Genomic DNA, 47,941 nt, shown 5'->3' on the forward strand with positions numbered 1-47,941 from the left:
CACGCGCCTACCGCAGGCGAGCTTCCCGAATCTGAAGGTCGTGATCACGGCCGGCCTGCGCCGGATGTACGCGAGCCGGGGCCGCGAAGACTTCGTCGCTCGCGTGGCCCACGACGGCGTAGCAGCCCGCGCCATACCGGCCGACACCGAAGCGGCCGGGTTTGAGCGGGTCCGGCACGTGGCCCACGGTGAGACATGGAAGCTCCCGGGCACGCCCTCGTCCCGACGCTTGCGCAAGCCCCGGCTGAGCCGGCGGTTGGTATCTTCTGGCGCGTCGCCGCCACGCTCGTCCTGGATCGCACGCCCCTCTCGCGCGCCTAGCTCTACGGCTGCGGACTGACCTAAGGCCCCAGCCAATATGGGCGATGGGAGGCGTGGCCGCGGCTCAGGCCTCGCCGCCTTCGACAGCTTGGCTATCCCTGCGCCGTTGCTGACACCGAGTATGACGACTGACCGCGCGGGAGCGTGGTCAACGGGGTGCCGAACGCCCAGTTCGTATCCTACGCCGACCGTCGTCTGTAGCAGCCCGAAATCGTGGCCGCTTTGCGCACCGCTTTCAGCCTCAACGCGCCCACAGTCGAGGTACGAGGCGATGCGCACTACTCAAAGGATCAAACCGCGCCGCAGACTTCAGCCCGGTGGGCCGATATGGGCATCCCGGAAATGACAGAACCCTTCCTGACGTGATAGCTCAGCAACTCGCCAGCAAAAATAAATCTGTTGTCGCTCAGATGTTTGTCGTCCATCGTCCGCCAATCTCAACGGGGTGGTGCGATGTTCGACGTAATTCCAGAGTACATTCACATTCCATCTGACGAAGGGGAAGCGGCAGCTTTCCTGCAGCGCCTAAACGCGGAACGCCCTGAAATCGCCGCCAGTACCGAGCAGCAGTACGCCGCGACCGGTTCGGCTCGTGCCGTGCTGGAGTCGCTCGTTGAAAACGGCACCTTCGCCGGGCGCATCTCGGACGACGAGGCACGGTGTTACGATGAAGAGATAAAACGGTACGAGGTCGAGGAACAGGCGAAAACCAAGGCGGCAGATTACGGCTGCGACTGAACCTGCGCGGCCAATACTCACAAAACGCAATCCATCATTGAGCGCACTGGCGGAAACAAAACCTTGCAATCATCTGGCAAATCAGCGGCACCAACCGCGCCAAACCTGTTCAAGTATGCCACGAAGGAACTATCACAGGACGCATTCTTCTGCTGGCTTTTAGCATGGGCCGATGATGCGTACGGCGACTCGGATGTCGCCCTGCACGGGATCGGGCGCGGGTTCGTGGACATGCTGCTCGCCGAGCACGACCTCGCGATGGACGGGCGAACCCGCGTCGTCGTCCACCGGCAGTACAACTACGTCGACATCCTCGTCGAGGTGGGCGACGATCTAGTCCTACTGATCGAGGACAAGGTTCACGCCGGCATCCACGGCGATCAGCTCACGCGGTACAAGGAGCGCGTTGCTGAGACGTTTCCCGGACGGCGCATCGCGCCCGTGTTCCTCAAGACGGGCGACCAAGCGCGATACGACAAGGTCGTCGAGGCCGGGTTCAAGCGGGTCGGCCGGGAAAGGCTCCTGGGCTTTCTTCGCCCGGCCTGCGCCGCGAGCAGTCATCCAATTCTCCAAGACTTCGTCGCCGTGCTTGAAGAGATGGAGGCGGCAGTGCAGGCCTTTCGGTCTGCCCCCCCCGCCGACTGGGATGGGTCATGGCCGTGGATAGGTCTGTACATCAGTCTGCAAGCGGAGTTTGCTGACCTCAATTGGCAATACACCCCGAATCCAAGCGGGGGTTTTCTCGCTGCTTGGTGGCACGGACGGTCCTGGACGAACCCGCAGACGGGCCGTGCATACGACGTGTATCTCCAGATCGAGCAGGGGCCGCTGTGCTTCAAGATCGCGGTCGAGGATGGACCGGATAAGGTTGGCCCGCGCGATGCGTGGCGCTCGACGCTGACCGATACGGCGAAGCGCAGTGAGCAGACGCTTCGGCCGCCGCGACGCATTGCTTCTGGGACCTGGATGACGGTGGCGCGGCTCGAACGGGACGATTGGATGAAGGTCGGCGCCGACGGCCTGCTCGACCTCGACGCTACGGTGATCTGCCTGAGAGCCGCTATGGGACTCGTGGACGAGGGCGTTCAAGCTGTGAAACACGCGCACGCTGAATCTTGATCCGTATCGCGGACATCCTCGGGCCGCGACGAGCGAATCACGGTCACGTCGATGCCCCCGAACGGCTGCCCATATCGTCATAGCGGCGAACTAGCTCGCGCAACCCCGGCGATGGGCGCCCGTAGCTCACAACGGTGACGTCAAGGTCGCAGTCACTGGCCAGCCGCAGCGCCCGCAGCATGGCAGTGTCGATCCAGTCGTCCGCGTTGCCGAAAGCGCCCCCACCGAGCCGCGTGAGCAGTACGCGGTTCGAGGCACCCCGCGCTGCGTTCAGGAGGCCGGCCAGCAGCGTTCCCTCGTAGGCCGCCTCCAGCACGAGGCGGGCGAACGGCGCCCAACTTGCTGCCGGCAGGCGCGCGTAGGCGACCGGTAGCGCCGAGCAGAAGATCTGGCTGACCAGCGGTCGTGGCGCCGGCCCGTCGGTGACCTCGACGTCCGTGTGAAGGCCGAGCCGCAGCAGGCCGCGCAGGTCGTCGAGGGTGTCCTCGTCCGCCGTGCTTAGGTGCTCGGCGATGGCCGCAAGACCCGCCCGCGTCGGCAGCGCGTAGCCGTTGCGCATCGTCCACAGCGCCGTCTGGTCGACGTGGAGACACTCCGCTAGGGCGTCCCCCAGATCGGCAAGGCCATCGAGCTGCTGCTCGGCCGTCTGGCCGAATCCGCCGTTTACGGGGACGAGGTAGTTCCGGTAGATCGTGGCAGCACCCGCCGCCATGGCGCAGGCCGGCCCTTGTGTATGGTCATGCGCGTAGGCGGCGACGCCATCCTCCGGCGTCACGTTGGGCCCGACCATCTCAAGCATGTTGAACTGCGAAGCAACCTGAAACAGCGCGCCGCGGTTCTCCGGCGTCTGGTGCAGGGCGCGCACGTCGCCCTCGACGATGGACAGCCGCAGCCGGCCCGGATGGTGCACGGCCGCTGCGGCGGCGCGCAGTTCCGCCAAGGACGGCAGAGTCAGCGCCCCAACCTCGAAGCTCTCGCCCGTGGCGGGCCGGACGAGGCGGCCATCGACCATGCGCAGTTGCGCCTTCGTGCGCGTGTAGGTCGTCTCGCGGAATCCCGTCAGTCGCTCGAACCAGTCCATGGCGCGCTCCTCGTGCTCGATTAGATTTTTTTGCATTCAACGGTCACGGTTTGTCCCTCCGACCTCAGAACGGACGGACCTCGATCAAATCATCGCAGAACGAGTTATTGCACCGTGATCGTCACCAGCCCGCGCTGAACAGGCGCGACCGTGGCGAGGTCAGCTCCGCTGGAGATGTACGTCCGTGCATGAGGTCGAGCGGCTTGCCCCCCGAGCACACTTGGTCCATCGCGTTCGCTGAATCCATCACCTGACGACGCACTTCCATCCGCAGCATCGCACTTGATCGTACCGTATGGCAGCATCGAGAGCTGAGTTTGTAGCCGGGAAGGGCATACCCCTGCGAACGCGTCCTTCTTCTATCCGCGATCAAACACCCGAGACTGCCACGGCTGGGACGCTCGGCGCGGTGTGAAGCGAACCTCGCTGCGAGACCGGGGCAGCAGGAGCATGTCGTCGAACTCGGCTCGGCCCCGCTCCAGCGTCTTGAGATTGTACTTGTGTACGTACGGGAGATCATCCGTGATGAGGGTGGCGTACAGTGACTCCAGCGCCGATCCCGGCCGGCAGTAGCGAGCCGAGTTGTGTGTCAAGTGCTGATCGAGTCCCTCGGTGAGCCGGCTGCCCGGCGGCATTACGGCCACCCCTTGAAGGTGGAGCCCGCCATTGGGCACCAGCGAGCGCACACTGACCTTCGCACGTTTGGCCACCGGCAAGTCGGGGGCGAGGATCCAGCGGGGCTGCCGGTCCCAGTAAGCCTCCGCCCGGGGATTCCGCCACACGCGAGTAGCCAGCCAATCGTAAGCTCGGGTTGCCTCCCGGTGCATCTGGGCGAGAACCGCCTCACGGCGGCCGCCGCTCAAGTGGTGAAACTTCAGGACCAGCAGGTAGGGGGTCCAGTCCGCCTCTACGAGGTCGATGGCTATCTGTCCCCACCCTTGGGTGAGTTGATTGATCTGATTACTGAAGCTCAGGTTTTCCATGGTGGTTTGCTCCCTCATTTGACTCTTTTGTTGCTGTAGGCTGCTGCTTGGTGTTTTCCTGGTTCTCTTGTGTCCCGTGCTCAATTGGCTCTATTTCGACACAGTTGTTCATATGCATGTCTGCCGACATGCAATTCTGCGCGGGCGAACCGCGCGCCGCCTTGTGGGATCTTCCAAGCAAGCGCGACCGTACTCAAATTAGTATTTTACCGATATGCATTTTTCTTGATTTGGGCACAGCAGTTCGGATACTGCAGCAGGCGCCCTACAAACCGTTGACTTTGACGAAAAGGTTGCCGCCTCGCTGGTACAATCGCCAGTTGATGCCGCGCTCGCCCGCATTCAGCGTGGCAATGGCCATGCAATATCGCTCGTTCGTTCTCGCGTCGTAGCTCAGCTGCTCAACCTCATCGAGGGAGAGCAGCTTCATGTTCATGAGCCGGGCATTCGGTCCCTGCTCAATGGCTTGCCGAACAAGTTCGCGGGTTGTGGACGCATCGCAAGTCGGAAAGCCAGCTTCCCCACGCGGCAGAATTAACCAGAGCAGAAACAGAGCGGCGAGGATTTTCCAGCCCCAGCGTTGCCAGCGCGGTCTGAGCCGGCGCGCATTCAGCAACTGGCGCTTCTGTGTTTCATACTCAGCTTCGGTGATGTGGCCCTGTTGATGCAGCTCGGCCAGCTTTGTGAGACGATCCGTATCCATAATAGGCAGCTCTCTATTGAGCGTGCTGGCGCAGCCTCTCGCGGCGCGACCGGCACGATGAGGGAAATCAAGAGGCGGAAGGGCGCTACGACTGGCGTCAGTACTCGTGCGCCAACATGACGGTCAGTACTCGCGCCGTGACGCTGCTGTCGGCCGGGTCCGGCGAGGCGCGGGCGAGTGCCCGGTCGAAGTAGTCAATCTTGAAGAACACGCATTTGCCAGCGGCTTCGAGCGCGCCGAAATCGTGCTCACCGTGGGGATCGTTGTCGCTGTTGAAGTCGTCGAACGCAGCGATAGCGGACAGAATGGCCTGCTGACGTTCACGGCCGAGCGCGACGATGCCGGCGCTGAGCATGAGGGTACCACCCGAAAGGGAGCGGCGCAGGATGTCGTTGAGCGCGCGAACGCGGCCCACATCGATGATGTCGGACATGAGGACCTCGGAATCGAACGGAGAGGGGTAAGGGCCGGCGCTCGGCAGCGTGTTGCCTGCCGCTGAGGCGCCTGAGCCGATTGTGCGCTCCAGCCCAGGCGCTGCGTGCGCCGGCTACGCTTGGTTGGGCGGCAGCAGGGCGAGTTCGCCGGCTTTCCGTAGGAGGGTGGGCTCAGCGGGGTAATCGCGCCAGCGCAGTGAGTACACGCTGCCGTTGATGCCGATCACCTCCGCCTCCCACCAGCCCTCGGCCGGGGCCTCCATCGCAAGCACGAAGCTGCCAAGGCCAATCTCGTCGCGGTCTTTGGGCAGTGGGCTGCCGACGAAACGCCGGTCCGCGGGACGATTGCCGCCCGCAGCAGCTGCAACACTTGACTTGGCGCTGTCAGATTGAGCGTCAGCCCCATTGTGCAGCGTGCTTGCCTGGTGCGATGGGGGCAGAGGGGTACTCGGCACAACAGCTTGCGCTGGCTCGGTCTCGCTAGGCTGTTCACGCCTGGGAGTTTGGTCGGAAGAGGGGTTGGAAGAGGGGGTGTCTCCCTCAGCGACGCTGAGACCGGCAGTGCCGCCAGCAATCTCCACGAGGCGGCCGTAGACCTCCTTCCGCACATAGGGGGCGAACGCTCGGCCGTTGGCGAATACGCGGCCACGGGCGAGTTGGCTTGCGAAAGCTCGATGCTCGTTGGCGACGAGCCTCAGCGTGCGCATCTTCATCAGGGCCGCGGCTGCGGTTGCTGCTTCGACTTGGCTAACGGTGAAGGCGGCCGCTCGTGGCTTACCGGCCTCATCGCGCCCGAATAGGACGAGGACGGGCAACTGCGGCTGCAGCGGTGTCTCGGCTACGCGAGCCGGGAGATTGCGTCGGGTCATCGGAGTGCTCCTGAAATGACGAAGGCCCCCATCGTGGGGGCCTTTGCGGAGAGGTTCGCGAGGAGCTTTGGACTATCTGGCTGTGCTGGCAGCCCGTGCCGCACTTGGTATTCACATTGGCGCACAGCCAAGCTCCTCGTCGCGCGTCAGCCGGCGCCGCTGCGGCGCACCGGTTCACCGGCCGACGTACGAAGCATCACAGAAAACAGCAGCAACGTCAAGATTATAGTCCTATAGAGAAATACTGACGCGGTTGAACGCTCCTGAACCTTCTCGTGAACAGCAGAATCATCAATGAAAGAAGCCTCGAATTTGAGTCCGTGGCCACCTCTTTGTTGTTCGAACTGATCAGCGCCCGCTACGAACGCTGCTCCCTGATGATCACGGCAAATCAGCCGTTTGGCGAATGGGGGCGGATCTTCCCCGACCCAGCCATGACGCTCGCCGCCGTCGATCGGCTGGTGCACCACGCAACGATCTTCGAGATGAACGTCGAGAGCTAACGGCGTCGCACCGCTCTCGACCGGAAGCGCGGTCCCGGCCGACCACCGACGCGCGCGACAATCAAAACCGCTGATGCGTGACGCGCCGCGACATGAACCCTACCCAGCACCACCCTGCGCTGGTCGATCGACCAGCTCATCATTATCGGGCCGCGACACCGGTCTCTCATCCTGATTGTCGCTGGAACCTCATCCAGATCGTCGCGCTACAGCGGACGCAGAGAGTTATCTAATCCATCGCGCTTTAACTGCCGACACCGGCCATGAGGCATCTAAAACCATAGCTTCTATCCAGCAGCCAGACCTCCGTCCCAAAACAACCGATGGTTGCATTCTGGGTATTATTTTCACTATGCGTTGAGTTGTTGTTTTGACGGGTCAGGTGCAAAATATCCGATAGTGCATCCGATTGCGGCATTTTCCTTAATATAAAGCGCATCTTTGCCGTAAGTCGCCTGGGATATAAGTAATACTCCCTGTGTACTACCGTAGTTAAATAGTTATATAAACTACAGTCCGCGCTGGCGAAAATGTGAAATAAGTCCCGAGTGGCGCGCGTGATGCATAGGGAGCACGTTCCGAGCTAATAGCGCCTGCAACCTTGACATGTACCGGCCTCCCTGGTCTCTCGTTGAGCAAGAAACGAACAAAGGACATCGAGAAAGCTCATGGGGGAGACGCTTAGCGCGGCGGCTGCGCGCATCCAAGCCGCTAGCGGCGACCTCGAAGTTCTCACCGCCATTGATGCCGATCTGCGCGAGAGGCCAGAGCCAGAAGCAAGACGGCTTAGAATTCAGATCGCGGCTCTAAAACTCGCCGCGAAGAATGGCAAACATCCGTCCGCTAGGCGTGGCACTGCGGTGCAGCTTCCAGCGAGCTCATCCCAATCTCCTCGTCGGCCGGCCTCTCGCGGTCCGTGGCAAGCCCTGCTCGCCCAGTGGGGATTGGAAAAGCCAGATCAGCGCCCGCTCCATCGTTATCGACTCAGCGACGTAGGGTATGCTGATCTCCTAGCAATCTTGCGAAAGCGCGGATTCCAAGGGTTCTCGGACGCGGCTCCGGAAACAGCAGCCTTGTTCGTGCTGTGGGCCGCGCACTGGTTTCAACGTGACTATCGCGGCGGGCAGCGGAAATGGGAGGACTTGCGTGACGCCCTCGCACTGCCGCTGGAAGGTAACGAGGCTCGACGTCTCACCAAATTTGGTCTCCAGATTTGGGGGCGCCCTGCCGTAAGAAACGAGGCTGCCCATCAATGGCTGCGGACGCTCGCAGTCGAAGGCGGCTTTCCCGCAGGCGCGCTCGCCGAGGCTGAGGGGTGGGTGGGACGGTACCTTGCCCGCGTGGTAGGCGCTCTGCTCACGGAGGAGACACTCACGCCAGAGGCGGCTTTCGCGGCCGCCGAGGCTCAGGGCCGAGAAGCTGCAGGAGCTTACCGCCAGGAGATTTTCTACGCAGTTGCCGCGGATTTAGCGATGGCCGTTGTCCGGCTCCGGCACAGCGTTGAAGCCGATGAACGCGCCCGTGGGATGCCAGTGAGTGCATGGCTTGACGCTACGAGCCCGGGCTGGCGAGACGATCTGCCAATTACAGCGGGATCCCGTGCGGCAGCACAGCTTGTCGATGGCTTGATGCGTGCAGAGGCGCTGACGGTTGCACGAGGCGGCTTGGTCGGATGTGAACGCCAGCTCCGCCGACATTCCGGTTTTTGGCGACAAGCTGTGAAGCTTGGCCTCGATGGTCACGTAAGCCGCGACTTCGCCGCACGATTCGGTGGACAGACAAAGCGGCTACGCGCCTACCCGGCCGGGCTCTTCGCGCGCTATACTGCAGGTGAGTTGGCCCTCTTCGAACCACCGGGCGACGACGAAGCGGGTTGGCGCATCAGGCCATCGCGAACGAACTCAGTCGTGATCGGCGTTCCGTTCACGACGCCGATCGAGACAGAGATCCGACAGGATGGGTCTCCCGTTGTCCAGACTCGATGGCCAGGTGGCGAGGCTGTGCGAAGTGATCTCCGCGTTTTCGAGATCACGGCACACGCTGGCAGCGACGAGTGCACCCTTACTCTGATTGGCACAGGAACTGGTGCGTATCGTCCCGACGCGGTTGCTCTTTCTGTTCCTAAAGGCTGGAGCGTTACTGGTCACGCGGACGACGCAAGCGTCGCACGGTGGGATGGCGAGACCGATGACGGCCGGCTGCTGTGGCGCCTCGTCGGTAGAGGCATCGTGCGGGCCCCCGACGGTGACGTCTACTGCATCACGACCGGCCAAAGCGGAACCCGGCGTGACCAACTCAGTCTGAGTGGCGCACGCCCTGTTGGGATCGAAAGCGAAGAAGTGGATGTCGAGCTGTTTGCTGGCGCACCGACGGTTCACGTCCGCGAGGGGACGAAGGCACGAGCGCCGACATCGAACGAGATCCGATGGCGGCCGGCCGGGGAGCGGGCTTGGCGCCCTCTTCGAGGCGGGTTGAGCGAAGGACGGATCGAGCTCGCCTGGCGCGAGCCAGAGACCGGCTTCATGCGTGACCGCCGCCGCCTGTTCATTTTGGCGGCCGGAGCCACATTGAAACACCGACGTGAAGGTGACGCCGTCGTTTATCGGCCGGAAGATTTCAATTTAGCCACACTGACGGCTGATGACGAGGACCTCACGCTTGAGCGGCGCGACGAGATCTTCGTCGCTCGCTTTCACCAGCGCCCCGCCCGACGTGCGCGGCTCAAGATTGGCATAGGCGAAAGCCGCCCACTAGCGGTCAGCGCCCCCTTCCCGCTCGGATCGGGAATTGCACAATGGTCCGGCACCCAGATTCGTGGCGGCAGAAGTACGAATGCACCCCGGCTAACTCTCGACGAACTTCGGGAATGTGTCGCCTTTGGAGAGGGTGAGCAGGTACTCCATGCCCGCCTGCTGAATCGACAGGGACAGTCGTTACCCGGAGGCGCCGTGCGCTGGGCGTTTAGGGACGAACTTCCGCTGCATGGTGTTGCCGACGACCTCGCAGCCTTGCTGCTGCCTTTCGCCGACATCGATGTGTCGGCTGACCTCAGCTTCCAATACGGCGTGGATCACTGGCGCGTCCGCCAGTTTGAAATCGATCAGGTCTCTCGAAGTGGACTGCTCGTTCCTATCGAGGGGGTATGGACCGACGAAAATCTATCGCTCTATGGCCGCCCCGTGACTGACCCATCGACCGAACGACTACTCGGGCAGAGTACACCACTCGACCGGTTCAATCGCCGTCCGCCAAAGATCCCAGAGGATCTGACGGGCACGTGGCTTCTCTATCTTCGACGCGGTGAGTCCGTCGTTGCGCGCCCCTCGGTGGCCTCGTTTGGGCCAAGCGAGACCGCATCGGCAGCGGGACTGGCTGCCGCTGCGGCGACCCCCGACTTCAGAGCGCGCGAAGGCATCATCCTGGCTCGGATGGCCGACATCGCGGCGGGCTATCCCGACACAGCGGCCGACGTCCAATGGCTGGCAACCCTATGCGCTAGCTTGCGCGGCCTCCCGCCGGCAAGTCTCGATCCACTACGGCTGCTTGCCACGCGACCGGGCGCAGCAGCCCGCGTGGCGCTCCGGGCAGCCGAGACCGAGCGAGAGGCTGTCTTTGCCCTAGCAGACGGCCTTTCCTTTACCTGGTGCATGGTGCCTTGGCACGCTTGGGCGAGAGCTGCCGATCTCGAACGTGCGGCCATTCAAACCAAGCTTGAGGAAGCTCTCCCTCAAGGTGCGGCTGACCTTGCCCGTAGCATCGTCGAAGATGCAGCCATCAAGATCGCCAAGGTAGAACCACTCCTACGCTGGCCGCTACTGGCGGCTGGGCTCCTAGCGCCACAGCATTTGGACACAAGGCCGCGCCTGCTCGATGCCGCGCAAGATCACATTCGTCGATATGGCGACCGCGTGAACGAGCAGGGTACACGCGAAAGCCTGTTCCGTACGGAACTCGGAAGCAGCTTGCTGCCGGATTTCACCCGCTTCGACACCACCCATCTCGAAAGCTTGGACGCACCCTGCGCCGCCGCCGCGGTCGCGGCCGGAAAAGCGGAGCTCGCTTCTCCGGCCATCCGCCGTATCAAGAGCGCCCTTCGTGCCGACCCGATTTACTTCAATGAGGCATTCGACGCTCATTTCGTTGAATTACACAGAAACGAACATAAGTAATGACTGACGCCGCACCCTTCGTTTGTCACGCTTCCCCTTTTTCAACCCTCGATGCGGTTCGGTCCCGCGTCACAGAGGCTGTTTTGGGCCAGAGTGGGATCAACCATCCGTCCTTGATCGCGGAAATTCGGCGCCGTTTCGGTTCAATTGAAACTGAAGCCGGTGCGCTGGTTCAGGAGCCAGTGATCGAGGCTGCTCTCCCGTACCTCGCAGGAGATGAGTCGCTCGGAAGCCTCGCCGGAAAGCGGCTTCATCCGAAGGTTGTCGAAGCACTGGCAGGCGGAGGGCACAATCGGCAGTATATCTTCCCACGCGAATTGAAGCCGTATCAGCATCAGCTCGACGCCTGGGAGTTGCTTACCGATTCTGTGCCGCGCTCAGTGCTGGTGACTAGTGGCACGGGGTCGGGCAAGACCGAGTGCTTCTTGATTCCCCTTCTGCATGATCTCGCGTGCGAGGCCGAAGCAGTTGGCCGCCTAACTGGCGTCCGGGCGATCGCGCTCTATCCCTTGAATGCACTCATTGCAAGCCAGGAAGAACGTCTGCGCGAGTGGACAGCGCCGTTCAACGGCCGAATCCGATTTGGGCTTTACAACGGTAACATGCCGGAGGACGCGCAAGGCTCGTCACAATCACCGGAGCAGGTCAGCGACCGCCGCACGTTACGCCTAGAACCACCGCCGATCCTCGTCACCAATGTGACAATGCTGGAATACATGACGGTGCGTCGGCAGGATCGATCGCTTATCGAGGCGTCACGCGGGAAGCTACGATGGATTATCCTCGACGAGGCACACAGCTATGTTGGATCGGCAGCAGCCGAGATTGCGCTTTTGATCCGACGCGCCCTGCTTGCGTTTGGTGTGACGCCCGCCGACGTTCGTTTCGTCGCGACTTCCGCGACAATTGGTGAGGGCGAGGCGGTTGCGGCACAACTCAAACGGTTCCTCGGTGATGTGGCCGGTCTCCCTGAGGCACACGTCCACGTCGTAGTAGGCCGGCGCCGCGCGCTCACCCTCCCTACGCCCGTCTCAGCAACAACCTTGAACGCGGCAGCCCTCGGGGACAGCGCGGCGCTTGCCCGCAACCCGGTCGTTCAGGACCTCGCTCGGCGCCTCAGCGCAGGACCTATGTCTTGGACCGACTTCAGACGCTTGACCGCCCCCACCCAGGTCGAACCCGAGGCGCTCGCTCGCGGATTGACGGCTCCCGGTACGAATGGTGAGCCTCTTCTTCCCTTACGTGTTCACGGTTTCCTTCGCGCCGTGCCGGGCCTGTGGGCTTGCCTCAACTCAGCCTGCTCCGGCAAGCCTGCCGGTGATTGGCCATTCGGCGCTGTACTCTCCGAGCGGGTTGAGGCGTGCCCGCACTGCACCGGCGCTGTCCTTGAGCTAGTGTCCTGCGCGGAATGCGGCGAGCCGTTCCTTGAGGGTATGGAGCGTGACGGAACATTACGACAAGCGCGCCGACCCAACGCGACCGACGAGTTCGCAGCCGACAGTGAAGCCGAATCGGACGGCGAGACGGAGGAGCCGGACAGTGAGCCCACCACGCCGCGGCCGGACATCGCGCGGCTGATCGCACTTCAAGCCTTCTCCGGCGCCCGTCCGCTGCATATCGAGCCGACGAGCGGCCGCGTGTGCGATGGCGTGACAGACTCCTCGCGCACCGTTCGTACACACGACCGTGATCGGCCGGAGCAGTGTCCCGCCTGTCGGGCAACCGGGAAGAACGAGGACAGCCCCGGTACACTTCTACGACCGTTCCGGTTTGGAGCGCCCTTCCTGATCGGCAACGCCGCACCCGTGCTGCTCGACGGTGTTGCCCCACGCTCTCGAAATCCGGATCTCCCAGTTCCCCCGCCGTCGGAGGGGCGCCAGCTCCTTTCTTTCACCGATAGTCGGCAAGGAACTGCCCGCTTCGCCGCCGCCCTACAGAGTGCATCCGAGCGCAATCACGTTCGGGCGATGATATATCACGCAGTGCAGGACACACTTCGTCCGCAGCCCGAAGCAAACGATAAAGCAGTCGAACTCGACAGCCGGATCGCGGCGCTTGAGCCCGTCGCCGGCATCGACGCGAAACTCGGAGATATGTTGGCCGACCTACGCAAGGAGCGAGCAAAGCTCTTCAATCCTGCGGGTGACGGCCTATCCTGGCCAACTATGCGAGATCAACTCGCAGCGCGTCCCGAAATCGATCACTGGATGCGGCGGGTTTGGAACTCGCGCGACGTTCGCTTCCAAAGGAGCGCCAGCGATTTTGCCCAATTCCTGCTGCTGCGCGAGCTTGCGCGTCGGCCGCGGCGCGCGAATGCACTCGAGACACTCGGGCTGGCCCGCCTGCGCTTTCCCACTCTCGACGCGCTCGGCGAACAGCGTCTTCCTCGGGCGTTTCGCGAACGAGGGCGGACATTGGTCGAGTGGCGAGACTTCCTCACACTGCTACTAACTGTCCGCGTGCGGAACGCATTTGCCATTCGCATGGACCGAGCGGATGTACATTGGCTGATCAAGAACGGCTTTCCTCGGGTTCTGCTCAGCCCCGATGGGCACAAGAGCTATGCCAGTGAGCTAACTTGGCTCAAAGCAGGCCCCAAAGGTCGTCAAAGCATCGCAGTGAAGTTACTGGAGCGCGCCCTTGGTCTGTCTGCAGAGAACAGCGAGCAGCGCGCCGAGATCAACGAGACGCTGCGTGGGGCCTGGGAGTGTCTGTTTCCATTATTCACACAGCCAGGGGTTGGCGCACATTACGCGCTGGATCTGGACAAAGCCTATGTTGCGCCCGTGAGAATGGCGTATTTCTGCCCTGTTTCCCGTCGTCTGCTCGACACAACCTTTGCGCGCATCTCGCCTTATGGGCTTGATGGCTCCAGCCGACACGGTGGGCAAGTCTGCGAAACAGTTGAGATGCCCTGCCACCCAAACCCCTTCCTGCTGGCCGAACGCGGCGGAGCGGGTGTAGTCGAAGAGTGGCTGGAAGCCGATGCTTTGGTTTCTGCACTGCGTGCCCGCGGACTATGGGGAAACCTGCATGACCGCATTGCTCTCGGCTCGCCCTACACGCGGGCGGCCGAACACTCGGCTCAGCAGCCGCCGGTTCGGCTGCGACGTTACGAGTCCGAATTTAAAGCCGGTCAGATCAACATTCTAAACTGCTCGACCACGATGGAGATGGGCGTCGATATTGGTTCCGTCTCGTCAGTCGTCATGACGAATGTACCACCATCGATCGCCAACTACCGGCAGCGCATCGGGCGCGCGGGACGGCGGGGCCAAGGTTTCGCGGCATCCCTGACGTATGCCCGCGATACGCCGCTTGACCGAGAAGCATTTAGCGACCCAACCGCATACCTCGCACGGAAGATCGAAGCACCGAAGGTGACGCTCGATTCACGCCGGATCGTTCAACGCCATGTGAATGCGCTTCTCCTCGCAACGTGGTTCAAACAAGCGGGCGGCGAGGTCCTCAAAACCACGGCCGGCGATTTCTTTGGCTGCCCGCCTGTCGTCGGTGCGACGCGCCCGGAAAGTGCGCCAGCACGCTCATTTCACGATTGGGTCACGCGACCGAGCACGCTTGCGGAGACGGCTGAGGGCATCCGCATTCTGATCCGCGGATCCGCACTTGCGGGCGACCAAAGCCTTCATGCTGCAGCTGGTGACGCGATGGCGGCCGCGGAGAGTGGCTTCATTTCTGAATGGGACGCCATCCAGGCGCAAGCCAAGGGATTAGAGCGTGAGGCCGCACGAAAGAGTCTTGGCTTTCAGCTGAAGCGGATGTGTGGTGAGTACCTATTGGGTGAATTAGCAGACCGGGGCGTTCTTCCCGGACACGGTTTCCCCACAGCCGTCGTTCCCTTCGTCAACAAGGATGAACCCGACGAGGACGAGGCCGCAAATCGTTCTGAAGGTAATCGTTATCGCCGCCGCAACTATCCGACGCGAAACCTGGATGTCGCAATTCGTGACTATGCGCCGGGAGCCGAGGTCGTCGTCGATGGGCTTGTGTTTCGCTCGGCCGGAGTGACGCTGAACTGGAAGCGGCCAGCTGGTGAGAGCTCCGTCGGCGAGATTCAGAGCCTCAAGTGGTTCTGGGATTGCCAGCACTGCGGTGCGGCAGACACTGCGCGGCTACAGCCAGTGCGATGTGTCGCGTGCGAGGCCGACGAGGAGTCGTTGGAGACACGGCGCTTCCTAGAACCCGCCGGCTTCACCGTCGATATGGCGGCACAACCCCACGCCGAGATCGAGCAGGTCACTTACGTCGAGCCGGAGCCAGAGCGTGTCGCAGCTCGGGGCGCAGCTTGGCGCCCATTCCTCGATCCAGATCGCGGTCGCTTGAGGGCTAGCCGAGAAGGCCTCGTGTTCTATTCCTCAGCCGGCGGTACTGGGAGCCGCGGGTACGCCGTATGCTTGGAGTGTGGGCGTGCCGAAGCCGAACATACGAGTGACGATCCCGGCAAGAAGCCTCTTCACGAACATCGGCCACTGCGGTTCACAAAGGCGGATGCCGACGGAATTTGCCCAGGCAACGCTGGTGGGTTCAGGATCCAGACCAACCTCGCTCTCGGACATGAAATCACGACCGATGTCGCGGAGGTGCAGCCGACAGCACTGAGCGACCCCCGTGCCGCGTGGGCCTTGGCCTCCGCACTGCGGGAGGCACTGGCTCGCCGCCTCGGCATCGCCGCCGGCGAGCTTGGCATCTCCATAACCCCTCGAACAACGCTCGTCGGCAACCGGACACACTCACTGTTTCTCTTCGATCGCGCTGCGGGCGGCGCGGGGTTCGCGCCGAGATTGGTGGACCTCTTCGAGGAGTTGCTGCGCGAGGCGCGCGAGATACTAAACTGCAAGCGGACGGGATGTCTGACCGGGTGTTCCTCGTGCGTAGTCGCCAATGACCTCTATGCTCAGGCAGAGACGATAGACCGGCGTGCAGCACTGGCCTTTGTGGATGCAGAGCTCACTGCCCTAGCCCGACCGCCAGTGGACGATTTAGCAGCGCCGGACGCGGTCCTAGCTCGCGATGTTGCCGACGAACTCGTCGCGTCGGCGCAAGGCTCAATCGGCGCTGTGACGCTATGGCCCGTAGATCCGCTTGATCCCTCTGCCCTGGCGACTCCGCGTCTAAGGACGCTCCTTGAAATGCTGATCAAGGGCGGACATACGGTCACGCTAGGTCTCAGTGCCGAAGGACTGGGAACGCTTGATGCCGCTCAACAGCTTGGGCTACGCGACGCAGCTGTGCGCCACAGCCTTCGCCTCGCGTCCAGCTCGGCTCCCATTTATCCAAACGGTGCGAGAGCGATCGCGGCAACTGACGGAGGCCAAACTTGGGTCTCCCGTGACATGGGCGCTGGGCTGCTCGGAGATGACTGGGGTGTCGGACGCGCAGCACCGCTGGTCCGCTTGGTCGGCAAACCACCAAGTGGTGCAACTATTGACCCTAATAGCTTATTGCCTCGGTCCGGAACGCGTTTCGTTGAAATTCGCTCAGAACTTGATGGACCAAGTCGTAGCTTCGGAGACCGCTTTTTGGAACTTATCCGCCCATCTCTTGAGCGCGCGAGATTGTGGAATTCGGAACAGTTGACAAGTATTATTTACACCGATCGATACGTAAATTCACCGCTTGTGTCACATTTGCTGTTAACGGCCATGTCAAGCCTGCACCGTAGGCTCGCCGCACAAGGAAAGGTCACACCGTTTCAGCTTATGACTGCACCTCTGAGGGCCCCCCTCGACCGAGTTCCACATCGGCTCAACCACGACTGGCGATCAGAGCGCGATCGTCGAGAGGTGCTCACTCGTTCGGCGGCCTCGGCAGGGCTGAATTTGGATCTGTCTGTCGAACGAGGGGCGCATTCGCGCCAACTCGTTCTGCAATGGGAGACGCGCTCCTTCACAATCGTCCTAGACCAAGGATTTGGTTTCCTGCGAGCACCCGTTTCGCCGCCATTCGATTTCACTGCCCCTCCCCTTTCTCAAGCACAGCGGCTAACGAACACGAACGTCATCTGCAAAAATGACGGATCAACATATTTCGTCATGATTGAAGAAATCGGCCTGTAACGGCGCTATCTCGGCATCTTTGTGCGGTGACATAACCGATGAAAATCTCAACAATCTTGGACCACATCGATAGCGGGCATATGGCTCTGCCAGAGTTCCAGCGCGGCTACGTCTGGAACCGCGATCAAGTACGTGGGCTATTCGACTCGCTCTACCGCCGGCACCCAGTCGGAGGCCTGTTAGTCTGGGGGACCGAAGCAAAGACGGCCGCCCACCGCGGAGAAGGTCCACTCGCAGCTGGTATCGTCAAACTCCTACTTGATGGCCAACAGCGAATGACGTCGCTTTACGGAGTGGTCCGAGGCAAGGCGCCCAAGTTTTTTGACGGAAATGCGCAGGCTTTCACCGGCCTCCGGTTCCACATCGACACTGAGACTTTTGGGTTCTACCAGCCCGTTAAAATGCAGGATGATCCACTATGGATTGATGTGACGAGCCTAATGCAGGCTGGGCCGGCGGGCCTCGGCAAGTTCATCGGGCAGTTATCCACGGATCCGGCATACTCAGCCAGCATAGGAACGTACATTGGCCGCCTGAGCACACTTCTGAGCGTTACAGATATAGATCTTCATATTGAAGAGGTCACCGGTCCCGACAAGACTCTGGACATTGTAGTCGATATCTTCAATCGCGTGAACAGCGGTGGAACGAAGCTCTCAAAAGGAGACCTGGCACTGGCCAAAATCTGCGCGGAGTGGCCAGAGGCTCGCGACTCCATGAAGGCGAAACTCAAGCAATGGACGGACGCTGGCTACCATTTTAATCTGGATTGGCTGCTACGATCGGTGAACACAGTACTCACGGGAGAGGCTAAGTTCAGCTACCTTCATGATAAAGGTGCACTCGACATTCAGGACGGGCTAAATCGCGCCTCGAAACACATTGACGCTAGTCTTAACCTAATTGCCGGCCGCCTCGGCATTGATCACGACCAAGTTTTCTTTGGTCGTTTCGGGGTGCCAGTCATGGTCCGTTACATGGACCAGCGGAAAGGTCCCCTTGATGCGAAGGAAAGGGACAAACTGCTGTTCTGGTTTGCCCAAGCTGGCATGTGGGGTCGGTTCTCAGGCTCTACTGAGTCGTTCATTGACCAAGACTTGGCTGCTCTCGAAGGGCCAAACGGCGGGTTGGACGCGCTTCTTGATCAGCTTCGCCTTTGGCACGGGGGCCTCCAGGTTGAGCCTGGACATTTCACAGGCTGGAGCCTTGGCGCACGTTTCTACCCAGTGCTTTACATGCTCACACGCATGGGCGCAGCACGGGATTGGGGAACGGGGCTACCGCTAAGGGCAAGCTTACTGGGCAAAATGAGTCGCCTTGAAGTTCATCATATTTTTCCGAAATCGCAGCTATACAAGCGTAATCACAAGCGAGCAGAGGTGAACGCTCTAGGCAATTTCTGTTTTCTTACGAAGGATACGAACCTCAACATAAGTGATCGCCTTCCCGAAGAATACTTCCCCGAGATTGAAGTCAAGCACCCCGGCGCACTGGCCTCACAGTGGATTCCCATAGATCCTTTGCTTTGGAGGACAGATCGCTACCTGGACTTCCTCGAAGCCCGCAAGACCCTGTTAGCTGCTGAAGCGAACACGCGGTTCGCAGATCTTTTGCACGGCGACACTCGCTGGCTCGCCTCGAGGATTTCGACAATTCCTCTGACTACGGCTCTGATTGTAGGTGGTGTAACCAGTGAGGCGGAGGAGCTCGAGCTAGAGACGCTGAACGAGTGGGTAGCAGATCGGGGTTTGCCGCGGGGGCAGGTGAGCTTCGACTACGCAGATAATGAAACTGGCGCTCAGAAGGCTGTGTTCGACCTCGCCTGGCCTGACGGACTTCAACCCGGCCTTACCGGCCCCGTGGCTGTACTTCTTAACGAAACCTCAGACGTCCTCCAGATCGCGAGTGCTGCTGGGTTTCGATGCTTCACAACCGGCGCTGAGTTTCGGGGCTATGTCGAGAAGGAGATTATAAGTCTGGAAGTAGCTTAAAGGTATCGAGAGCGGTGCCTATTGAAAGCGGGACAGAAGGGACCCGCCCTCCTCGACCGTTGGCACCTCCGCCCCGATTGTTTCCACGGCCACAACCTCTTTCTTGGTCAGGCAGTCTCACTCGCTCTTCATCAGCCCTGAGAAAATGCCTGCAAAGGGTACCCTCCGAGTCCGCTCGCCGCCGCCGGCGGCGCATTGCCGAATGCCCGATAACCCGGACGCTGCCGGTGCCCCGTCCCAGCGCGGGAAGTAGGCGTCCAGCCGCAGCTTGGAGGTGCACAACTGCAGCGTGCCAAGCCAGGTGTCGAGGGACCGATCCCAAAAGCCGTTGCGGTAGGTCTGTCGGTCTGACGTGCGCTCGTCCCATCCGGCGTCGTTCAAGTCTTCACGTTCGCCTTCATCAGCAACTGCAGAGCTGCCTCGGCCAACGCGCGCAGAACGACCGCGTCACCAGCTTTGGCAAGCAGCTCAACTAGGCGCAAGCGGTCTCTATCATCGAGCCCCCTTATCGGTTCAGGAAAGAGCTTCACAACTCCATCCTTGACCGTCGATCCAGTGACTACTTACCCTACGCCCTCCTGGGTGCCAAATCCCTACCATTTCCGCCAGCATCATCAAAATGTTAGCGCCGGACGGCGGGCCATTTCAGCGGCAGAGTGGCACGATTTTGATAATGGCAAGTTCGCCCTTAAGGTCCACGGATTCCTGAAATGCCTCGTAGCCGTACGCACCTTCAGACACTGAGGTGTACTGAGTGCCAAGCACTTGTCGCTTTTCATTGAGGCAGACGAATTGCACATTGACATTCGAAGCGAACTTTTCGCCCGGATGAGCAACAATCTCGCCTAGCATCTCGATGCGTGGCTCGCCCGCATACCCCTCCTCGTCGAGGATCGCGAGAAGGCCCTCGAAACGGATGCCAGCGCGTTCCTCGAGCGCCGGTTGCCGCTCGATCAGATCCGTCACGTCTCGCTTAGCCATGCCCTACCCTTCACAGAATGACAAAAAAGGCGCAGTTCGGCTTAAACGAGTTTTGACTTTTTCGCCCGCAACTCGAATGAAAAACCTGCACGTTCTGCGCGAACGGGCCGCTATGATTGAAGCAACTGAAGGCCGGGGGCCTCCTGACAGAGGGAGAGGTCGGTGCACAGAAGGTCGCCCTATTCTATCGAGTTTGACGCCGCACTGCGTTAGCCTGGAACTGCCATCGCTGTCGCGGCGGCCCGCACGGTCAGCGATCTCTGGCAGGTCATCCACAAAGCCTTCGCGCGCTTCCCACCCAAGGAGTGCCGCAACTACTTCACGGCTGCCGGCTACGAGGATGACGCTTGTGCTTCCAGCTGATCGGGTCGCGCTCTAGTCGGGAAGAGGGCGGCCCCGGTAATCCCTTACGGGCAGTCATCGGCCGAGCGGCCGTTGGATCCACGAATCCGCAGTGAGTGAAGGCTTCGTCGTCGCAGAATCTGGTCCGAGAAGTCCGCCTCTGGGGCAAGCGGAACCATAAACTTGGCCGTTCGTTCTGGAGTCATGGAACACTTCAGATCGACCATCGCCACAACTGCGGTCGCCGTACTGAGTTTGGTGGCCGCTGCCCAGATACTCCACCCGCGAGATCCCTCTGAGGAGCCCTCGCGCGCAGGCCAGCGGGCCGTTCGCTCGGTCGAGCGCGTTACCGGAGTGGCGTGGGTTGATCCGCCAACACAAGCCACCCCTTCGGCCTCGCGGCCAAAGGAACATTCCTTGGTCGACGGCTCTGGAGTGCTGGCAACAGCCCGCCCTGCCTCGTTCACCCTTGTGGGCTCTGATATGCTGGCGCTGCCAGCAATGAGCGAGACGGCCGGCCGGCCAGGGCGGTCCCAAAGAGCTGAAGCGATCCGGCACCATCGCTCGGCGCAGCTTGAACCTCAACGCCGGACACCTCCAAGCGAGCGTGTCGCTTCAGCCGACCAAGCCGCACAGGGTGATGCCGCCCAGGCAAGCTCTGGCATTCCCGCCAAGGTCGATTTAATTGGGGACCTGCTGAAGCGGCTAGGAGCCGATCAGGGCACCGAAGGTTGATCCGACCCTGAATGCAGTGTGACGAATGCTTGAGGCATTGCGGACATGCAATAGTAGAAGTGCCGGATGAACCGCACCATGCCGCCAACCAGTGCGTCGATCTCAGCTTGCGCTGCCAAGCTTCTTGCAGCCTCCGATCAACGTCAGCAAATTCCGCTTGTAACCGAGCGCGATCCGACCTTCGACCTCGCCGATGCCTACCGGGTCACTGATGAGGTAAGACAGCTTCGCGAGGCTCGCGGCGAGGGCGTAGTCGGACGTAAGATCGGCTTCACGAACACGACGATCTGGGACGAGTACAACGTCGCGGCGCCGATTTGGGGCTACGTCTACGACACCACACTGCACCGCTTCGCCGACGTCACAGGCCCGGTCGCACTCGCGCCCTTCGTCGAGCCGCGAATCGAGCCCGAGATCGTGTTCGGCCTCGCCCAAGCTCCCGAGGTGGGCATGGATGAACGGGCGCTATTGGCCTGTGTCGGATGGGTCGCGCTCGGCTTCGAGGTGGTGCAATCGTTGTTCGAGGGCTGGCGCTTCCGCGCGCCCGACACGGTCGCGGCGTTCGGCCTGCACGGCGCCCTCTACGTCGGCGAGCCCGCGGCCGTGTCGCCCGGCAGCGAGGCTGCCTGGTTCGAGGCGCTCGGCCGCTTCGACATCGAGCTTCGGCGAGACGATGCCCTCGTTGAGGCCGGGCACGCTTCGAACGTCCTGCGAGGCGGCCCCTTGTCGGCACTTCGACACTTGGTTGAGGTGTTGGCAGCCGATACGAGCAGCCCGCCACTGACCGCGGGAGAAGTCATCACCACCGGCACCCTGACGAACGCCTACCCGATTAGGGCCAATGAGTTGTGGGACACCCGGATCGCCGGGCTGCCACTCGCTGATGTCCGCCTTGCGTTCTAGCCCCTGAAGTGCACGGCATGTCGGAACGATGACGCGGCGCATGGCTTGGTTCCCGTCTGCCATAGCCACGGTACGCCGCCATGCTGGACGAAGCAGATACTCCGAGACCGGACGAGAGGCCCGAGCCGGTCAGCGATCCACCGGCACCGCCTCAGGGACCCGAGCGCGATCCACCATCCGAACCGGCCATACCGCCTGTAAAAGGAAGCCGCTCAGACGAGCTCATGAAGGAGGGCGACGCGGGCGACAAGCTCGGCGACTTTGCCTGACAGCGACGATGCCATCGCTCCACGAGGTCGCGGCCTGAAGCCAGCGGCTAAAAGGGGCGACCGCTCCCTGCTGCTCGCGCATCGGCGATGAAATCGCCAAGGATCGCTCGGGCCTCGCGCGTGATCGCCAGCCCCGCCATGGCTGGACTGCCTGCCTCGAAAGGCGACTGCGGTGCGTACTCCGCGACGGACTGTGCCGTCCGCGCATAATCGTCAACCCGCAGGAGAGCGGCGGGCCGCGAGCGCGAGGGCGAAGTCGAGCCCTGCCGAGATGCCCGCCGCGGTGACCCGGTTGCGGTCAAACACCACGCGCTCATCAACCGGGATCGCGCCGAGGAGCGGCAGCACGATGTTGCGCATCTGGGCGGGCGTGCCGTCACCGCCGGGCACGAATAGCGGGTCGAGATCGGCGGGGCAGTCGGCAAAGCTCGTCGTCGCGAGCAGGCTGATGCCGATGTCGCTCGACACAGGGCCGGGGGTTTGGACAACGAGATAAAGGCTGCCGGGCGCGAAGCCCACCAGCTAGCCTTGCGGCCCGACCACGTCGAGAGCTGTCCTTCTCGGATAGAGCAGCATGGCGAGGCGTAACGGCTGCCTTGTCGAGGGCGGAGGAGATGCGTCGCGTGCCCGAGCGGGGCGCAGCACCAGGAGGCTCGCTGCCACGAGAGCGGCCGCACCGGCTTCGCGGCGAATCACTATGATCGACGATCCCGCTTTCGGGGTGCCCCCCTCGCCGATTTCAGACTGGCGCCGTTTGTCGCCGCCACAGGCTGCGCAAAGCGCGGAAGGGGAGGAGCGCCAGCTTTAGCACGGCTCGCAGGAGGAGCACGGCGAGAACGGTGAAGACCGCGGCTAGGGAATTGATCAACGCGCGCACTCTCTGATCAGTCGAGGGCCGACCCGTCTTCGACGGCTGCCCACCGGTCGATGAGGCGCCCGGAACGCGGCGACACTGTGAAGGCGACCGGGTGCGACGCTGCCGAGGCGTCGCACCCGGTCGCACCGTGTTGCGGTTAGGTCAGTCGAGATTGGACTCGACCGTGATGGCGGCGAAGTACGCGGCGAGGCGCTTTCCCGCTTCGAAATCCGCGCAATCGATGTTCACCTGGGTGGGCCAGACGCGAGCCTCCTGTCGGAGTTGGTGCAGGATCCGCTCGGCCGTGTCGGCGGCTTCGGATTCGGTGTGTCCCGTCACGCGGCATTCGTACCGCTTGCCGGAGATGACGATGGTGTAGGGGGCGGATCGCATGGCCTGAAGATGGTTGGCAGGGCCCGCTTTCGCGCTGTGACAGAAGGCCCGATCCCAGGCTCCGACGACGCGCGACGGGAGCGCAGCGTCTCAGGCCGCCTCGCCCGCGACGGTATCGAGGATGCGTGGGATCGCCGCGCGCACTTGGAAGAAGCCCCTCGTCGCGTGTGGCCAACACGCCTCGTCCCATGCCCGCCGCAGCCGCAGCACTCCGGCCGGCAAGGCCGCCGCGCGCGGCCCAACGGGACCCCAGGCGCTGACAACGGGCAGGTCATCTGACCAACCTGCTTCCACCCGCCCAACCGGGCATTCAAAGTGGGCCCCCGCTCGCGTCAGCGCGTCCGCCATTGCCGCGTGCATTGCCTTAACCCGCTCGCGGTCGAGGCGGCGCTTGCCGCCCGCGTAGAAACCCTCTGCCTTCGCGCGCGATACCCTCGCGTTGACGCTCCTTAATGGAACGGCGCTCCATCTGCGCGACCATGCCGAGTACCGTCAGCACGACGTGCCCCATGTCACCACGCGTCGAGACGTGTGGGTCGAGCACAGTCACCGAAGCGCCCTGCTGCTCGGCTTCATGCACGACGTTGAGCACATCGCGCGTGTCGCGACCAAGGCGGTCAAGGCGCGTGACCACCAACTCATCGCCGGGCCGCAGGAACTTCAGGATGGTGGCGACTTCGGCTCGGCCGTCGCGGCTTGCGTCCGATACCTTCTCTGAACGGATGATCGCACAGCCCTCCGCCTTCAGGCGCGCAAGCTGAACGTCGAGCTCTTGATCGATGGTGCTGACGCGGGCGTAACCGATGCGGGGCATAGGGCTGTAACCTCAAGCTTTAGGCCCGAGGCTACCGCGTCACAAATAGGCGGTGTCTACTCAGAAGTTAGACCCCGTTTCATAAGGCTCGGGCGATCCGCCTGACGAGGATCATGGCTGCGGCGAGGACGAAGAAGGCGAGCGCGGAGGACGGGGTGGCTTCGTGGTCGCGGGCCAGTCTGCGGCATCGGGCGATCCAGCCGAAGCTCCGCTCGATGACCCAACGCCTGGGCTGCACCGCGAAGCCCGTCTCGCCCTGCTTGGGTTCGACGACCTCGACCGTGATGGCGGTGGCTGCGCCGACGCGCTCGCCGCGATAGGCGCGGTCGGCAAAGCAGTGGGCCAGGAAGGGGAAGAGCCCGCGCGAGGCTCGAAGCAGGGCAATCGCGCCGTGGCTGTCGTGCAGGTCAGCGGGTGAGACCCCGGCCACGAGCAGGCGGCCGTCCGTATCCGTCAGCGCGTGGCGTTTGCGCCCAACGACCCGCCGGGCCGGATCGTAACCGCGCTCGCCTGCCACCCCCACGCCACCCGAGCGGGCGGCTTGCGCATCAACGACACAGCCGGTCGGGCAGGCCTCACGCCCGGCGCGCTCGCGGTCGGCCATCGTGAGGGCATGGGTGAGGCGCTCGAACACGCCTGATTGCGAGAGGCGCAAGAACCAGCGATGCACCGTGCTCCAAGGCGGGAAGTCCAGCGGCAGATGCCGCCACGCGCAGCCTGTCCGCAGCACGTACAGGATGCCGTCGAAGGTTGCGCGCAGTGGCCGGCGCCACGGGCGGCCTGTGCTGGACGGCGCAGGCAGAAGCGGCACAAGCACCGCCCACTCGGCATCGCTGAGGCTGGTTGCGTAAGGCAAACTCTCGCGCGCAAGCTCGGCGCGGGCGGCGGGCGTCCACATCGGGGTTCCTGGGTGAGTGTCAGACACTCTCCCAACACCCACGATGCCCGCCGCTCACCGAACAGCTAAGCTGTTCAGCCTGTTATGAAACGGGGTCTTACGACTCAGGTCGCACAATGAGTGACGTCACGCCAGGGTATACCCGGGCGTGACAAATATTCAGAAATCAACTTAACCATAGGCTGAGATACGGCAACCTATTCAAGGCCTTCATCTTCTAAATTTTTCTCAGAGTTGAAAATTTTGATACTTTCACTAAAGACTTCTTCGATGAACGGCTTCAAATGATGAGGCGGGTTAAGTACGCGGCTGAGAGTTTGCCTGTTACGTACGTGATAGAAGGGCGCACGCGGACCGGATGCAGCTACGTCAGTGCGCTCAACCAGCACATCATGACGCAACATGATGTCCCTGAGCTTCTCCCAGTGAGGATCATCGAGAATGCGACGTGCCGACTTTTCATCGCCGTCTCTGATCCAAAAAGGCTTATAGCGACTCAGGCGACCGAGCAAATCGAATAAACCGAACTTCAAGATTCCGCTCAACGCTTGCTCAAGAGAAATCTTTACTCCCGAGTTTTTCACTTGCTTCTCAGCAATCCAGTCCGCAATATGCTCAGGATTTGTAAGTGTGCGTTCAGGCAATTGCACTATCAAAGGATGGGGAAATACATCAGGTATCGCAGTTGAATCGTCTGCAATCAGGGTGAGTATGTGACTCTTTGAACGGAAAGAGATTTTAGTAAGATCTGCATTCCTAACATCTAGCTGGGCAATTGACACGTTACCAAGTTTTAGCGAAGATACGGTTTCAGACAGATACGCATCGTCAATAGAAAGGTCAAAAATCTTTATCGACTCAGGAACGGTATGAACACTCGCAGCAGCCATAATTAGAACTGCAATGTTGGCTCTGGATCTATCATGATTTCCAAGCGCCTGCAGCTGATCCCCGGCCGAAGTCAAAAACGCTTCTACAACGTGTTCAGGCTTGTGCCGAACAACTTCAGAAAAGTTTTGAAGAAATTCCATTCCCAATATATTTCGTCTTACAAATTTTGGGACTTCACCCTCCGCCAGAGAATTTATTGCGGCCGAAGCCAGAAAATAGTTGAGGACCTGACCATGTATAAAGCGCCTGTAGCCGCGCCGATCATCCTCAGTGAGGAACGCTATGACACTTGCTCGATTTTTCAGAACACCTACTAGTGGCGTTGGGACCGTATCCGTCGCTGCAATCTCTGCAAGCCAAGAAAGGTATTCCCCAGAAATTGCCTCGGTTTGATTTTCAGCTAGGTCCCGAGCAGTTTCCTCCATAAGGTTTTGTATAAACTGTTTTCGTTGATCAGGAGTTGTTATCGCCTCTACATCACTCCCAAATTTCGTAGCTTCTCGCTCAATCATGGCAATCATGAGAAATGTCAGCAAGTCATCGATTTTTTCATTCTGCAAACGCGCGATTGTTTCCTCACGAGCTAAATGGGTAAGGAAGAATGGCCGTAAAGCGTATGATCCGCTCTCAAATAAAGGAGCTGAAATCTCAGACTTAAGCATTTCGTCTGACCAACCATTTTCTTTCAGCCAACGAGTTGCGACGTTTGGAGCAGTATGCTGGAGAGTAAATGCATGTAAGCTGTCGCTCTGGCTGCGAAGAGATGTTAGTGCTGCCGAGAGCCTTTCTGGACTGATGAACGTCTCACGGCCTGAAAGAAGAATGTTTCCTGCCCCCCTCGATTTTTCGACAAGGCTATTAACCTGTGCCCAAGCTAGATCGTAACCGTTTGGATCCCCTAGCTCATCAAAGCCATCGATGGCGAGAACAATTAATCCATGCTTGATAAGAGTAGGGATCTGATCGTAAGTAACTTTCACACGTAAATTTTGAAGGCTGAAAGCCATGAGATCGAGTATGTTCTGAAGCACACGGCCTCTACTTTCGACATGGAGCAAGAGAGGCTTTCGGTTTTGTCGATAACTCTTCGCCCTTGCAAGTGACAAACTTCGAATCAAAGTCGTTTTCCCGATGCCAGCGGGGCCATCGAGCAAAACTACATTAACGCTATTGTCTTTGGAGGCTTTCTCATTAAAAAGCAGCTGATCTAATGCCGCTTCTGCAGATTGTTCATCGCTACCCCTCGACTGACCAAACAGGGGAATCGTTGTTAATGCCGAGTGACTTGATAAGCGGATCACTTGGCTGTCAGCCCACCGCCCTAGATCTGCATAGCTTGGTGAAGCGAGCAAGCTTCTTAGATCCACAAATTTTTTTTCTTGCTCTATTGTTCTTTCAAACAATGCGCCGTCGGTGTGGACAATTAATTCTACGGGATCGCCGTCTTTTATAAATCTAATCACCCCATTATTAGCATTACTGATAATCGTGGGAGCTTCCGTTCCCAAGTCCGCGAATGGTGAAAGATCGTCGGCGATCTCTTGAAGATCTGATGTCATTGATAGCTCCTTAGGGATCCCAACTTTAAGAAAGCGGTTTCCCCACGCTCCCGAATTAGCAACACTCGGCCGGTGCTCTGAGAGAGAATTGACTCGGCAGTAAACACTGGCGGCACCAGATCATCGTCTTCTCCCACTACGATCAGCCATTGTGTAGAATCCCGATGTGCGGAATCAACGACGTCACAGGCGATAGCAGTGTCAACCATCTTTTCTTCCCAATCTTCGTCGGATTTCCGCGTACTTCTCCTGAGTGTGTTGGGTAAGTTACAATTCAGTCTGGCATGAAGTCGCTCTACACTGGCGGATAATAGCAAATCCCCGTACTGTATCTCCGGACGAAAAGCGATGCTCCGGCGGGTTGATAGCGCGGGAAAGTCAATATCTGCGGTAGTTCTGATTAAAGCTTTCCGATTCGGTGTTTGTTCGAACCCCTTATACCAACCGTGATAGATTCGCATGGAAACATCAAAAAATGTTTCCTGATCTAGATTAAACAAAACTTTACTAATTACGCTCGTTACGTACTTCATCGTCGCTGTAGCGACGTCTTCCGGTGATCTGTCTCTTGGCTTGGCCGCGTGGATTTGGGAATTCCAATCAATAAAAGCGGTGGATTTTTGAATTGTTGCCAATGCCTCCCCCAAGATCTCAATAGAACAAATAGTTATCAATGGTTTTCGTGCGCCCCCCGGTCGGTTTACTCGCTCCCCATATCTAGCTGTAATTATTATTGTTTATTTAAAACATTAAATCGTTTGATCTTGGCGTATCATAACTGAGTGCGGCGATATTGCGTTTGATGGTTACGAGCACGTGCTCCGGTATTAATATCGGCAACACTAAGGAACCGATGACGGAATGCAGGACGCGCTAAAAATGCGCAAGCGTCGTAGGCGGTGATCGCGAAGCTATGTATCCCAAGGCGGCCTCTGATTCCCTTCCACAGAGACGGGGATCTAGGATCGGCTACGTGGGGATCGTGGAAGTTCGTCATTTTGGGCTCGCCAGCCGTACAGGATCAGGGCCTGCGCGAGGCACTGATTTCGTGGACAGTATGACCTTTTCACGTCCACTTGGCGGGCTCAAGCAGGAAGGCGACTTTTCCGAATCGCCTGCGGCTTTCGCGAGCGACCGTCCGACGCCATCCGCCTGAAGCCAATGTAAGCCGTTCGAAAATGTGGGCTGTAATGATGGGCAGCTAATCTAGCCAGCCGGAAAAGCCATTATTATTCAGCAACTTACCGAAGATAAGCGGCGGAGAGGGAGGGATTCGAAGTCACGGCCGCAGCTTGAAGCTAAGCACTTCACTTGGTCTGCACCGAGGGAATTTTCTCGATCTCGCGTCGCATGACTTCGATTTCATACTCGCCGTAGCTGTCGGCAACAGAGCGCCGTCCGTGCCCCATGATGGCATCCAGGTGGTCGGGCGCAAGCTGATGCCGCCGCCCAAGGGTTTTGAACCGGTGGCGCCACGCATGGCTTGGGTTCAGGCGCTTGTCGGTAAGTCCAAGCTGGCGGACCCAGGGCCCAAGAACCTTGGTGGCAGTCCCGCCGCGCTTGCCGAACTTGTCGGGTCGCAAACTCGGAAATAAGGGCCCCTCCCCTCTCGCACGGGCAAACGCCGGAAGCCCGGCTGAAACCAAGGCGGGATGCAGGGGGATCGTCCGCTCCGAATTGACATTCTTGACCGATCCGGCCTCGGCAGCGATTCGCATGGTCCAGACATCACCGATTTGGGCGATGTCCTCCACCCGCAGCTGACACACCTCCGCCAGGCGAGCACCGGAGAAAGCACAGATCCACGGAACCCAGCGCCGAATCGGATCGGCCTCGCTCGCTGCCGCCTCCAACAGCGTGACAGCTTCCTCGTCCGAGAAGCCGCGCTTTGACTCCCCGGGCTTCTTCCTGACGTCGATCCTCACCCGCTCCGCCGGGTTCGTCGCGAGCAAGCGATTATCGACGGCCCAGCCGAGGATCCGGCGCACCGCGGCCAGGTTCGTGTCGCGGATCGTCTTTCCGCTCAGGCCCGCCGCCACGAGGCTGGCCTTCCAGGCGATCAGATCGTGTTCGGTGAGCCGACGCGCGTCGTCATGCCCGATGAAAGCGCCGAGCTTCCGGAGCACGTTCGTCCACTCGTATTTCGTTCGCTCCCGCGGATCTGTCTCAGCGGCCCAGCCCGTGATCAGGCTGGTGAAGGTGAGTGGTGGCTCGTCCTTCTCGCTGGATGGTTGGACCGCATGAGATGCAGTGTGCGCGGGCGTCTCGGGCGCTAGCTCGACGATTTCACCGCGAGCGTACCGCCTAAGCATCAGGCTTGCCCGCTGGACCGCCGCCGCGATGGCTTTGGCGACCTTGAGACGGTCATCCTCCTCAACCTGCAGCCCCTGGCGCTTCAGCAGCCCGGCTGCCTGCCGGAGGCACCAGTCCTCCATTGGGGATCGACCGCTCGCATTGTGCTCCTCTATCTCGCGGCTCAGCCGGCCCCCGAGGTCGGGCCTAGACCAGAACCCGCGCGGGCGCGGCGCCCAGAGCTTGTCGGCGACATCGACACGCCAAAACGTCTGCTCGCTGGGATTGTCTCGATGGAGTCCCAGCCACCAGTCGTAGGCGGGGGCGGCCAAGGCGTGGGCTTCCCGCTCGCTCAGGCGGCGCGGACCGGCGCGTAAGCTCGACCAGCGGTTCTCAAGTTCGGCCAAGGCGATGGCGTGCAGGCGCTTCGCCTCGTTCGGATCCTTGGTTCGGAGGCTGAGCTTCTCCTCGCTCTTGCCCACGAGCGCGCGCAGGTCCGCTGGGACGCCTCGGCGAAGCCAGAACATGCCGGTTTTGGGATGCTTCCAGGGACGTGCCGTCATCAGCGGCATTGTACCACCCGTTTGTACCATTCGGGCAGCCTAAGTCTCTGGTTTTGATGATTTTTGTTGCGGATCAACCCGTTAGGCGGTTGATGGTGCCCAGGAAAGGACTCGAACCTTCACCTCTTGCAAGACTGGTACCTGAAACCAGCGCGTCTACCAATTCCGCCACCTGGGCCCGTCGACCGCGTGCGGTCGGCGTTGGGGTCCGTTTAGGGGGCGCGGGCGGGATCGTCAATCGGGGATTCCGCTCCGCGATGCCGGCGTGGCCTCAATGCCACTCGCGGATGTCGACGAAGCGGCCCGCGACGGCGGCGGCCGCCGCCATGGCGGGGGAGACGAGGTGCGTGCGGCCGCGATGGCCCTGGCGGCCCTCGAAGTTGCGGTTCGAGGTCGAGGCGCAGCGCTCCTCCGGCCGGAGCCTGTCCGGGTTCATGCCGAGGCACATGGAGCAGCCGGGCTCGCGCCAGTCGAAGCCGGCGGCCTTGAGCACCCGGTCGATCCCCTCGGCCTCGGCCTGCGCCTTCACGAGGCCGGAGCCCGGCACCACCATGGCGGAGACGCCCGGATGGACCGTGCGCCCCTCGACCATCTTGGCGACGATGCGCAGATCCTCGATCCGGCCGTTGGTGCAGGAGCCGATGAAGACCCGGTCGAGGGTGATGTCGGTCATCCGCGTGCCCGGGCGCAGGCCCATATAGGACAGCGCCTTCTCCTTCGATTGCCGCTTGTTCTCGTCCGCGATCGTGGCCGGGTCGGGCACGATGCCCTGGATCGAGACCACGTCCTCGGGGCTCGTGCCCCAGCTCACGAGCGGAGGGAGATTGGCCGCATCGAGCCGGATCTCCCGGTCGAAATGCGCGCCGGCATCCGACACGAGGCTTTCCCAATAGGCCCGGGCGCGGTCGAAGAGCTCGCCCTTCGGCGCCTTCGGGCGATCCTTGACGTAGGCGTAGGTGGTGGCGTCGGGGGCCACCATGCCGGCGCGCGCGCCGCCCTCGATCGACATGTTGCAGATCGTCATGCGGCCCTCCATCGAGAGGGCGCGGATCGCCTCGCCGGCATACTCGATGACGTGGCCGGTGCCGCCGGCGGTACCGATCTCGCCGATGATCGCCAGCACGATGTCCTTGGCGCTCACCCCCGGCGGCAGGGTGCCGTCGACGGTGACGCGCATGTTCTTGGCCTTCCGCTGCAGCAAGGTCTGGGTTGCCAGGACGTGCTCGACCTCCGAGGTGCCGATGCCGTGGGCGAGCGCCCCGAAGGCGCCGTGCGTCGAGGTGTGCGAATCACCGCAGACGATGGTCTGGCCGGGCAAGGTGAAGCCCTGCTCGGGGCCGATGATGTGCACGATGCCCTGGCGCCGGTCGAGGGCGTCGTAGAACTCGATGCCGAAGTCGCGCACGTTCTCGGCCAGCGCCTCGAGCTGCGTGCGGCTCTCGGGATCCTCGATGCCGAGGCGGCGATCCGAGGTCTGGACGTTGTGATCGACGACCGCGAGGGTCTTCTCGGGATGGCGCACCCGGCGCCCGGCCACGCGCAGGCCCTCGAAGGCCTGCGGGCTGGTGACCTCGTGGACGAGGTGGCGGTCGATGTAGAGGAGGCTGGTGCCGTCCGGCTGAACATCGACGACGTGGTCGTCCCAGATCTTGTCGTAGAGGGTGCGCGGGGCGTTCATGGGCTCGGTCGCTTGATTGTGTCTGCTCGCGGCGTGGGCCGTCCGGTCGGTGGAGTGAGCCTCTTTAGTAATGTTCGCAAGTCCGTTTCGGAAGTGGTTCCGGGCTCGCAGGGAGCGGATGCCTGCCCGGAGGCGGCCGCATGACGCGCTCAACCGGGCCGGGCGGGGGCCGCGCCGGCTGACGGCCCGGCTTTGCGCGTCACCGTCGACGCCCGCCAGTGCCTTGCCGCGGCCCACGGGGGCGACCATCATCGGCGCCGCCCAGCGAGCGGCCGGACCCGGCCTCGCCGGGCATCCCCGTCACGATCCGCCGGCCGCCGAGGAGCCCCGAGACTGTGCGAGTCCCAGACCTCAAGACGTCGCGAGCCCCCGACATCCTGCTCCTCCGGCCGATGCAGCCGAGCGTGATGGAGGCGCTCGCCCCCGCCTTCACGCTCCACCGCCTCGACACGGCCTCCGATCCCGATGCTCTCCTGGCGCAGGTCGGCGGCCGCATCCGGGGATTGGCCGTCAACGCCCACGCCCCCGTCGACCGGGCGCTCCTCGGACGCCTGCCGAATCTCGAGATCGTGTCGAGCTTCGGCGTCGGCTACGACACGGTCGATGCCGTCGCGGCCCATGAGCGTGGGATCGTCGTCACGAATACGCCGGATGTCCTGAGCGACGAGGTCGCCGACCTCGCCCTCGGCCTGCTGCTTGCCACCGTGCGGCAGATCCCGCAGGCCGACCGCCACCTGCGGGCGGGACTCTGGCCGGCCGGCTCCTTCCCGCTGACCGCGACCCTGCGCGGCCGCACCGTCGGCATCCTCGGGCTCGGCCGCATCGGTCGGGCGATCGCACGGCGCCTCGAAGGCTTCGGCGTCGCGATCGCCTATCACGGCCGGCGGCGCCAGGCGGACGTCCCTTACGCCTATCACCCGACCCTCCTGGAGATGGCGCGGGCCGTCCACGTGCTGATGATCGTGGCGCCGGGCGGCCCTGAGACGAACGGCATCGTCGATGCCGGGGTGCTGGCGGCGCTCGGCCCGGACGGCATCCTGATCAACGTCGCCCGCGGCAGCCTCGTGGACGAGGCCGCGCTGGTCGCAGCGTTGCAGGCGGGCACGATCCACAGCGCCGGCCTCGACGTCTTCGCGCGCGAGCCGCACGTGCCCGCGGCTCTGGCGGCCCTGGACCACACGGTGCTCCTGCCGCATGTGGGCTCGGGTTCGGTGCATACCCGCGCCGCGATGGGACAGCTGGTCGTGGACAACCTGATCTCGTGGTTCTCGGGCAAGGGACCGGTGACGCCGGTTCCGGAAACGCCGTGGAGCCCCGGCCCGTGAGGAATCCGCTCGCGGCCCTCGTGCTGCTCGGCTGGCTGCTCGGCTGGGCGGGCGCGGCCCTGGCGCAGGGCCCCGGGCCATCGCCGGGACCGGAAGCGCCCGCCGGGCCGGCGCCCGAAGCCGGATCCTTGCCCGACACAACTGCGCCGGAGACGGCGCCGCAGGCTGCGCCGGCCGAGCCCTTCATCCCGAGCCTGCCGGAGGCCCTGTCGGGGGTGCCGGGCACCTGGGATCTCTCGCGCGACGGCAGCACCCGCCGCTGCGTCATGACCCTCACGCGCGAGAGCGGGGATGCGGGCCGGCGCCTGCGCTTCCCGGCGGGCTGCCGCAAGGCGCTGCCGATCCTCAACGCGGTGGCGGGCTGGCTGTTCACGGACGGGGTCGTCCGCCTTGTCGACAAGAACGTGCGCCCGGTGCTGCTCTTCGCGCGCCGCCCTGACCAGCGCAGCCTCCTGGCCCATGCGGAGAGCGGCGAGGCCTACAGCCTCGTGCCCCTGCAGATCGTCGCGATGCGGCCCCCCGATCCGGTGGCCGAGGAGGCGGCACGGCAGGCCGAGGAGGCGGATGCCGCGGCCCGCGCATCGGCGTCCCGGGCGCCCTCCGCGGCGGATCCGGATCCGGTCCTGGCGGCGGGCCCGGCGGCAGCCTCCGCGAGCCCGGGCCCGGCCCCGGGCATCTACGCCCTCGACCGCTACCGCGAGAAGGATGTCTGCCGCCTCGAACTCGGGGCGGTCGCGGCGGCGCAAGCCCCGGTGCGCATCCTCGCGGGCTGCCATGACGGCGGTCTCGAAGTGTTCGATCCGGTCTCGTGGCGCTTCGAGGCGGGGCGCCTGACGCTGAACGCGAAGCGCGGCCACACGGTCAACCTGGTGCCGACGGGCGACGGCGGCTGGCGGCGCGACCCGGAGACCGGCACCACCTTCGTGCTGCGCCGCGTCGAGCCCTGAACGCCTGAACGAACGCCAATCTAAGCCCCTTGCACCGGGGCGTGGGGCTCAGATGGCCGCCGCCGGGTCGCCGCCGAGGGGATTGCCGTCATCCTCGTTCTCGCTGCGCGACGTGCGCCGGCTCGGGCGGCGCTCCAGCACGGAGCGGCCGAGGGCACGGAACGGGGCGGTGAGGCGACGGACGTCCTCGGCGCGCTCCATGAAGCGCTCGCCGCTGCGGATCTCCTTGTCGAGGCACGCCATGGTGCGGGCGAGCGCCGGGTCATCGTCCTCGAGCCAGGTCTCGACCACCCGGGCGAAGGCGATCACGACGCCCTGGAGCTTCACGCGCCCGAGCGGCCCCTCGGTATCGATGCCCGCCGCCGCCAGCATGTAGCGGTGCGAGTTCAGGGCGACGCCGTTGAGGGCCAGCATCGAGAGCGGATCACCGCGCAGCGCGAAGGCGATCCGGCGAAGCGCCGGCTTGTAGGGCGTCATCGCGTCCAGGCGGCGCATCAGGACGTCGAACAGGCGCTCGCGGGTCGGCTCGTCGGCGAGGTCCGAGTTGTCGCCCTCCAAAACCTTGCGGTCGATGATGCGCGAGAGGCCGCCCAGCACGGCGCCCTTCGAGGGGAACAGGTCGCGCAATTCGGCGAGGCTCAGGTCGGCCTCCCGGGCGATATCGCCGATCTCGATGTCGTTCCAGGGCTGCTCGGCCGCGAGCCGCATCAGGGCCTCGACGGCGGCCTCGCGGGGCGACGGCTTGGGCGGCGACGCGGGCTTCTTGCGCGAAGTCTCGCCCTTCGAGCCATCATGCTTCGGGGCCTCAGCCGATGGGCCTGCGGTCTTGTCCATGGGGTTTCCGCTCCTCCTCGGTCGACGGACCCTATCTAGGTGCTCCGGCCGCGTAGAGCAGGCCCGTGGGCGGGCATGCCGCACGGAGGGCGCCCGGCCCGGGATCGGTTCAGCCGGACAACTCGCCCGCCCGGCGCTTGGCCGCCGCGACCGCCTCGCGCAGGAGGGCCGGCATCCCGTCAGCCCGCATCAGCACCGCGAGCGCCGCCGCGGTGGTGCCGCCCGGCGAGGTCACGTTGCGCCGAAGTTGGTCTGCCGCCACCGGGCTCTCGTCGAGGAGCGCGCCCGACCCCGCCACGGTGGCGCGGGCGAGCCGCCCCGCCACCTCGGGCGGCAGGCCCGCCGCGATGCCAGCCTCGGCCAGCGCCTCGGCGAGCAGGAACACGTAGGCCGGGCCGGAGCCGGAGACGGCCGTCACCGCATCGATCAGCGCCTCGTCGGCGAGCCACTCGACGAGCCCGGTCGCGGCGAGAAGCGCCTCCGCCGCGGCGCGCTGGCCCGCGGAGACCTCCGCATTCGCGGCAGCCCCCGTGGCGCCGCGGCCGATGCTCGCCGGCAGGTTCGGCATGGCGCGCACGACGGCGCGCGCCGCGGGCAGCCGGCTCCGCAGATCCGCGATGGTCTTGCCGGCCAGGATCGAGACCAGGAGCGTGTCGGGCCCGAGCAGGGCGTCGAGGGCGGGCGCGGCCGCATCGAGCCCCTGCGGCTTGATGGCGAGCACCACGGCCTCGGCGAGGGGGGGCGCGGGGGGGTTCAGGCTGAGGCCCCGCGCGGCGCAGAGCGCGGCGATCTCGGGCGCGGGCGCGGGGTCGATCAGCGTGGTGCGGCGGGGATCGAGGCCGCCCGCGAGCCAGCCGGCCAGCATGGCGCCGCCCATCTTCCCGGCGCCCACCAGGGTGAGCGAGGCCGGCAGCCCGTGGGACGCATCGCGCATGACGGGGCTCCTCAGGCCTCGCCCTCCGTCTCGAACAGCACCGCGTCCAGGGCCTCGCGGGCGGATTTGCCGGCCCAGATCACGAACTGGAACGCCTGGTAGTAGCGCTCGCAGGCATCGACCGCGGATTTCAGCATCATGCCGCATTGCGGGTGCGTCGGCGCCACGCCGCCGGCCAGCAGGAGCGAGTGGCGGAACATCACGACGCTGTCCGTCGACCACAGGTCGAAATGCCCGATCCAGAGCTGCTCGTTGACCAGGGTGACGAGCTTGAGGATCTCCAGCCGCCGCCGCTCCGGAACCTTGAGGTCGAAGGCGCTCGCCACGTGCAGCGCCTCGACATCCTCGATCCACGTGAAGGCGACGTGGTAATCGGTCCAGCGTCCCGAGACCGAGACCGACATCTCGTCGGTCTCGGCCCGGTCGAAGATCCAGTCCCGCAGCGAAGCGAGGCGTTCGACGACGTCGATCGGATGTTCGAGCCGGTCGTGATCTTCGGTTTCGACGTGGAGCTGGGTCATGGGGATCCAAGGCGCCGACCCGGGGGAGTCGTCGCGACATGATGAGAGACAAGCAACCGGGTCGACGAAGCGATCCGCACAAAGGTGAATTCTGAACCCGAAAGGTCCAGCAAAATGCGGGGAAAGCTTAGGCGCTCACGGTCATCGGCGGACTCGGGCGAATCAGTGCGTTCCTGACTATAGACCGGCCCTGACTCGCGTTTCAAAGCGGCGATTCGGGCTGGTGAACAGGAAACCGGCTATCCACCGCTGCTTCCTGTGCACAAGCTCAAGCCCGTGGACAGGTACGGTTTCGAGACCTGCCTCAGACCGCCTCGCTCAGTCCGGCGGCCGCGTCCGCGCCGAGCTTCGCCTCGAGGGCGACGACCCGGGCCGTGAGGGCGTCGTTCTGGCTGCGCAGCGTGGTGACGAGGTCGCGCAGCACGTCGACCTCCTCGCGGGAAGCGATGTCCATGTCGCGGATCAGGCGCTCGATCTGGCTGCGGACGACGGTCTCCGCCTCGCGCCGAACGCCCTGCGCCGCCCCGGCGGCATCGGTCATGAGGCGGGCGAAATCGTCGAACAGGCGGTTGGAGGTCTGCATCGTCGTCTCCCGGGGGCGAGGGGCGCCGTTGCGGCCCGACGCCGAACTGGCGATTGCGCCGAAGTGATTCGGCACCCATCGGTCGGACATAGGAATCTGCGGACTCGGCGGCAATGCGGCGGGGCCGGAACGGTTCGCTTTCCACAACCACCGCGGCATCCGTTGCGCGATGTGTCCCCGGGCCGGGGCGGAAACAGCGTGTTACAAATCCGGCCGGCCGGACGGCTTCGAATGATCGCGCGGCCAGGGCATAAGTCCTGATCGAACTTCACGAAACTTGTCGATGCTCATGACGTCAACGCCCCATATCCTTCTCGTCGAGGACGACCGCGAGATCAGCGCCCTGATCGCCCGCTATCTCCGGGCGAACGAGTGCCGCGTGAGCCTTGCCGGAGACGGACGGGAGATGGACCGGCTCCTCTCGGATGCCCGCGTCGACCTGATCGTCCTCGACCTGATGCTGCCGGGCGAGGACGGCCTCAGCCTGTGCCGGCGCCTGCGCCAATCCTCGGCGGTGCCGATCCTGATGCTCACCGCCAAGGCCGAGGAGATCGACCGGATCATCGGCCTCGAACTCGGGGCCGACGATTACCTCGCCAAGCCCTTCAACCCGCGCGAGCTCCTGGCCCGGATCCGGGCGATCCTGCGGCGCGGCGCGGCGGCCGAGACGCCGGGCGACGACGGGGCGCGGCGCCTGCATTTCGCGGGCTGGACCCTCGACGTCTCGCTGCGGCAGGTGCTGAGCCCGGAGGGCGCGCGCATCGCCATCACGGGGGCGGAGTTCGACCTCCTGCATGCCCTCTGCCTGCGGCCCGGCCGCGTGCTCTCGCGCGATCAGCTCCTCGACCTGACGCAGGGCCGCGCCGCCGGGCCCTTCGAGCGCAGCATCGACGTGTTGGTGAGCCGCATCCGCCAGAAGATCGAGCGGGATTCGCGCAACCCCGAGATCATCCGCACCATCCGCTCGGGCGGTTACCTGTTCACGCCGGAGGTCGGCCGCTCATGATCCCGTCCCAATTCCCGAGACGCCTCCTGGCGCGGCTGCGCCCCCGCAGCGTGGCCGGGCAGATCGCGCTCCTCGTGGTCGCGGCGATCGTGGTGGCGCACGCGGTGGCGACCCTGGTCTTCGTCGTCCTGCGCGAGCCCTGGCGGCCGGACGACCATCCGGGCGTGGCGGCGAACCGCCTCGCCACGGTGGCGCGCCTTCTCGACGTGGCGGCGCCCGCCGAGCGAACAATACTCCTGCGCCACGCGGCCCAGACCCTGCCGGGCCTTCGCATCGCGCCCTGGGCCGGCGCCGCGGCCACCCCGGAGAGCAGCCTCGACGTCCACCCGGTGGTGCAGCGCCTGCGGGACGGTTTCGGCCAAGCCCTGGCGATCACGGAATTCGCCAAGGAGACCCCGCACGGCCCCTTACGCCTCGGCATCGTCACGCCGGGCGGCGCCACCTTCCAGGCGAGCCTTCCGGACGATCCGCTGCGCCCGCCCAAGCAGGGCGCCATCATCTTCACCTTCGTGTTCCTCGGGCTGACCCTGGCGCTGCTCTCGGTCTGGGCGACCCGGGCGCTCACGGCGCCGCTCGCGCGCCTCGCCGGCGCCGCCGAGGCCTTCGGGACCCGCAACGACCCGTTGCCCCTGCCCCAGCGGGGCCCCGAGGAGGTCCTGGCCGTCTCCCGCGCCCTCGACCGGATGCGCGAGCGGGTGCGCCGCCTCATCGACGACCGCACCCAGATGCTCGCCGCGATCAGCCACGACCTGCGCACACCGATCACGCGGCTGCGCCTGCGGGCGGAGTTCATCGAGGACGATCACGCCCGCACCATGACGCTGCGCGACCTCGATCAGATGAACGGGCTCGTGGAGGCGGCCCTCTCCTTCGTCCGCGACGGCCAGGGCAGCGCCGGCACGACCGCCCTCGTCGACCTCGCCTCGGTGGTACAGACGGTCTGCGACGGCTTCGGCGATATCGGCGCGGATGTGCGGGTGGCCCATAGCCGCCACGTTCTGGTGCGCGGGCGCCCCGACGAGTTGCAGCGGGCGATCACCAACCTCGTGGACAACGCCGTGAAATATGGCGGGGCGGCGGTGCTCAGCATGGAGGCCTGCCCCCGGGGCATCGCCGTCACGGTGCGCGATCCCGGCCCCGGCATCCCGGAGGCGGAGCGCGATGCCATGCTCCAGCCGTTCGTGCGCGGCGACCGCGCCCGGAACCTCAACGAGGCGAGCGGCTTCGGCCTCGGGCTCTCGATCGTGCTCGCCATCGTCGAGGCGCATCAGGGACGCCTCATCCTCGACAATCCTCCGGAAGGCGGCCTCTGCGCCCGGATCGAGCTGCCCCTGGCCGTGCAGGCCCCGCTCGCGCCGGTCCCCGGCAAGCCCGCGCTCCCGGCCCGGGCCGCCGCTTAGCGGGCGGGCGGCGATATCGTTCCCCGATGTTGCGGCCGAGGGCGGCAGACAATTCGGGAAACCCTGACCGGACGCGCGCGCAATGGCCCCTTAACCAAGATCCGCGCTCATGGAACCGGACCCGCGGCCGGGCGCAACCGGTGCCTCTCACGTGCAAGAGCCTGTCCATGAGTGCGATCTCCAGTTCGGCCGCCGCCCCGCTCTTCTCCACCCAGCGCCCACCGCCGCCCTCGGGCAGAAACCCGGTGGCGCGCGCCATCGGCGACGAGGTCTCATCGGGCGGCCTCAGCGCCGCCGACGGCACGGCCCTGACGAGCGCCTTGAAATCGATCGACGCGAGCCTCTTCGGGGATGCCACGACCGCGACCGGCGGCCCTGCGCGGTCCGGCGGAACGAGCAGCGGCGGAAGCGAGACCCGCCTCGACCCGTCCGCCGTCAAGGACCGGGTCGACAGCCTCATCGACGATCAGGTGACGAGCGGCAGCCTCACCAGCGCGCAGGCCGACACCCTGAAGCAGATCTTCGCGCAGAATGCCCCGGAGAACGCGCAGGACAGATCCGGCGAGGCGGACGCGGGGAAGGTCGGCGGAATCGGCGGGCACGGGCACCGGCCGCACGGGCCGCCGCCGACGGACCAGGCCGCGGCGAGCAGCGCGACCGACGCCACCGAGACCGGCACCGACGACCTGCTGACGAGCTTCATCCAGCAGCTGCAATCCGCGCAATCGAGCGCCTCGGGCTACGGCGCCAACGGGTCCGGCAGCTCCAGCCGGACCTCCGCGGCCCTGCTGTTCGATTTCCAGGCCTGAGGCCACGGGCCGCCCGGGGCGGTGCCGCCTGGGGCGGCCCGCAGCCCGGGGCGGCCCGCAGAGCGTCCGGAACCGTCAGAACTCCATGTCGAGTTCTTCGATCTCCTCCGGCTCGCGGGCGGCGGCCTCGCTCCATTCCCGCATCAGCGGCCAGGCCAGGATCAGGTCGCGGTAGGCGGCCGCCCGGGCCGGCAACGGCACGTCGTAGGTCTGGAAGCGCGTGCAGACGGGGGCGTACATCGCGTCGGCGAGCGTCGGGCCCTCGCCGAACAGGTAGGGACCGCCGTAGCGGCCGAGGCATTCGTCGAAGATCGCGGTGATCCGGTCGACGTCGCCCTTCGCGCCGTTGAAGATCCTGAAGTTCGGATGATGCGCCTTGAGGTTCATCGGCAGGGCCGAGCGCAGGTTGATGAAGCCGCCATGCATCTCGCCGGCGATCGAGCGGCAATGGGCGCGCGCCACCACGTCCTCGGGCAGGAAGCCGGCCTGCGGGTAGGTCTCGTTGAGATACTGCGCGATCGCGAGGGTATCCCAGACCACGACCGCGCCGTGGCTCAGGCGCGGCACCAGGAACGAGGGCGAGAGGTGCAGGAGCTCGGCCCGGGTCGAGGCGTCGGCGCCCGTCAGCACCTCCGTCTCGAAATCGAGCCCCGCCATCCGGCAGATCAGCCAGCCGCGCAGCGACCAGGAGGAGTAATTCCGGCTCGAGATCGTGAGCGTCGCCGCAGCCATCACCGGTCCTTCGAGGTCTCGTGTTCCTCAGCGCCGGGCTGATCCAAGACTCGTGCCGCACCGTGAGCCCGGCACGCGGATGATGCCCGAAAGGCGCAGGCCCTCAACAAGCGTGGCCTCGGTGGTCACACTGGCTTGACAGTACGAACCAGTCTGAAAGGTTGTCGGCTCAACAAAGTCGGTCCGGCCATTGGCACGGACCGTGCAACGAGGAAACGGGCATGCAGCAATACGACAGACCCGTGACCTCGTACTTTTGGCCGGTTGCGGCGCTTTCGCGCCCAACTCATCCTTAGCGCGCAATGAACATGCAGCGCACAGAGGCGTGGCTGCCTTCTCCTTCCGCCGTGAACGCCCCTGCTTTGGGCCGATCGCGCATGCGAGCCAGCCCCATGCTGTACGATGCCTTCGAGGTTCAGGCGGACCTCGCCGAGCAGACCCGGGCCTGGGGCCGGATCCTGCACGACGCCGTCTCGCCTTGGACCCAGGCGGGCTTCCGTGAGCCGGCGACCTGGTGGTCCGCCGGCGCCAGGATGATGATGCGGGCCGGGCTGACCTTCAGCCGCCCGCCCTACGGCATCGATTCAGTCCAGGTCGGCAACCGCAACGTGCCGGTCATCGAGGAGCCGGTCTTCGCGACGCCGTTCGGCACGCTCCTGCGCTTCCGCAAGGACATCGCCTCGGAACAGCCCAAGGTGCTGGTGGTGGCCCCCATGTCGGGGCACTTCGCCACGCTCCTGCGCGGCACGGTGCGCACCCTGTTGCCCGACCACGACGTCTACATCACGGATTGGCACAACGCCCGCGACGTGCCCCTCTCGGCCGGGCGCTTCGGCTTCGACGATTACGTCGATCATCTGGTCCAGTTCCTGGAGACGATGGGCGAGGGCTCGCACATCGTGGCGGTCTGCCAGCCCGCCGTGCAGGCCCTGGCCGCCGCGGCCGTGATGGCGCAGAGCCGCAACCCGGCGGCGCCCCGCAGCATGACCCTGATGGCGGGCCCGGTGGATTGCCGCATCAGCCCGACCTCGGTGAACCAGCTCGCCATCTCGAAGCCGATCGAGTGGTTCGAGCAGAACCTGATCGCCACGGTGCCGCGCCGGCACAAGGGCGCGGGCCGGCAGGTCTATCCCGGCTTCGTGCAGGTCTCGGCCTTCGTCTCGATGAATGCCAAGCGTCACATGCAGGGCCATGCCGACCTGTTCTGGCACCTCGCCAATGGCGAGACCGACAAGGCGCGGGCGATCGAGAACTTCTACGACGAGTATTTCGCCGTCCTCGATCTCGCGGCCGAGTTCTACCTCGAGACCGTGAAGATGGTCTTCCAGGATTACACGCTGGCCAAGAACGAGCTGACCTATCGGGGCAGCCCGCTGGACATGCGCGCCATCCGGCGCACCGCCCTGATGACGGTCGAGGGCGAGCGCGACGACATCTGCGCGGTGGGCCAGACCATGGCGGCCCATGACCTCTGCACCAGCCTGCCGCCCCACATGAAGAGCCACCACCTGCAGGCGGGCGTCGGCCATTACGGCGTGTTCTCGGGCCGCAAATGGGAGACGCAGACCTACCCGCTCGTGCGCAACTTCATCCAGTCGCACAGCTGAGTCCCGGGCGCAGCCCGGGGCGGGTGTGGCCTTCGGGCCGCGCTGGGCCGCCCCTCGTCCGCATCGCGCATTCCTCGCCCGAGCCCGGTTGGAACTCGCCCGCGCATCGTGTATGAGCTTGCCGCAGGTATCGTTTTACGCGCCGATTCGAGATTGTCCGATCGACGTCCCTCCTGGGAATTCCCCGGGCAAGGGGCGTTTGTCGGTTTCCCCGCAAGCGCTGGGGTTCGGAGTGGGCGCTGTTCGAAGATAGATCGTTCTAGAGGATCAAGACCGTTGCAGGTACTCGTTCGCGACAACAACGTCGATCAGGCGCTCCGCGTCCTCAAGAAGAAGATGCAGCGTGAGGGCATCTTCCGTGAGATGAAGCAGCGCAAGGCCTATGAGAAGCCCTCCGTGCGCAAGGCACGCGAGAAGGCCGAGGCCGTACGCCGCGCCCGCAAGCAGGCCCGCAAGACCGCGATCCGCGAGGGCCTGATCGCCGCCCCGAAGCCGAAGCCCCGTTTCGGCGCCGGCGGTCCCCGCCGCCCCGGCATGCCCTCCGCGAGCCCGGCTCCGTCGCAGGCTCCCGGCGCCGCCATCGCGTCGTAAGGGTCGGGCTGCCGCATCCGGCAGCCGTCCTGGCATGCAAAAAGGCCCGGTCGCCTCACGGCGGCGCGGGCCTTTTTGCATGGCGTCAGGCGGCGCGGGCCGCGTCCGTGGCGCGCTCGGCCTGAACCAGCACGTCGAAGGCGCGCCAGGGCTTCTGCATGAAGACCGCGTGCTCGGGCATGCGCGCATTGCGCCCCTCGTCGTAGCCCGAGGTGACGATCACCCGCACGTCGGGCCAGCGCTGCTCGACATTGCGGGCGAGCGAGATCCCGTCCATGGCGCCGGGCAGGCGGACATCGGCAAACAGCAGGGCGACGTTGACGTCGGCGCGCTCCAGGATCGCGATCGCCGCCTCGGCGCTCTCGCAGGCGATGACGTCGAGATCGGTCTCCTCGAGGACGGCCGCCGCAAGGTTGCGGATCGCGGCGTCGTCCTCCACCACGAGTGCGACGGGACAGTCGGGCAAAGCTTGGCCCATGGAGCCTCCTATATCCGGATGTGGGTGATGCCGTGAGGCCGCGGCCACGAATCGGGCCGCTACGCCGGCACCGATGCTGCGCCGGCCTGGGTCAACCGGCAAGAGTCCGGATCGGTCCCGTTATTCTGCCTGATTTTCGAGCAGATCCGCGCCGTGACGGCTTGGCCGCCTCAGAGGGCCCGGCTCAAGGCCCCCGTTCGCAGGGCGCCATAACTTGGCCATGCCCGGGCGCGATCTCCGGATACGCTCAAACTCTGAGCATGCTGCGGTGCATTAACGAACTGTTCACCGCGCAACCCTGAATGTTACAGTCTGAAGACGGCGGTGACCGCTCCGCGGAATACGGCTTGCTTGCGAGCTCCGGGAGTCCGGCCCGAACGTTTGCCTGGGGGTGTTTGTCAGCCATGTGCCGCTTCCTCGCCTATAGCGGTGATCCGGTCTTCCTGTCCGACCTCGTCTGCGCACCGACGCACTCGCTGGTGCATCAGTCGCTTCACGCGGCCGAGGCGAAGACCGAGACCAACGGCGACGGCTTCGGCATCGGCTGGTACGGCGACCGGCCGGATCCGGGCATCTACCGGGACGTCTCGCCCGCCTGGTCCGACGAGAACCTCGTCAATCTCTGCCAGCAGGTCCGCGCCCGCACCTTCTTCGCCCATGTGCGCGCCTCCACCGGCACCGCCACGACCCGGGCGAACTGCCACCCCTTCGTGCAGGGGCGGCTGATGTTCATGCATAACGGCCAGATCGGCGGGTACCACCGGATCAAGCGCCGGCTCGAGGCGCTGATCCCGGACGCGCTCTATGACGGGCGCCGGGGCACCACCGATTCCGAGGCGATCTTCCTCCTGGCGCTCGCCAACGGCGTCGTCGATAACCCGATCGGCGCCATGGCGGAGACGCTCGCCACCGTGCGCGAGCTGATGCAGGGCGCCGGCATCGCCGAGCCCCTGCGCTTCACCGCGCTGCTGACCGACGGCGACAGCCTGACGGCCTATCGCTGGGCCTGCGACGGGCGCCCGCCGAGCCTCTATTACCGCGAGACCGAGACCGGCCTGATCGTGGTCTCCGAGCCGATCGACGGCTGCCGCGAGGGCTGGCAGGTGGTGCCGAAGGGCGGCACCCTGCAGGCGCGGCGCGGCGAGCGCGCCGTGGTGCTCGGGGCGGACGCCATCGGCGAGCGCATCGCCGCCTGATCGGCGCGGGCCGGCGCAAGGCCCCATGTCCCGAACCGGGTTGCCGGCCGGGCCCGAAGGGCGGACAACCCCTGTGGCCGGCGATGGACGCCGGTACCGGCTGGACAGCCGGTCGAGCAGGGATGATCGCGCTTCATGTATCCGGATGTCGATCTGCACATCGCCGGCACGTGGTCGGCAGGTTCCGCGGGCGAGCGGTTGCCGGTCCTCAACCCCGCCACGGGCGAGACCATCGGGCAGCTCGCGGTGGCCACCCGGGAGGATCTCGACCGGGCCCTGGCGGCGGCCGAGCGGGGCTTCGCGCAATGGCGCCGGGTCCCGCCCATCGAGCGCTCCAAGATCCTGCGCCGGGCGGCCGACCTGCTGCGGGAGCGAGTCGAGGACATCGCCCGCCTCATGACGCTGGAGCAGGGCAAGCCCCTGGCCGAGGCGCGGGCCGAGACCCTGGTGGCCGCCGAGGTCACCGATTGGTTCGCGGAGGAAGGCAAGCGCACCTACGGGCGGGTCATCCCGGCCCGCCAGGACGGCGTGATGCAGTTCGTGGTGCGCGAGCCCATCGGGCCGGTCGCCTGCTTCACGCCCTGGAACTTCCCGATCAACCAGGCGGTGCGCAAGATCGCCGCCGCCCTCTGCACCGGCTGCTCGGTGATCCTGAAGGGCCCCGAGGACACGCCCGCCTCCTGCGCCGCCCTGGTGCGGGCCTATCGCGACGCGGGGGTGCCGGGCGACGCGCTCTCCCTGGTGTTCGGGGACCCGGCCGCGATCTCGTCCTACCTGATCCCGCACCCGGTCATCCGCAAGATCTCCTTCACGGGCTCGACGGTGGTGGGCAAGCAGCTCGCAGGGCTCGCGGGCCAGCACATGAAGCGGGTCACGATGGAGCTCGGCGGCCATGCCCCCGCGATCGTGTTCGGGGATGCGGATGTGGAGAAGGCGGTGTCGGTGCTCGCCGCCAACAAGTTCCGCAATGCCGGCCAGGTCTGCGTCGCCCCGACCCGCTTCCTCGTGCACGAGAGCGTGTTCGACCGCTTCGTGGACGGGTTCGTGGCCGCGGCCGAGGGCCTCAAGGTCGGCGACGGGCTCGACCCCGACACCCGGATGGGCCCGCTGATCCACGGGCGCCGGCTCGAGGCCATGGAGAGCCTGACGGCGGACGCGACCGCCGAGGGCGCGCGGCTGCGCACCGGCGGCAAGCGCATCGGCAACCGCGGCAACTTCTTCGAGCCGACGATCTTCACCGACGTGCCGCTCTCCGCCCGCCTCATGAACGAGGAGCCGTTCGGGCCGGTGGCGGCGGTCCAGCGCTTCACGGATGACGAGGCCGCCCTGACGGAGGCCAACCGCCTGCCCTACGGGCTCGCCGCCTACGCCTATACCCGCTCGGCCGAGCGCGCCGCCACGGTCGCGTCCCGGATCGAGAGCGGCATGCTCGGCATCAACCATCACGGCCTCGCGGTCCCGGAGACGCCCTTCGGCGGCGTCAAGGATTCGGGCTATGGCAGCGAGGGCGGCGCCGAGGCGCTCGAAGCCTACCTGGTCACCAAGTTCGTGAGCCAGGCGAGCGCCTGAGCCGGATCTGCCAGGGGCCGCCCGCGAGCGAGGGCGGCCCCTTGAGTTTGCGCCGCCTCAGCGGCGCAGGCTGGTGTTGGTGGGCGGCTCGCTCATCTGCTCCTTCTGGGCGCCGGAATCGGGCCGGGCCGGGCCGAGAACCGGCTCCTCGCCGAGGGGCTCGGCCTGGACGAAATGGTACTCGCCCTTGCCGTCGAGGGAGGGCCCCTGCGAGTAGCGGCCGGGCTGGACCGGCACGCCGTTCCGCTCGGTGCCGAAGAAGGCGTAGCTGAACTCCTTCGTCTCCTCGTTCTGGTCGAAGCTGTTGGGAACCGGCAGGCCCTCGGTGAGGCCGCCGAGCTCGTCGATGACCGCGAGCCATTGCTGCTGGTGCATGGTGTCGCGCGCGATCAGGAAGCGCCACATGTCCTGCATGCCCTTGTCGTGGGCCGCGTTGAACAGGCGCACCGCGAGCGTCCGGCCCGTCGCCTCGGCGGCGACGTTGGCGAACATGTCGCCCACGATGTTGCCGCTGGCATAGACGTGCGAGCAATCGAAGGGCACGCCGTCGCAATTGGCCGGGAAGGCCGCCATGCCGGTGGACAGGATGTGCCGGTGCAGCATGCCCTCGACCGCGTGGCGCGGGCGCTCGCCGCCGCCCATCACGGCATTCATCACCGGGTTCGAGGCCGCCGCCGTCTCCTGCAGGCTGGCCGGGGCGCCCTCGAGGTTGAGGGCGACCGCGGTGGCCAGCATCTCGATATGCCCGATCTCCTCCGTGGCGGTGTTGAGGAGAACGTCGCGGTACTTGGTGTTCGGGGCGCGGTTGCCCCAGCCCTGGAAGAAGTACTGCAGACAGACCCGGATCTCGCCCTCGATCCCGCCGATCGCCTGCTGCAACATGCGCGCGTAGACCGGGTCAGGGTTCTCGACCTTGACGGGATATTGCAGGCGCTTCTCGTGGAAATACATGAATTGTCGCCTCAGGCTGGTCACAGGACACGACGAACGGGGACTTGCACAGCCCCGTTGGTTCGCCCGCACACTAGGAGCCCGGCACAACCGTGATCATTAATTCAGGTAAAGCTTAACCATGATCATTCATGCTCAGATTGAAGATATATAATACTTTTGGCTCGGAACATTTATCGCGCGAATGCGATTAGAGCTGTTCCCGATCGCGTTGCGACGGGACCGTCGGCCGCGGCCGTGCCGAAGCGGGCGCGGATCCCCTCTCCCGTGCGGGAGAGGGACAGGGTGAGGGGTGC

Annotated in this window: 36 protein-coding genes, 1 tRNA gene and 3 pseudogenes; 17 read left to right on the forward strand and 23 right to left on the reverse strand. The window is 64.3% G+C overall.

All coding sequences use genetic code 11. The features are described from left to right. Positions 1-774 precede the first annotated feature (774 nt). Together F6X53_RS20060 and F6X53_RS20065 are read left to right on the forward strand one after the other, a co-directional pair. Positions 775-1,059 carry a hypothetical protein gene (locus F6X53_RS20060; protein ID WP_151001963.1) on the forward strand — a complete coding sequence of 95 codons (285 nt, stop codon included), beginning with the start codon at positions 775-777 and terminating at the stop codon, positions 1,057-1,059. Positions 1,060-1,122: 63 nt separating this feature from the next. Next, positions 1,123-2,178, forward strand: coding sequence for a PD-(D/E)XK nuclease family protein (locus tag F6X53_RS20065; protein WP_191970918.1), 1,056 nt, complete (start codon positions 1,123-1,125; stop codon positions 2,176-2,178). A gap of 43 nt (positions 2,179-2,221) precedes the next feature. Here F6X53_RS20065 and F6X53_RS20070 read toward each other — a convergent pair whose 3' ends face one another. From F6X53_RS20070 to F6X53_RS33245, 5 genes are all read right to left on the reverse strand, one after another. Next, positions 2,222-3,259: a hypothetical protein gene (locus F6X53_RS20070; RefSeq protein ID WP_151001965.1), complete on the reverse strand. Its 1,038-nt coding sequence runs from the start codon at positions 3,257-3,259 to the stop codon at positions 2,222-2,224. Positions 3,260-3,618: 359 nt separating this feature from the next. Further along, positions 3,619-4,242, reverse strand: a complete 624-nt coding sequence (locus F6X53_RS20075; protein WP_238296238.1) for a hypothetical protein — start codon at positions 4,240-4,242, stop codon at positions 3,619-3,621. A gap of 265 nt (positions 4,243-4,507) precedes the next feature. Beyond that, entirely contained in the window at positions 4,508-4,945 is a 438-nt protein-coding gene (locus F6X53_RS20080; protein ID WP_151001967.1) for an SHOCT domain-containing protein, read from the reverse strand. A 97-nt stretch (positions 4,946-5,042) separates the two neighbouring features. Further along, a complete protein-coding gene (locus tag F6X53_RS20085; protein WP_151001968.1) occupies positions 5,043-5,378 on the reverse strand; it encodes a DUF3768 domain-containing protein in 336 nt (111 codons plus the stop codon). A 114-nt stretch (positions 5,379-5,492) separates the two neighbouring features. Further along, positions 5,493-6,248, reverse strand: a complete 756-nt coding sequence (locus F6X53_RS33245) for a hypothetical protein (RefSeq protein WP_238296240.1) — start codon at positions 6,246-6,248, stop codon at positions 5,493-5,495. A gap of 275 nt (positions 6,249-6,523) precedes the next feature. Here F6X53_RS33245 and F6X53_RS20095 point away from each other — a divergent pair. The 4 genes and pseudogenes from F6X53_RS20095 to F6X53_RS20110 form a co-directional block, all read left to right on the forward strand. After that, positions 6,524-6,748 (forward strand): annotated as a pseudogene (locus F6X53_RS20095) (ATP-binding protein); the annotation flags it as partial. A gap of 671 nt (positions 6,749-7,419) precedes the next feature. After that, positions 7,420-10,920, forward strand: coding sequence for an STY4851/ECs_5259 family protein (locus F6X53_RS20100; RefSeq protein WP_210386397.1), 3,501 nt, complete (start codon positions 7,420-7,422; stop codon positions 10,918-10,920). Then, positions 10,920-16,997, forward strand: coding sequence for a DEAD/DEAH box helicase (locus tag F6X53_RS20105; protein ID WP_151001970.1), 6,078 nt, complete (start codon positions 10,920-10,922; stop codon positions 16,995-16,997). Before F6X53_RS20100 ends, F6X53_RS20105 begins: the two co-directional genes overlap by 1 nt. Before the next feature lie 56 nt (positions 16,998-17,053). After that, positions 17,054-18,988, forward strand: a complete 1,935-nt coding sequence (locus F6X53_RS20110) for a GmrSD restriction endonuclease domain-containing protein (RefSeq protein WP_244965599.1) — start codon at positions 17,054-17,056, stop codon at positions 18,986-18,988. 117 nt (positions 18,989-19,105) lie between these two features. On the opposite strand, the gene F6X53_RS20115 is transcribed toward F6X53_RS20110, so the two are convergent. From F6X53_RS20115 to F6X53_RS20120, 3 genes are all read right to left on the reverse strand, one after another. After that, positions 19,106-19,369, reverse strand: coding sequence for a transposase (locus F6X53_RS20115; protein ID WP_151001972.1), 264 nt, complete (start codon positions 19,367-19,369; stop codon positions 19,106-19,108). Further along, positions 19,366-19,518: a hypothetical protein gene (locus tag F6X53_RS32535; protein WP_191970919.1), complete on the reverse strand. Its 153-nt coding sequence runs from the start codon at positions 19,516-19,518 to the stop codon at positions 19,366-19,368. The genes F6X53_RS20115 and F6X53_RS32535 overlap by 4 nt, the downstream gene beginning before the upstream one ends. A gap of 115 nt (positions 19,519-19,633) precedes the next feature. Then, positions 19,634-19,969 carry a hypothetical protein gene (locus F6X53_RS20120; RefSeq protein WP_191970920.1) on the reverse strand — a complete coding sequence of 112 codons (336 nt, stop codon included), beginning with the start codon at positions 19,967-19,969 and terminating at the stop codon, positions 19,634-19,636. A gap of 234 nt (positions 19,970-20,203) precedes the next feature. On the opposite strand from F6X53_RS20120, the pseudogene F6X53_RS20125 reads away from it, so the two are divergent. Next, positions 20,204-20,332, forward strand: a pseudogene (locus F6X53_RS20125) (IS630 family transposase); the annotation flags it as partial. 780 nt (positions 20,333-21,112) lie between these two features. After that, positions 21,113-21,949, forward strand: coding sequence for a 2-keto-4-pentenoate hydratase (locus tag F6X53_RS20130; protein WP_191970921.1), 837 nt, complete (start codon positions 21,113-21,115; stop codon positions 21,947-21,949). Between the two features lie 482 nt (positions 21,950-22,431). On the opposite strand, the gene F6X53_RS33860 is transcribed toward F6X53_RS20130, so the two are convergent. The 8 genes and pseudogenes from F6X53_RS33860 to leuC form a co-directional block, all read right to left on the reverse strand. Then, entirely contained in the window at positions 22,432-22,737 is a 306-nt protein-coding gene (locus tag F6X53_RS33860) for a type 1 glutamine amidotransferase family protein (RefSeq protein ID WP_306426604.1), read from the reverse strand. Positions 22,738-23,236: 499 nt separating this feature from the next. Then, entirely contained in the window at positions 23,237-23,467 is a 231-nt protein-coding gene (locus F6X53_RS20140) for a hypothetical protein (protein ID WP_151001974.1), read from the reverse strand. A gap of 351 nt (positions 23,468-23,818) precedes the next feature. Further along, positions 23,819-24,281: pseudogene (locus F6X53_RS20145) on the reverse strand (recombinase family protein); the annotation flags it as partial. 79 nt (positions 24,282-24,360) lie between these two features. Then, a complete protein-coding gene (locus F6X53_RS20150; RefSeq protein ID WP_151001975.1) occupies positions 24,361-25,179 on the reverse strand; it encodes an IS5 family transposase in 819 nt (272 codons plus the stop codon). Between the two features lie 197 nt (positions 25,180-25,376). Then, positions 25,377-27,629: an NACHT domain-containing protein gene (locus F6X53_RS20155; RefSeq protein WP_151001976.1), complete on the reverse strand. Its 2,253-nt coding sequence runs from the start codon at positions 27,627-27,629 to the stop codon at positions 25,377-25,379. A 1,307-nt stretch (positions 27,630-28,936) separates the two neighbouring features. Next, positions 28,937-30,484, reverse strand: a complete 1,548-nt coding sequence (locus tag F6X53_RS20160; RefSeq protein ID WP_238296961.1) for a site-specific integrase — start codon at positions 30,482-30,484, stop codon at positions 28,937-28,939. 93 nt (positions 30,485-30,577) lie between these two features. After that, positions 30,578-30,662, reverse strand: a tRNA-Leu gene (locus F6X53_RS20165). Between the two features lie 93 nt (positions 30,663-30,755). Next, positions 30,756-32,162 carry a 3-isopropylmalate dehydratase large subunit gene (gene leuC / locus F6X53_RS20170; protein WP_151001978.1) on the reverse strand — a complete coding sequence of 469 codons (1,407 nt, stop codon included), beginning with the start codon at positions 32,160-32,162 and terminating at the stop codon, positions 30,756-30,758. 335 nt (positions 32,163-32,497) lie between these two features. Between leuC and F6X53_RS20175 the strand changes: the two genes are divergently transcribed. Together F6X53_RS20175 and F6X53_RS20180 are read left to right on the forward strand one after the other, a co-directional pair. Next, entirely contained in the window at positions 32,498-33,487 is a 990-nt protein-coding gene (locus F6X53_RS20175; protein WP_280526044.1) for a 2-hydroxyacid dehydrogenase, read from the forward strand. Then, a complete protein-coding gene (locus tag F6X53_RS20180; RefSeq protein ID WP_244965600.1) occupies positions 33,484-34,434 on the forward strand; it encodes an AprI/Inh family metalloprotease inhibitor in 951 nt (316 codons plus the stop codon). The genes F6X53_RS20175 and F6X53_RS20180 overlap by 4 nt, the downstream gene beginning before the upstream one ends. A gap of 48 nt (positions 34,435-34,482) precedes the next feature. On the opposite strand, the gene F6X53_RS20185 is transcribed toward F6X53_RS20180, so the two are convergent. From F6X53_RS20185 to F6X53_RS20200, 4 genes are all read right to left on the reverse strand, one after another. Then, on the reverse strand, positions 34,483-35,268 hold the full coding sequence (locus tag F6X53_RS20185) for a TetR/AcrR family transcriptional regulator (protein ID WP_244965601.1): 786 nt from the start codon (positions 35,266-35,268) through the stop codon (positions 34,483-34,485). 109 nt (positions 35,269-35,377) lie between these two features. Then, a complete protein-coding gene (proC, locus tag F6X53_RS20190; RefSeq protein ID WP_151001979.1) occupies positions 35,378-36,202 on the reverse strand; it encodes a pyrroline-5-carboxylate reductase in 825 nt (274 codons plus the stop codon). Between the two features lie 11 nt (positions 36,203-36,213). Continuing rightward, entirely contained in the window at positions 36,214-36,723 is a 510-nt protein-coding gene (locus F6X53_RS20195; RefSeq protein ID WP_151001980.1) for a type III secretion system chaperone family protein, read from the reverse strand. A gap of 304 nt (positions 36,724-37,027) precedes the next feature. Then, entirely contained in the window at positions 37,028-37,306 is a 279-nt protein-coding gene (locus F6X53_RS20200; RefSeq protein WP_151001981.1) for an accessory factor UbiK family protein, read from the reverse strand. Between the two features lie 283 nt (positions 37,307-37,589). On the opposite strand from F6X53_RS20200, the gene F6X53_RS20205 reads away from it, so the two are divergent. From F6X53_RS20205 to F6X53_RS20215, 3 genes are all read left to right on the forward strand, one after another. Beyond that, complete coding sequence (locus F6X53_RS20205) at positions 37,590-38,312, forward strand: response regulator (RefSeq protein WP_151001982.1); 723 nt, start codon at positions 37,590-37,592, stop codon at positions 38,310-38,312. Continuing rightward, on the forward strand, positions 38,309-39,712 hold the full coding sequence (locus tag F6X53_RS20210; RefSeq protein ID WP_151001983.1) for an ATP-binding protein: 1,404 nt from the start codon (positions 38,309-38,311) through the stop codon (positions 39,710-39,712). Before F6X53_RS20205 ends, F6X53_RS20210 begins: the two co-directional genes overlap by 4 nt. A gap of 167 nt (positions 39,713-39,879) precedes the next feature. Next, the gene (locus tag F6X53_RS20215; RefSeq protein ID WP_151001984.1) at positions 39,880-40,521 is read left to right on the forward strand and encodes a hypothetical protein; all 642 of its coding nucleotides are present in this window, start codon (positions 39,880-39,882) and stop codon (positions 40,519-40,521) included. 75 nt (positions 40,522-40,596) lie between these two features. Here F6X53_RS20215 and F6X53_RS20220 read toward each other — a convergent pair whose 3' ends face one another. Then, positions 40,597-41,253, reverse strand: coding sequence for a glutathione S-transferase family protein (locus F6X53_RS20220; protein WP_151001985.1), 657 nt, complete (start codon positions 41,251-41,253; stop codon positions 40,597-40,599). A 392-nt stretch (positions 41,254-41,645) separates the two neighbouring features. Between F6X53_RS20220 and F6X53_RS20225 the strand changes: the two genes are divergently transcribed. Both F6X53_RS20225 and rpsU read left to right on the forward strand, forming a co-directional pair. Continuing rightward, positions 41,646-42,860, forward strand: coding sequence for a polyhydroxyalkanoate depolymerase (locus F6X53_RS20225; RefSeq protein ID WP_151001986.1), 1,215 nt, complete (start codon positions 41,646-41,648; stop codon positions 42,858-42,860). Positions 42,861-43,136: 276 nt separating this feature from the next. Then, positions 43,137-43,451: a 30S ribosomal protein S21 gene (rpsU, locus tag F6X53_RS20230; RefSeq protein WP_151001987.1), complete on the forward strand. Its 315-nt coding sequence runs from the start codon at positions 43,137-43,139 to the stop codon at positions 43,449-43,451. An 85-nt stretch (positions 43,452-43,536) separates the two neighbouring features. Here the strand turns inward: rpsU and F6X53_RS20235 are convergent, their stop codons facing one another. Next, on the reverse strand, positions 43,537-43,929 hold the full coding sequence (locus tag F6X53_RS20235) for a response regulator (protein WP_151001988.1): 393 nt from the start codon (positions 43,927-43,929) through the stop codon (positions 43,537-43,539). Positions 43,930-44,333: 404 nt separating this feature from the next. Between F6X53_RS20235 and F6X53_RS20240 the strand changes: the two genes are divergently transcribed. Together F6X53_RS20240 and F6X53_RS20245 are read left to right on the forward strand one after the other, a co-directional pair. Next, positions 44,334-45,125: a class II glutamine amidotransferase gene (locus tag F6X53_RS20240; RefSeq protein ID WP_151001989.1), complete on the forward strand. Its 792-nt coding sequence runs from the start codon at positions 44,334-44,336 to the stop codon at positions 45,123-45,125. A gap of 135 nt (positions 45,126-45,260) precedes the next feature. Then, a complete protein-coding gene (locus F6X53_RS20245; RefSeq protein WP_151001990.1) occupies positions 45,261-46,694 on the forward strand; it encodes an NAD-dependent succinate-semialdehyde dehydrogenase in 1,434 nt (477 codons plus the stop codon). A gap of 57 nt (positions 46,695-46,751) precedes the next feature. On the opposite strand, the gene F6X53_RS20250 is transcribed toward F6X53_RS20245, so the two are convergent. Continuing rightward, positions 46,752-47,645, reverse strand: coding sequence for a manganese catalase family protein (locus F6X53_RS20250; RefSeq protein ID WP_151001991.1), 894 nt, complete (start codon positions 47,643-47,645; stop codon positions 46,752-46,754). Positions 47,646-47,941: the final 296 nt, after the last annotated feature.

It is taken from the genome of Methylobacterium soli, assembly GCF_008806385.1.
Classification (GTDB): Bacteria; Pseudomonadota; Alphaproteobacteria; order Rhizobiales; family Beijerinckiaceae; genus Methylobacterium; species Methylobacterium soli.

Excerpts from the sequence above, each read along its gene's own strand:
- F6X53_RS20060 (WP_151001963.1), top strand. The coding sequence starts at position 775 with ATGTTCGACGTAATTCCAGAGTACATTCACATTCCATCTGACGAAGGG.
- F6X53_RS20070 (WP_151001965.1), bottom strand. The coding sequence starts at position 3,259 with ATGGACTGGTTCGAGCGACTGACGGGATTCCGCGAGACGACCTACACG.
- F6X53_RS20075 (WP_238296238.1), bottom strand. The coding sequence starts at position 4,242 with ATGGAAAACCTGAGCTTCAGTAATCAGATCAATCAACTCACCCAAGGG.
- F6X53_RS20080 (WP_151001967.1), bottom strand. The coding sequence starts at position 4,945 with ATGGATACGGATCGTCTCACAAAGCTGGCCGAGCTGCATCAACAGGGC.
- F6X53_RS20085 (WP_151001968.1), bottom strand. The coding sequence starts at position 5,378 with ATGTCCGACATCATCGATGTGGGCCGCGTTCGCGCGCTCAACGACATC.
- F6X53_RS33245 (WP_238296240.1), bottom strand. The coding sequence starts at position 6,248 with ATGACCCGACGCAATCTCCCGGCTCGCGTAGCCGAGACACCGCTGCAG.
- F6X53_RS20100 (WP_210386397.1), top strand. The coding sequence starts at position 7,420 with ATGGGGGAGACGCTTAGCGCGGCGGCTGCGCGCATCCAAGCCGCTAGC.
- F6X53_RS20105 (WP_151001970.1), top strand. The coding sequence starts at position 10,920 with ATGACTGACGCCGCACCCTTCGTTTGTCACGCTTCCCCTTTTTCAACC.
- F6X53_RS20120 (WP_191970920.1), bottom strand. The coding sequence starts at position 19,969 with ATGGCTAAGCGAGACGTGACGGATCTGATCGAGCGGCAACCGGCGCTC.
- F6X53_RS20130 (WP_191970921.1), top strand. The coding sequence starts at position 21,113 with ATGAACCGCACCATGCCGCCAACCAGTGCGTCGATCTCAGCTTGCGCT.
- F6X53_RS20140 (WP_151001974.1), bottom strand. The coding sequence starts at position 23,467 with ATGCGATCCGCCCCCTACACCATCGTCATCTCCGGCAAGCGGTACGAA.
- F6X53_RS20150 (WP_151001975.1), bottom strand. The coding sequence starts at position 25,179 with ATGTGGACGCCCGCCGCCCGCGCCGAGCTTGCGCGCGAGAGTTTGCCT.
- F6X53_RS20155 (WP_151001976.1), bottom strand. The coding sequence starts at position 27,629 with ATGACATCAGATCTTCAAGAGATCGCCGACGATCTTTCACCATTCGCG.
- F6X53_RS20160 (WP_238296961.1), bottom strand. The coding sequence starts at position 30,484 with ATGACGGCACGTCCCTGGAAGCATCCCAAAACCGGCATGTTCTGGCTT.
- leuC (WP_151001978.1), bottom strand. The coding sequence starts at position 32,162 with ATGAACGCCCCGCGCACCCTCTACGACAAGATCTGGGACGACCACGTC.
- F6X53_RS20185 (WP_244965601.1), bottom strand. The coding sequence starts at position 35,268 with ATGGACAAGACCGCAGGCCCATCGGCTGAGGCCCCGAAGCATGATGGC.
- proC (WP_151001979.1), bottom strand. The coding sequence starts at position 36,202 with ATGCGCGATGCGTCCCACGGGCTGCCGGCCTCGCTCACCCTGGTGGGC.
- F6X53_RS20195 (WP_151001980.1), bottom strand. The coding sequence starts at position 36,723 with ATGACCCAGCTCCACGTCGAAACCGAAGATCACGACCGGCTCGAACAT.
- F6X53_RS20200 (WP_151001981.1), bottom strand. The coding sequence starts at position 37,306 with ATGCAGACCTCCAACCGCCTGTTCGACGATTTCGCCCGCCTCATGACC.
- F6X53_RS20205 (WP_151001982.1), top strand. The coding sequence starts at position 37,590 with ATGCTCATGACGTCAACGCCCCATATCCTTCTCGTCGAGGACGACCGC.
- F6X53_RS20210 (WP_151001983.1), top strand. The coding sequence starts at position 38,309 with ATGATCCCGTCCCAATTCCCGAGACGCCTCCTGGCGCGGCTGCGCCCC.
- F6X53_RS20215 (WP_151001984.1), top strand. The coding sequence starts at position 39,880 with ATGAGTGCGATCTCCAGTTCGGCCGCCGCCCCGCTCTTCTCCACCCAG.
- F6X53_RS20220 (WP_151001985.1), bottom strand. The coding sequence starts at position 41,253 with ATGGCTGCGGCGACGCTCACGATCTCGAGCCGGAATTACTCCTCCTGG.
- F6X53_RS20225 (WP_151001986.1), top strand. The coding sequence starts at position 41,646 with ATGCTGTACGATGCCTTCGAGGTTCAGGCGGACCTCGCCGAGCAGACC.
- F6X53_RS20235 (WP_151001988.1), bottom strand. The coding sequence starts at position 43,929 with ATGGGCCAAGCTTTGCCCGACTGTCCCGTCGCACTCGTGGTGGAGGAC.
- F6X53_RS20240 (WP_151001989.1), top strand. The coding sequence starts at position 44,334 with ATGTGCCGCTTCCTCGCCTATAGCGGTGATCCGGTCTTCCTGTCCGAC.
- F6X53_RS20245 (WP_151001990.1), top strand. The coding sequence starts at position 45,261 with ATGTATCCGGATGTCGATCTGCACATCGCCGGCACGTGGTCGGCAGGT.
- F6X53_RS20250 (WP_151001991.1), bottom strand. The coding sequence starts at position 47,645 with ATGTATTTCCACGAGAAGCGCCTGCAATATCCCGTCAAGGTCGAGAAC.